Origin of the sequence: Klebsiella sp. X1-16S-Nf21, from assembly GCF_002837615.1 — a bacterium.
GTDB classification, from domain to species: domain Bacteria; phylum Pseudomonadota; class Gammaproteobacteria; order Enterobacterales; family Enterobacteriaceae; genus Klebsiella; species Klebsiella variicola.
Window position 1 is genome coordinate 1 of the sequence record NZ_PJDK01000031.1, and the last position, 57,268, is coordinate 57,268.

At 57.9% G+C, this 57,268-nt stretch carries 53 protein-coding genes and 1 tRNA gene (1 of these 54 cut by a window edge); 26 read left to right on the forward strand and 28 right to left on the reverse strand.

All coding sequences use genetic code 11. The annotated features are described in order from the left end of the window. The 3 genes from CW267_RS15370 to nqrM form a co-directional block, all read left to right on the forward strand. Positions 1–286, forward strand: a 286-nt coding sequence (locus tag CW267_RS15370) for an Rnf-Nqr domain containing protein (RefSeq protein ID WP_319826673.1), incomplete at its 5' end; no start/stop codon positions are given. A 12-nt stretch (positions 287–298) separates the two neighbouring features. After that, positions 299–1,522 (forward strand): NADH:ubiquinone reductase (Na(+)-transporting) subunit F, encoded by a 1,224-nt coding sequence (gene nqrF / locus CW267_RS15375; protein ID WP_008805267.1) that lies wholly within the window; start codon positions 299–301, stop codon positions 1,520–1,522. Positions 1,523–1,524: 2 nt separating this feature from the next. Continuing rightward, a complete protein-coding gene (nqrM, locus tag CW267_RS15380; protein ID WP_004204638.1) occupies positions 1,525–1,740 on the forward strand; it encodes a (Na+)-NQR maturation NqrM in 216 nt (71 codons plus the stop codon). A 631-nt stretch (positions 1,741–2,371) separates the two neighbouring features. Here nqrM and CW267_RS15395 read toward each other — a convergent pair. Next, entirely contained in the window at positions 2,372–3,232 is an 861-nt protein-coding gene (locus CW267_RS15395; protein ID WP_032734852.1) for a glycerophosphodiester phosphodiesterase family protein, read from the reverse strand. A gap of 160 nt (positions 3,233–3,392) precedes the next feature. Here CW267_RS15395 and dinB point away from each other — a divergent pair, with 160 nt between their 5' ends. Both dinB and CW267_RS15405 read left to right on the forward strand, forming a co-directional pair. Beyond that, positions 3,393–4,448, forward strand: a complete 1,056-nt coding sequence (gene dinB, locus CW267_RS15400; RefSeq protein ID WP_044650061.1) for a DNA polymerase IV — start codon at positions 3,393–3,395, stop codon at positions 4,446–4,448. A gap of 2 nt (positions 4,449–4,450) precedes the next feature. Further along, positions 4,451–4,903, forward strand: coding sequence for a GNAT family N-acetyltransferase (locus tag CW267_RS15405; RefSeq protein ID WP_008805270.1), 453 nt, complete (start codon positions 4,451–4,453; stop codon positions 4,901–4,903). Between the two features lie 42 nt (positions 4,904–4,945). On the opposite strand, the gene pepD is transcribed toward CW267_RS15405, so the two are convergent. Beyond that, positions 4,946–6,403 carry a cytosol nonspecific dipeptidase gene (gene pepD / locus CW267_RS15410; RefSeq protein ID WP_060876703.1) on the reverse strand — a complete coding sequence of 486 codons (1,458 nt, stop codon included), beginning with the start codon at positions 6,401–6,403 and terminating at the stop codon, positions 4,946–4,948. Positions 6,404–6,660: 257 nt separating this feature from the next. Here pepD and gpt point away from each other — a divergent pair, with 257 nt between their 5' ends. From gpt to crl, 3 genes are all read left to right on the forward strand, one after another. After that, the gene (gene gpt / locus CW267_RS15415; RefSeq protein ID WP_002889733.1) at positions 6,661–7,119 is read left to right on the forward strand and encodes a xanthine phosphoribosyltransferase; all 459 of its coding nucleotides are present in this window, start codon (positions 6,661–6,663) and stop codon (positions 7,117–7,119) included. A 105-nt stretch (positions 7,120–7,224) separates the two neighbouring features. Continuing rightward, complete coding sequence (gene frsA / locus CW267_RS15420; RefSeq protein ID WP_012542786.1) at positions 7,225–8,469, forward strand: esterase FrsA; 1,245 nt, start codon at positions 7,225–7,227, stop codon at positions 8,467–8,469. A 57-nt stretch (positions 8,470–8,526) separates the two neighbouring features. After that, the gene (gene crl / locus CW267_RS15425; RefSeq protein ID WP_004178681.1) at positions 8,527–8,925 is read left to right on the forward strand and encodes a sigma factor-binding protein Crl; all 399 of its coding nucleotides are present in this window, start codon (positions 8,527–8,529) and stop codon (positions 8,923–8,925) included. Between the two features lie 85 nt (positions 8,926–9,010). Here the strand turns inward: crl and csiR are convergent, their stop codons facing one another. The 6 genes from csiR to glaH form a co-directional block, all read right to left on the reverse strand. Continuing rightward, positions 9,011–9,703 carry a DNA-binding transcriptional regulator CsiR gene (gene csiR, locus CW267_RS15430; protein WP_008805273.1) on the reverse strand — a complete coding sequence of 231 codons (693 nt, stop codon included), beginning with the start codon at positions 9,701–9,703 and terminating at the stop codon, positions 9,011–9,013. 45 nt (positions 9,704–9,748) lie between these two features. Continuing rightward, the gene (gabP, locus tag CW267_RS15435) at positions 9,749–11,149 is read right to left on the reverse strand and encodes a GABA permease (protein WP_002889795.1); all 1,401 of its coding nucleotides are present in this window, start codon (positions 11,147–11,149) and stop codon (positions 9,749–9,751) included. A gap of 135 nt (positions 11,150–11,284) precedes the next feature. Next, entirely contained in the window at positions 11,285–12,568 is a 1,284-nt protein-coding gene (gene gabT, locus CW267_RS15440; protein ID WP_008805274.1) for a 4-aminobutyrate--2-oxoglutarate transaminase, read from the reverse strand. Between the two features lie 12 nt (positions 12,569–12,580). Next, the gene (gabD, locus tag CW267_RS15445) at positions 12,581–14,029 is read right to left on the reverse strand and encodes an NADP-dependent succinate-semialdehyde dehydrogenase (protein ID WP_100781129.1); all 1,449 of its coding nucleotides are present in this window, start codon (positions 14,027–14,029) and stop codon (positions 12,581–12,583) included. A gap of 23 nt (positions 14,030–14,052) precedes the next feature. Further along, a complete protein-coding gene (lhgO, locus tag CW267_RS15450) occupies positions 14,053–15,321 on the reverse strand; it encodes an L-2-hydroxyglutarate oxidase (RefSeq protein WP_100781128.1) in 1,269 nt (422 codons plus the stop codon). A 27-nt stretch (positions 15,322–15,348) separates the two neighbouring features. Further along, positions 15,349–16,326, reverse strand: coding sequence for a glutarate dioxygenase GlaH (gene glaH / locus CW267_RS15455; RefSeq protein ID WP_012542782.1), 978 nt, complete (start codon positions 16,324–16,326; stop codon positions 15,349–15,351). 461 nt (positions 16,327–16,787) lie between these two features. Here glaH and CW267_RS15460 point away from each other — a divergent pair, with 461 nt between their 5' ends. Both CW267_RS15460 and CW267_RS15465 read left to right on the forward strand, forming a co-directional pair. Next, a complete protein-coding gene (locus tag CW267_RS15460; protein WP_008805277.1) occupies positions 16,788–17,045 on the forward strand; it encodes a YjhX family toxin in 258 nt (85 codons plus the stop codon). 57 nt (positions 17,046–17,102) lie between these two features. Then, positions 17,103–17,852: an SAM-dependent methyltransferase gene (locus CW267_RS15465; protein WP_023322103.1), complete on the forward strand. Its 750-nt coding sequence runs from the start codon at positions 17,103–17,105 to the stop codon at positions 17,850–17,852. Between the two features lie 40 nt (positions 17,853–17,892). Here CW267_RS15465 and CW267_RS15470 read toward each other — a convergent pair whose 3' ends face one another. Continuing rightward, complete coding sequence (locus CW267_RS15470) at positions 17,893–18,531, reverse strand: glutathione S-transferase family protein (protein ID WP_100781127.1); 639 nt, start codon at positions 18,529–18,531, stop codon at positions 17,893–17,895. Between the two features lie 218 nt (positions 18,532–18,749). Here CW267_RS15470 and CW267_RS15475 point away from each other — a divergent pair, with 218 nt between their 5' ends. Then, positions 18,750–19,214 (forward strand): HNH endonuclease, encoded by a 465-nt coding sequence (locus CW267_RS15475; RefSeq protein WP_004191854.1) that lies wholly within the window; start codon positions 18,750–18,752, stop codon positions 19,212–19,214. Positions 19,215–19,555: 341 nt separating this feature from the next. Here the strand turns inward: CW267_RS15475 and lpdA are convergent, their stop codons facing one another. The 4 genes from lpdA to CW267_RS15495 are packed head-to-tail and all read right to left on the reverse strand — an operon-like array spanning position 19,556 to position 24,472. Beyond that, a complete protein-coding gene (gene lpdA / locus CW267_RS15480; protein WP_100781126.1) occupies positions 19,556–20,953 on the reverse strand; it encodes a dihydrolipoyl dehydrogenase in 1,398 nt (465 codons plus the stop codon). After that, on the reverse strand, positions 20,943–22,478 hold the full coding sequence (locus tag CW267_RS15485; RefSeq protein ID WP_049157695.1) for a 2-oxo acid dehydrogenase subunit E2: 1,536 nt from the start codon (positions 22,476–22,478) through the stop codon (positions 20,943–20,945). The genes lpdA and CW267_RS15485 overlap by 11 nt, the downstream gene beginning before the upstream one ends. Before the next feature lie 3 nt (positions 22,479–22,481). Then, positions 22,482–23,501: an alpha-ketoacid dehydrogenase subunit beta gene (locus CW267_RS15490; protein ID WP_002889881.1), complete on the reverse strand. Its 1,020-nt coding sequence runs from the start codon at positions 23,499–23,501 to the stop codon at positions 22,482–22,484. An 11-nt stretch (positions 23,502–23,512) separates the two neighbouring features. Further along, a complete protein-coding gene (locus tag CW267_RS15495) occupies positions 23,513–24,472 on the reverse strand; it encodes a thiamine pyrophosphate-dependent dehydrogenase E1 component subunit alpha (RefSeq protein ID WP_002889884.1) in 960 nt (319 codons plus the stop codon). Positions 24,473–24,724: 252 nt separating this feature from the next. Between CW267_RS15495 and CW267_RS15500 the strand changes: the two genes are divergently transcribed. Continuing rightward, complete coding sequence (locus CW267_RS15500; protein ID WP_100781125.1) at positions 24,725–27,490, forward strand: LuxR C-terminal-related transcriptional regulator; 2,766 nt, start codon at positions 24,725–24,727, stop codon at positions 27,488–27,490. 170 nt (positions 27,491–27,660) lie between these two features. On the opposite strand, the gene CW267_RS15505 is transcribed toward CW267_RS15500, so the two are convergent. The 4 genes from CW267_RS15505 to CW267_RS15520 all read right to left on the reverse strand — a co-directional run bounded on the left by CW267_RS15505 (position 27,661) and on the right by CW267_RS15520 (position 31,880). After that, positions 27,661–28,377: a glutamine amidotransferase gene (locus CW267_RS15505; protein WP_008805288.1), complete on the reverse strand. Its 717-nt coding sequence runs from the start codon at positions 28,375–28,377 to the stop codon at positions 27,661–27,663. Between the two features lies 1 nt (position 28,378). Beyond that, positions 28,379–30,073: an assimilatory sulfite reductase (NADPH) hemoprotein subunit gene (gene cysI / locus CW267_RS15510; protein ID WP_008805289.1), complete on the reverse strand. Its 1,695-nt coding sequence runs from the start codon at positions 30,071–30,073 to the stop codon at positions 28,379–28,381. Between the two features lie 288 nt (positions 30,074–30,361). Continuing rightward, entirely contained in the window at positions 30,362–30,709 is a 348-nt protein-coding gene (locus tag CW267_RS31705; protein WP_008805290.1) for an AraC family transcriptional regulator, read from the reverse strand. 217 nt (positions 30,710–30,926) lie between these two features. Continuing rightward, a complete protein-coding gene (locus CW267_RS15520) occupies positions 30,927–31,880 on the reverse strand; it encodes an AraC family transcriptional regulator (protein WP_008805291.1) in 954 nt (317 codons plus the stop codon). 109 nt (positions 31,881–31,989) lie between these two features. On the opposite strand from CW267_RS15520, the gene CW267_RS15525 reads away from it, so the two are divergent. The 5 genes from CW267_RS15525 to CW267_RS15545 are packed head-to-tail and all read left to right on the forward strand — an operon-like array spanning position 31,990 to position 36,344. Beyond that, entirely contained in the window at positions 31,990–32,541 is a 552-nt protein-coding gene (locus CW267_RS15525; RefSeq protein ID WP_012542773.1) for a carboxymuconolactone decarboxylase family protein, read from the forward strand. 33 nt (positions 32,542–32,574) lie between these two features. Continuing rightward, the gene (locus tag CW267_RS15530) at positions 32,575–33,633 is read left to right on the forward strand and encodes an acyl-CoA dehydrogenase family protein (RefSeq protein ID WP_008805293.1); all 1,059 of its coding nucleotides are present in this window, start codon (positions 32,575–32,577) and stop codon (positions 33,631–33,633) included. Continuing rightward, a complete protein-coding gene (locus tag CW267_RS15535; protein WP_008805294.1) occupies positions 33,630–34,430 on the forward strand; it encodes an ABC transporter ATP-binding protein in 801 nt (266 codons plus the stop codon). The genes CW267_RS15530 and CW267_RS15535 overlap by 4 nt, the downstream gene beginning before the upstream one ends. Beyond that, positions 34,414–35,604 carry an ABC transporter substrate-binding protein gene (locus tag CW267_RS15540; RefSeq protein WP_048267475.1) on the forward strand — a complete coding sequence of 397 codons (1,191 nt, stop codon included), beginning with the start codon at positions 34,414–34,416 and terminating at the stop codon, positions 35,602–35,604. Before CW267_RS15535 ends, CW267_RS15540 begins: the two co-directional genes overlap by 17 nt. Beyond that, positions 35,601–36,344, forward strand: coding sequence for an ABC transporter permease (locus tag CW267_RS15545; protein WP_008805296.1), 744 nt, complete (start codon positions 35,601–35,603; stop codon positions 36,342–36,344). The genes CW267_RS15540 and CW267_RS15545 overlap by 4 nt, the downstream gene beginning before the upstream one ends. A gap of 719 nt (positions 36,345–37,063) precedes the next feature. Here the strand turns inward: CW267_RS15545 and CW267_RS15550 are convergent. From CW267_RS15550 to proB, 3 genes are all read right to left on the reverse strand, one after another. Further along, a tRNA-Thr gene (locus CW267_RS15550) sits at positions 37,064–37,139 on the reverse strand. A gap of 113 nt (positions 37,140–37,252) precedes the next feature. Beyond that, complete coding sequence (gene proA / locus CW267_RS15555; RefSeq protein ID WP_004147253.1) at positions 37,253–38,506, reverse strand: glutamate-5-semialdehyde dehydrogenase; 1,254 nt, start codon at positions 38,504–38,506, stop codon at positions 37,253–37,255. 10 nt (positions 38,507–38,516) lie between these two features. After that, positions 38,517–39,620 (reverse strand): glutamate 5-kinase, encoded by a 1,104-nt coding sequence (proB, locus tag CW267_RS15560; RefSeq protein ID WP_008805306.1) that lies wholly within the window; start codon positions 39,618–39,620, stop codon positions 38,517–38,519. A gap of 289 nt (positions 39,621–39,909) precedes the next feature. On the opposite strand from proB, the gene phoE reads away from it, so the two are divergent. Further along, a complete protein-coding gene (gene phoE / locus CW267_RS15565; RefSeq protein WP_008805307.1) occupies positions 39,910–40,962 on the forward strand; it encodes a phosphoporin PhoE in 1,053 nt (350 codons plus the stop codon). A 45-nt stretch (positions 40,963–41,007) separates the two neighbouring features. Here the strand turns inward: phoE and CW267_RS15570 are convergent, their stop codons facing one another. Beyond that, the gene (locus tag CW267_RS15570) at positions 41,008–41,574 is read right to left on the reverse strand and encodes an NlpC/P60 family protein (protein WP_004222859.1); all 567 of its coding nucleotides are present in this window, start codon (positions 41,572–41,574) and stop codon (positions 41,008–41,010) included. A 411-nt stretch (positions 41,575–41,985) separates the two neighbouring features. Between CW267_RS15570 and CW267_RS15580 the strand changes: the two genes are divergently transcribed. Together CW267_RS15580 and CW267_RS15585 are read left to right on the forward strand one after the other, a co-directional pair. After that, positions 41,986–42,855 (forward strand): DMT family transporter, encoded by an 870-nt coding sequence (locus CW267_RS15580; RefSeq protein ID WP_044613410.1) that lies wholly within the window; start codon positions 41,986–41,988, stop codon positions 42,853–42,855. Between the two features lie 95 nt (positions 42,856–42,950). Further along, positions 42,951–43,616 (forward strand): HAD family hydrolase, encoded by a 666-nt coding sequence (locus tag CW267_RS15585; RefSeq protein ID WP_064166483.1) that lies wholly within the window; start codon positions 42,951–42,953, stop codon positions 43,614–43,616. Between the two features lie 520 nt (positions 43,617–44,136). Here CW267_RS15585 and phnE (CW267_RS15600) read toward each other — a convergent pair. From phnE (CW267_RS15600) to phnC, 4 genes are all read right to left on the reverse strand, one after another. Next, positions 44,137–45,021 (reverse strand): phosphonate ABC transporter, permease protein PhnE, encoded by an 885-nt coding sequence (phnE, locus tag CW267_RS15600; protein ID WP_012968865.1) that lies wholly within the window; start codon positions 45,019–45,021, stop codon positions 44,137–44,139. Beyond that, positions 45,018–45,890, reverse strand: a complete 873-nt coding sequence (phnE, locus tag CW267_RS15605; RefSeq protein ID WP_012968864.1) for a phosphonate ABC transporter, permease protein PhnE — start codon at positions 45,888–45,890, stop codon at positions 45,018–45,020. Before phnE (CW267_RS15605) ends, phnE (CW267_RS15600) begins: the two co-directional genes overlap by 4 nt. A 67-nt stretch (positions 45,891–45,957) precedes the next feature. Then, the gene (phnD, locus tag CW267_RS15610; protein WP_032691132.1) at positions 45,958–46,896 is read right to left on the reverse strand and encodes a phosphonate ABC transporter substrate-binding protein; all 939 of its coding nucleotides are present in this window, start codon (positions 46,894–46,896) and stop codon (positions 45,958–45,960) included. Between the two features lie 22 nt (positions 46,897–46,918). Continuing rightward, the gene (phnC, locus tag CW267_RS15615) at positions 46,919–47,761 is read right to left on the reverse strand and encodes a phosphonate ABC transporter ATP-binding protein (protein ID WP_012542738.1); all 843 of its coding nucleotides are present in this window, start codon (positions 47,759–47,761) and stop codon (positions 46,919–46,921) included. An 843-nt stretch (positions 47,762–48,604) separates the two neighbouring features. On the opposite strand from phnC, the gene ecpR reads away from it, so the two are divergent. The 6 genes from ecpR to CW267_RS15645 all read left to right on the forward strand — a co-directional run bounded on the left by ecpR (position 48,605) and on the right by CW267_RS15645 (position 55,399). Beyond that, entirely contained in the window at positions 48,605–49,147 is a 543-nt protein-coding gene (gene ecpR, locus CW267_RS15620; RefSeq protein ID WP_008805314.1) for an ECP biosynthesis operon DNA-binding transcriptional regulator EcpR, read from the forward strand. Between the two features lie 74 nt (positions 49,148–49,221). Next, positions 49,222–49,809: a common pilus major fimbrillin subunit EcpA gene (gene ecpA / locus CW267_RS15625; protein ID WP_012542737.1), complete on the forward strand. Its 588-nt coding sequence runs from the start codon at positions 49,222–49,224 to the stop codon at positions 49,807–49,809. A gap of 58 nt (positions 49,810–49,867) precedes the next feature. Beyond that, positions 49,868–50,536, forward strand: a complete 669-nt coding sequence (locus tag CW267_RS15630) for a fimbrial chaperone EcpB (protein ID WP_008805316.1) — start codon at positions 49,868–49,870, stop codon at positions 50,534–50,536. Between the two features lie 25 nt (positions 50,537–50,561). Next, positions 50,562–53,087: a fimbrial usher EcpC gene (gene ecpC / locus CW267_RS15635; protein ID WP_012542736.1), complete on the forward strand. Its 2,526-nt coding sequence runs from the start codon at positions 50,562–50,564 to the stop codon at positions 53,085–53,087. After that, the gene (gene ecpD / locus CW267_RS15640; RefSeq protein ID WP_012968862.1) at positions 53,077–54,720 is read left to right on the forward strand and encodes a fimbrial adhesin EcpD; all 1,644 of its coding nucleotides are present in this window, start codon (positions 53,077–53,079) and stop codon (positions 54,718–54,720) included. The genes ecpC and ecpD overlap by 11 nt, the downstream gene beginning before the upstream one ends. Beyond that, positions 54,689–55,399: a fimbria/pilus periplasmic chaperone gene (locus CW267_RS15645; protein WP_012542735.1), complete on the forward strand. Its 711-nt coding sequence runs from the start codon at positions 54,689–54,691 to the stop codon at positions 55,397–55,399. Before ecpD ends, CW267_RS15645 begins: the two co-directional genes overlap by 32 nt. A 3-nt stretch (positions 55,400–55,402) precedes the next feature. Here the strand turns inward: CW267_RS15645 and CW267_RS15650 are convergent, their stop codons facing one another. The 3 genes in view from CW267_RS15650 to CW267_RS15660 are tightly spaced (each overlapping or abutting the next) and all read right to left on the reverse strand, a layout consistent with a single transcriptional unit that may run on beyond the window. Next, positions 55,403–56,092 (reverse strand): amino acid ABC transporter permease, encoded by a 690-nt coding sequence (locus CW267_RS15650; RefSeq protein ID WP_008805320.1) that lies wholly within the window; start codon positions 56,090–56,092, stop codon positions 55,403–55,405. Beyond that, the gene (locus CW267_RS15655) at positions 56,082–56,834 is read right to left on the reverse strand and encodes an amino acid ABC transporter permease (RefSeq protein WP_012968860.1); all 753 of its coding nucleotides are present in this window, start codon (positions 56,832–56,834) and stop codon (positions 56,082–56,084) included. Before CW267_RS15655 ends, CW267_RS15650 begins: the two co-directional genes overlap by 11 nt. Beyond that, positions 56,831–57,268: the 3' portion of an amino acid ABC transporter ATP-binding protein gene (locus CW267_RS15660; protein WP_008805322.1), read on the reverse strand. 381 nt of this gene lie beyond the right edge of the window; 438 of the gene's 819 nt are visible here — the last part of the coding sequence; its start codon lies off the right edge, out of view; it ends in the stop codon at positions 56,831–56,833. Before CW267_RS15660 ends, CW267_RS15655 begins: the two co-directional genes overlap by 4 nt.

Below are 57,268 nucleotides of genomic sequence, written 5' to 3' on the forward strand. Positions count from 1 at the left end.
ACTCTATAACGCGTTAGGGATCTTCCTGCCGCTTATCGCCGTTAACTGCGCCATTTTCGGCGGCGTGTCGTTCATGGTGCAGCGTGATTACAACTTCCCGGAATCCATCGTCTACGGCTTCGGCTCCGGCATCGGCTGGATGCTGGCGATCGTGGCGATGGCGGGGATCCGCGAAAAAATGAAGTACGCCAACGTGCCCGCCGGCTTGCGCGGGTTAGGGATCACCTTTATCACCACCGGGTTGATGGCGCTGGGCTTTATGTCCTTCTCCGGCGTGCAGCTATAAGGGCGAATAAGTATGGAAATTATTCTTGGCGTCGTGATGTTCACGCTGATTGTGCTGGTGCTGTCGGGGCTTATCCTGGCTGCGCGCTCAAAGCTGGTGAACGCGGGCGACGTGGTTATTGAGATCAATAACGAAGCGGATAAACAGATCCGCACCCCGGCGGGTGACAAACTGCTGAACACGCTGTCCAGCAACGGTATCTTCGTCTCTTCCGCCTGCGGCGGCGGCGGCTCCTGCGGCCAGTGTCGGGTGACCATCAAAGAAGGCGGCGGCGATATTCTGCCGACCGAGCTTTCGCATATCACCAAACGCGAAGCCAAAGAAGGGTGCCGCCTGGCCTGCCAGGTGGCGGTGAAGCAGAATATGAAAATTGAGCTGCCGGAAGAGATTTTCGGCGTGAAAAAATGGGAGTGCGAGGTTATCTCTAACGATAACAAAGCCACCTTCATTAAAGAGCTCAAATTACGGGTGCCTGATGGTGAAGCGGTGCCGTTCCGCGCCGGCGGCTATATTCAGATCGAATGCCCGTCGCATAAAGTGGCCTATGCCGACTTTGATATTCCTGATGAATATCGTTCAGACTGGGACAAATTCAATCTGTTCCGCTATGTCTCTGAGGTGAAAGAGCCGACCCTGCGCGCCTACTCGATGGCTAACTATCCGGAAGAGAAGGGCATCATTATGCTCAACGTGCGCATCGCCACGCCGCCGCCGAAGGTCCCGGATGCGCCGCCGGGGATCATGTCGTCCTATATCTGGTCGCTGAAGCCTGGCGATAAGGTGACGATTTCCGGGCCGTTCGGCGAGTTCTTTGCTAAAGAGACCGACGCTGAGATGGTGTTTATCGGCGGCGGCGCCGGCATGGCGCCGATGCGCTCGCATATCTTTGATCAGCTTAAGCGGCTGCACAGCACGCGCAAAATCAGCTTCTGGTACGGCGCCCGTTCGCTGCGCGAGATGTTCTACGATGATGAGTTCGAGCAGCTGGCGCGCGACAACCCTAACTTTACCTTCCACGTCGCGCTCTCCGATCCGCTGCCGGAAGATAACTGGACCGGGCATACGGGCTTTATCCATAATGTTCTGTATGAAAACTATCTGCGCGACCACCCGGCGCCGGAAGACTGCGAATTCTATATGTGCGGGCCGCCGGTGATGAACGCCGCGGTGATAAAAATGCTCAAAGACCTGGGCGTCGAAGATGAGAACATCATGCTCGACGACTTTGGAGGCTGACGATGCTGACGGTATTTGTCGCGACCTTTGTGATTTTTGCGCTGGTGATCCTCGGCATGTCGCTGGGCTACCTGGTGAAGCGCAAGAGCATTCAGGGCAGCTGCGGCGGGATCTCGTCGCTGGGGCTGGAGAAAGTCTGCGACTGTCCGGAACCGTGTGACGCGCGTAAGAAACGTCTCGCTCGCGAGGCGCAGCGTCAGCAGCGGCGTATTTTGTAATGCCCGGCGGCGCTGCGCATGCCGGACCTGCGGCTTCGGTTTTGTAGGCCGGGTCAGGCGCAGCCGCCACCCGGCATAAAGCGGCTCCGTGCCCGGTGGCGCTGCGCTTGCCGGGTCTGCTGCTTCGGTTTTGTAGGCCGGGTCAGGCGCAGCCGCCACCCGGCGAAATAACAGCGCAACCGGAGATGTCCCTGCTCGCGCTGCGCTTAGCAGGACTACCACTTCTGTGTTATTTCCGGGCAGATTGCGCTCCCAATATTTCTTCTGCGTTATGTCACTCATGGCGCAGGGAGCGCACAGGGGGCGGCCAGTCGCCGCCGCCCCCTGTACCCCCGGGCTCCGGCCAGCAACATCGCCACTGCGTGGTGCCTTCGACTTATCCCTTCAGGCTTCGGGTCGGGCCGAGGCAGCATCCGTGCAAAACACGGCCCTCAGCCCGCATCCATGCGGGCTGCCCCGGCCTTCCGGGAACGTCTCAGCGATGTTGAGGCCGCCAGCACCGGCAGTTTCAGTTGCCCCAGGCCCGGCGGTGATTTGGGACCGTAGGCCGGGTCAGGCGCTAGCCGCCACCCGGCAATAGCATGCCAGCAATGTGAGGCCGCTTTCGTGGCCTTTTTAGCCGTTGACTCCCTTACTGCCAGCTTTTCGCCTGTGCCGGAGAATCCACCATCACCCCGTCGGCGCCCAGCTCCTTCGCCGTGCGGTAGTCTTCCGCACTGTTGATGCCGAAGAAAATAATGTGCGCTTTGCCCTGTGAGCGGAAGCAATCCATCGCCTCTTTATCCCAGGTGAGCGTTGCCGGGGAGATCCCTTCGCCAAGGGTAAACTTCTCCACCACCTCCACCTTGCGCTTCAGCTCCAGCCCATACCACTGCTCGCCCTCGTGCTGGCTGCTCAGTTGACACTGGTGGCTGAGTGAAATAGTCGCAAGTTTAGTGCGAGTCTCGCTGCGGGTGACGAAGCGGGGAATAGCCGATGGCAGGGCGGCGATATAGCGGTCATCGGTGGAATAGACCCGCACGCGATCGAGGCTGTCGGTGGCTTTTAACACCGCCAGCAGGCGTTCGCCCATCACCGCCGGTTCGGCATCTGGAGATTTGATATCGATATAGAAAAAAGTGTGCGGCCACTGTTGCAGCACGCTTTGCAGGGTCGGGATCGTGGCCTGCTTACCGCGCCACGGGTGGCTGTCATCCCCCCATTTCCAGCCGGCGTCGACTTTCGCCAGCTCGGCGGCGGTTAAGCTGGAGACCTTACCCTCGGCGTTGGTCAGGGCGGAGAGATCGCTTGAACGGTAGAGTACCGGTACGCCGTCGCGGCTTAACTGCACCGTGACCCAGATGGCCTCAGCGTGGTTCTCCAGCGCCAGTTTAATGGCCGGCAGGGTATTTTCCGGCGCATCGCCGGTACCGCCGCGGTGGGCAATCAGCTGTGGGTTAGCTAAAGCGCTGCTGGTGGCCAGCAGGCAAAGGGCGGTGAGTCGTTTCTTCATGATTGTATCTTTCAGATTAGTTGATTAACGTTATGAAAATAAACATGATTTATTGCACTTTTATGTTGTCAGCGTTTTTTTGACCACCGCAGTAAAAAAAGCATCAAACTGGCGCGCATTTTTTGTTATGCTGTATGGGTATACAGTGTTGAGTCTGACGATGCGTAAAATTATCCATGTCGATATGGACTGTTTCTTTGCAGCGGTGGAGATGCGCGACAACCCGGCGTTGCGTGATATCCCCCTCGCGATAGGCGGCAGTCGGGTACAGCGTGGCGTGATTAGTACCGCGAACTATCCTGCGCGTAAGTTTGGTGTGCGCAGCGCCATGCCGACGGCAACGGCGCTCAAGCTGTGCCCGCATCTCACGCTGCTTCCCGGCCGCTTCGATGCCTACAAAGAAGCCTCGAATCATATCCGCGAAATTTTCTCCCGCTATACCTCGCGCATTGAGCCGCTGTCGCTGGATGAAGCCTACCTTGACGTCAGCGACAGCGTGCATTGTCACGGGTCGGCCACTCTGATAGCTCAGGAGATCCGCCAGACCATCGAACGGGAGCTGCGCCTCACCGCTTCGGCGGGCGTGGCGCCGGTGAAGTTTCTCGCTAAAATCGCTTCCGATATGAATAAACCCAACGGCCAGTTCGTTATCGCTCCCCATCAGGTGGCAGAGTTTGTGCGGGCGCTGCCGCTGGCGAAAATACCCGGTGTCGGAAAGGTGTCGGCGGCGAAGCTGGAAAATATGGGCCTGCGTACCTGTGGCGATGTGCAGAACAGCGATCTGGCCATGCTGCTCAAGCGCTTCGGTAAATTTGGCCGTATTCTGTGGGAGCGCAGCCACGGGATTGATGAGCGGGAAATCCATAACGATCGGCAACGTAAATCGGTGGGCGTGGAGCGAACGTTAGCGGAAGATATCCACGAATGGTCAGCGTGCGAAGCGATTATCGAAAATCTCTATCCCGAACTGGAGCGGCGGCTGGCGAAGGTCAAACCGGACCTGCTGATCGCCCGCCAGGGGATTAAACTGAAATTCAATGACTTCCAGCTGACCACTCAGGAGCACGTCTGGCCGCGGCTGAACAAAGAGGATCTGATTGCCACCGCCCACAAAGCCTGGGATGAGCGGCGCGGCGGACGGGGCGTGCGTCTGGTTGGGCTCCATGTGACGCTGCTCGATCCGCAACTGGAAAGGCAGCTTTTATTAGGGATTTAACCATGCATATTCGTGCTTACCGCGACAGCGATTTGCCATTGCTCTGCCAGATCTTTCTGCGCGCGGTGCAGGAAACGGCGAGCCGGGACTATACCCCGGCGCAGATTGCGGCCTGGGCACAGGTGGATGAGACGCGCTGGCGACAAAAGCTGGCTGACTCAATCGGGCGGGTGGCCGTGGTTAACAATCAACCGGTTGGCTTTATCACCGCCATCGGGACGCATATCGATTTGCTCTTTGTCTCGCCGGATCACGCCCGGCAGGGTATCGGCGGCGCGCTTATCGAGGCGCTCTGCGCTCAGTATCCTGCGCAAATCCTGACGGTGGACGCCAGCATTACCGCAAAGCCCTGTTTTACGGCCCATGGATTTAAAGTGGTGGCGGAGCAGCGGGTGGCGGCCCGTGGGGAGTGGTTTATTAACTACCGGATGGAAAAACGCGTGGCGCTAAGGTGATGCGGGGGAAAACCGGCGGCAGACTGCCGCCGGTGGTGGGGCTTATTTAGCCGGAATGGCTTTCAGCAGCTCGGTCAGCAGCGTCCAGTACTGGCCGACGCTCTCGATATGTACCTGCTCATCCGGGGAGTGCGGACCGGTAATGGTTGGCCCGATGGAGACCATGTCCATCTCCGGATACGGTTTTTTGAACAGACCGCATTCCAGACCGGCGTGGATGATCTGGATGTTCGGCGTCTTGTTGAACAGACGCTGGTAAGTCTCGCGCACCAGGTGCATTACCGGCGAGTTGGCGTCTGGCTGCCAGCCAGGGTAAGCGCCTTTGGCTTCGGTTTTCGCCCCCGCCAGTTTACCCAGAGAATCCAGCATGCTGACCACGTAGTCTTTGCCGCTGTCGATCAGCGAGCGGATCAGGCAGTGGATCTGCACGTTGTCATCGGTCATGGTGACGACGCCGACGTTCAGCGAAGTTTCCACTACGCCTTTCGCCACGTCAGAGTTGCGGATAACCCCGTTCGGCGTGGCGTTCAGCAGGCGGATGAAACCGTCGCGGGAAGTCTGCGTCAGCGCTGCTTTGTCGTTATCGACCGCTTCCAGGAGCACTACCAGGTTCTTCTCTTTGGCCTCCAGCTCGTTTTTCAGCAGCGCCTGGTAAGTATTCACCAGCGCTTTCAGCGCATCGGCTTTATCCGCGGCGACGGCGACGGTCGCGTATGCTTCGCGCGGGATGGCGTTGCGCAACGTACCGCCGTTGAAATCGACCAGACGCAAATCCAGCTCATCGGCGTGGCCGGCGAGGAAGCGCGACAGCAGCTTGTTGGCGTTACCCAGACCCAGGTGAATGTCACCGCCGGAGTGGCCGCCTTTCAGCCCTTTTAAGGTTACTTTAAAGCTCTGGAACCCGGCCGGAATCGCTTCTCGGGTCAGCGCCAGGTTAGAGGTGAAATCGATCCCGCCGGCGCAACCCATGTAGATTTCGCCTTCTTCTTCGGAGTCGGTATTGATCAGGATCTCCGCCTGCAGCCAGTTGGCCTGCAGACCGAACGCGCCGTCCATACCGGCCTCTTCGGTCATGGTCAGCAGCACTTCCAGCGGGCCGTGAGCGACGCTGTCGTCGGCCAGCACCGCCAGTGCGGACGCCATCCCGATGCCGTTATCCGCGCCCAGCGTGGTGCCGCGCGCTTTCACCCATTCGCCGTCAATGTACGGCTGGATCGGATCTTTGGCGAAGTCGTGGACGGTATCATTGTTTTTCTGCGGCACCATATCGAGGTGCGCCTGCAGCGCTACCGGCTTGCGGTTTTCCATACCGGCAGTCGCGCCTTTACGAATCAGAATGTTGCCAACCTGGTCACGTTCCGCGTGTAAGCCTTTTTCTTTTGCCCAACCCATAATGTGCTCGGCGAGCTGTTCTTCGTGATAGGACGGGTGCGGGATGGAGCAAATCTTGGCAAAAATATCCCAAAGCGGCTGCGGGGATAGTTGAGACAGTTCAGACACGGTAAGTCTCCTTACAGACTCCTGCATACAGCGGTTGCAGGACGAGGGTTAGCGTTAAAATACACAACAAGCCCGGGCTTGCGCGATGGGGTTGAGAATACCACTTTCCACCGCCGCAGGTAGTGTAAACAACGCAAAAAGCGTTGCGCAAACCGCTTAACACTGGTTTTTAGTGCGTCAGATCTCTATAATCTCGCGCAACCATTTTCCCCCTCGAACATTATTTAAGCCGTATTACACAGGCTGGGACACTTCACATGAGCGAAAAATACGTCGTCACCTGGGACATGTTGCAGATTCACGCCCGCAAACTGGCCAGCCGTCTGCTGCCGGTTGAGCAATGGAAAGGCATTATTGCCGTCAGCCGCGGTGGACTGGTACCGGGAGCCTTACTGGCGCGTGAACTGGGCATTCGTCATGTTGATACCGTATGCATCTCCAGCTACGACCATGATAACCAGCGCGAGCTGAAAGTGCTGAAACGCGCGGAAGGCGATGGCGAAGGCTTTATCGTTATCGACGATCTGGTGGATACCGGCGGTACCGCCGTGGCGATCCGCGAAATGTATCCAAAAGCACACTTTGTCACCATTTTCGCCAAGCCGGCAGGCCGCCCGCTGGTGGACGATTACGTTGTGGATATTCCGCAGGACACCTGGATTGAACAGCCGTGGGATATGGGCGTGGTGTTTGTACCGCCTATCGCAGGTCGTTAATTCTTCAGGACAGTGCTATTTACCACGCCCGGCTTGCCGGGCGTGGTTTTTTTTATCCTTTAGCAGGTTACAATAACAGGAGTGGCACTACGACGGAGGCTGCACATGTCACAGGCTAACCTCAGCGAAACGCTGTTTAAACCCCGCTTCAAACATCCCGAAACCTCTACGCTGGTGCGTCGGTTTTCCGCCGGAAAACCGCAGGCGATGCAGTCGGCGCTGAGCGGCAATCACGTCGATCACTGGTACCGTCTGATCAACCGTTTGATGTGGATCTGGCGCGGCGTGACCCCGCAGGAGATCCTCGATGTGCAAGCGCGCATTGTGATGAGCGAGGCCGAACGAACGGATCCAGAACTGTTCGATACCGTTATCGGCTATCGCGGCGGCAACTGGATCTTTGAGTGGGCGAAAGAGGCCATGCAGTGGCAACAAAAGGCCGGGCAGGAAGCCGATCCTTTGCTGAGCGGCCGCCACTGGTTGCATGCATCGAACCTGTATAGCATTGCCGCTTATCCGCATATTAAAGGCGATGAGCTGGCCGAACAGGCGCAGGCTTTAGCCAACCGGGCGTATGAAGAGGCCGCCCAGCGGCTGCCGGGCTCGCTGCGCGAACTGGAGTTCACCATCCCTGGCGGTTCGCCAATAACCGGCTTTTTGCATATGCCAAAAGGCGATGGGCCGTTTCCGACGGTGCTGATGTGCGGGGGCCTGGACTCACTGCAGACGGATTATTACAACCTGTATGAGAACTACTTCTCACCGCTCGGTATTGCCATGCTGACGATCGATATGCCTTCCATCGGCTTCTCGTCAAAATGGACGCTGAATCAGGACACCAGCCTGCTGCACCAGCACGCGCTGCGCCATCTGGAAAATGTACCGTGGGTCGATCATACCCGGGTCGCGGCCTTTGGCTTCCGCTTTGGCGCCAATATCGCGGTCCGTCTGGGTTACCTGGAGCCGCAGCGGCTGAAGGCTGTGGCGTGTCTGGGCCCGGTCGTTCATGGTCTGCTGGTGGATCCCCTGCATCAGGGGCGCGTGCCGGAGATGTATCTTGACGTGCTGGCCTCGCGGCTGGGTATGCATGACGCGTCCGATGAAGCGCTGCGCGTGGAGCTCAACCGCTACTCGTTAAAAACCCAGGGACTGCTGGGGCGCCGTTGCCCGACGCCGATGCTTTCCGGCTTCTGGAAGGACGATCCGTTCAGCCCCGAAGAGGAGTCGCGGTTAATCACTTCGTCATCTGCCGATGGCAAACTGCTGGAGATCCCGTTTAACCCGGTGTATCGCAATTTTGATCACGCATTGCGACAGATCGCCCGCTGGATCAATCATAGATTTGGTTAATTTATTGCTAAATTCTATTGGTTTGGTAAAACAGTTGCATCACTAAAGGAGATCGCAATGACGTTACCAAGTGGACACCTGAAAAGTAAGTTGATCAAGAAATTCACGGCGCTAGGGCCTTACATTCGCGAAGAGCAGTGCCATGACAACCGTTTCTTTTTCGATTGCCTGGCAGTTTGCGTCAATGTTAAGCCCGCACCGGAGAAGCGTGAATTCTGGGGCTGGTGGATGGAAATGGAAGCACAAGAGTCACGTTTCACCTATAGCTACCAGTTTGGCCTGTTCAATAAAGAAGGTTCATGGCAGGCGGTCGACATTGACGACCCGGAAGTGAGCGAGAGACTGGAAAAAACGCTACGCGAGTTCCACGAGCGCGCGGCAGCACTGCTGACCACCTTTAATCTGAAGCTGGAACCGGCCGACGATTTCAGCGAACCGGTTCGCCTGCGGGCCTGATTGATCTACGGATACGATTTCTCCACGCCCGTGCGGCGTGGAGGAGCGTGCCGCCATACCCGTAATTTCAACCCCACCATCTGACTCACCCTGCCTGCGGCGACAGCTTGCCAGCCATCGCCTGTTGAATAATCGGGATAGGGGTCAGTAAGTGCTCGCGCATCAGCGCGCTGGCTCGTTCGGCATCGCGCGCCAGAATGGCGTCCAGCAGGGTCTGGTGTTGAACATGTTTGTCTTCCAGCATCTCCACCGACAGCACGGTGGTGCGCAGCCAGATGAAACGGTAGCGCGCCGCCAGATCGAACAGCCTTTCGCGCATCTGCAGCAGATACTGGGAGCCGCAGCCGGCGACGATGGCGGTGTGAAACGCCTGATGGCGCTGGTCCCATTCATCGAGTAAGCGCTCACTGGCGTCACAGGACTCCAGCTTGTTGAGCAGATGGGCGCGGGCCAGCAGCTCGGCTTCCCACTCGTCGCCGCCGCGTTCGATGGCGAGGCGCACCAGCATGGCTTCCATATTGGCGCGCGCGTCGAAGATATCGAGAAGCTCCTGCTCCGACATGGGCGCCACCCGATAGCCTTTCTGATTAACCACCGTCACCAGCCTTTCCGCCACCAGCTGCGAGAGCGCCTCCCGCAGCGGCCCGACGCCGAGCTCATAGCGCGACGTCAGCAGGCTCATTCGCAGCTTCTCATCGGGTTGGTAGACCCCGCGGATGATGTCGTTTTTCAGCCAACGGTACCCGTCAATGGCCGTCGCCTGGGGAATGGCGGTCATGTTCTTACTCCTGAATACTCTTCCCGGCGGGCGCCGGGAACAGGGTTAACGCGTATTTTGCAGCGGCAGTTTTTGCCACAATACCAGCTTTTTCCAGCGCGACATAATCGGGACTGTACAAATAATTCCCAATGCTAACAGGCCGGTAGAGATCACCTCCAGCTGCTGCGCCGGACGGAACAGCATCACCACCAGCACGAAGGTGATAAAGGCGATCACCAGCCAGGTCAGGTACGGATAGAGCCACATTCTCAGACGGATCTCGCCGCCTTGCGCCTGAAGGATTTTGCGCATCCGCAGTTGTGAAACGGCGATCACCAGATAGACCAGCAGGGCGATGGCGCCAGAGCTGTCGATGAGGAATTTAAACACCTTCGCGGGCGCATAGTAGTTCACCACCACGGTGAGGAACGCCGCGCCGGTGGAGAGCAGCACCGCCACGTACGGAGTTTTGCTGCGGTTGGTCCGGCCCATGATGGCCGGCGCATCGCCGCGACGGCTCAGGGAGTAGAGCATCCGCGAGGCGGTATACAGCGCCGAGTTCAGACAGCTGGTGACCGACAGGAGGATCACACCGTCCATAATCAGCTTCGCGTAGGGAATATGCAGCAGCTCGAGCACCGAGCGGTAGGAACCGATGCTCTTCAGCCCCGGCATATTCCATGGGATGAGGGCGACGACGATAAAGATCGAGCACAGATAAAAAATAGAGATACGCCAGATCACCGAGTTGGTGGCGCGGACGATGTGTTTATCCGGCGTGTCCGATTCGGCGGCGGCAATGGTGACGATCTCCGCGCCCATAAAAGAGAACATGGTGATCAGCATCGCGCTCAGCACCGCGCCGAAGCCGTTCGGCATAAAGCCGCCGTGGTCCCACAGCCGCGAAATGCCGCTGACCTCGGCATAGGGATAAAAACCGGTAATGGCGACCGCGCCCAGTACGATAAACGCCAGAATAGCGATCACTTTGCACAGCGCCAGCCAGAACTCGAATTCGCCGTAGTTCTTGACGCTCAGCAGGTTACTGCCGGTGAGGGCGAGAGTGATGACCAGGGAGAACAACCACACAGGGACGCCCGGCACCCACGAATGCAGAATAATCGCCGCGATATTGGCTTCCAGCGGAATAACCAGTACCCAGAACCACCAGTACAGCCAGCCGATGGTATACCCCGCCCAGCGGCCGATGGCTTTGTCGGCGTAGGTGGAAAAGGAGCCAGTATCCGGCGTGGCGACGGCCATTTCGGCCAGCATACGCATAATCATCACCACCAGCAGCCCGGCAAACAGATAGGCCAGCAGCACCGCCGGGCCCGCTTCGGCAATGGCGACGCTGGAGCCGACAAATAAACTCGCGCCGATCACCCCGGCGATAGATAACATCGTGACGTGGCGCGACTTCAGTCCCGCCCCTAAATCCTGTGATTGCGACAGTTGCCCCATCATTTACCCTCTCGAAGTGTGTCACCTGGGAGAGCGCCCCGACATTCCCGCGCCGGGGCACGCGTATTATTGTTGTTTTGCAGGTCTCGTCTTCATTCCCTTACGAACGTACTTCGCTTCCGCATGTGTTCTGTTCTATGCCTGTTTCGCCTCGGTAAAGCAGTCGGCGATGATCTTGAGACCCTGCTCGATCTGCGCCTCTTCAATGGTCAGCGGCACCAGGATGCGCAGCACGTTGTAGTACGGCCCGCAGGAGAGCAGGATCAGGCCTTTGTCGCGGGCGCGGGCGACGATATCCGCCGTCAGCCTGGCGTTAGGCTTGCTGCGGTCGCCCTCTTCAAACAGCTCAATGGCGATCATCGCCCCCAGGCCGCGAACGTCACCGATCTCCGGATGATCTTCTGCAATCGCCAGCAGGCCCTGGCGCAGGGTGTCGCCAAGCTGGTTGGCTTTTTCCAGCAGGTTCTCCTGCTCGAAAATCTGTAATACCGCCAGGGCGGCGGCGCAGGCGATGGGGTTGCCAGCGTAGGTGCCGCCGAGTCCGCCGGGGGCGATGGCATCCATCACCTCCGCCCGCCCGGTGACGCCCGCCAGCGGGAAACCGCCGGCGATGGATTTGGCGAAGGTGGTGATATCCGCCGCCACGCCCATCTGCTCCATGGCGAACAGCGTGCCGGTACGGCCCGCGCCGCTTTGGACCTCATCGGCGATGAGCATAATGCCGTGCTCGTCGCACAGGGCGCGCAGGCGCTGCATAAAGGCCGGGGAGGCGGCATAGAATCCGCCTTCACCCTGCACCGGCTCGATAATGATGGCGGCGATATCTTCCGGCGCGGCGTCATTTTTGAAGATGCGATGGATGCTGGCGATCGCCTCGTCATCACTGACGCCGTGCAGCGCGCACGGGTAGAGGGCGCGATAGACGTGGCCCGGCATTAACCCCATACCGGCGGAGTACGGGTTCACTTTCCCTGTTAGCGACAGGGTGTAATGGGTACGGCCGTGATAGGCGCCGGTGAAGGCGATGGCGCCGCTGCGCCCGGTTGCCGCGCGGGCGATTTTCACCGCGTTCTCCACCGCTTCCGACCCGGTGGTGACCAGCAGGGTTTTCTTGGCGAAATCACCGGGCACCTTCTGGTTCATCTTTTCGCACAGCGCCAGATAGGGCTCGTAGGCCAGTACCTGGAAGCAGGTATGAGATAGCTTTTTCAGCTGGTCTTCGACGGCGGCGACAACCTGCGGATGCAGATGGCCGGTATTGAGCACCGCGATACCGCCGGCAAAATCGAGATATTCCCGGCCTTCGACGTCCCACACCCGGCAGTTCTCCGCGCGTTCGGCGAAGATAGGGTGGATCTGGCCGACGCCGCGCGGGACCGCATCGCTGCGACGCGCCATCATTGCTTTATTGCTGTTCATCCATCGCTCCTGTTAAAGGCCAATACACATATATTTGATTTCTAAGTAATCTTCGATGCCGTACTTCGACCCTTCGCGGCCGAGGCCGGAGGCCTTGACGCCGCCGAACGGGGCGACTTCGGTGGAGATAATGCCGGTGTTAATCCCGATAATGCCGTATTCCAGCGCTTCGCCGACGCGGAAGACGCGGCTCAGATCGCGGGCGTAGAAATAGGCGGCGAGGCCGAATTCGGTATCGTTGGCCTGGGCAATGACGTCGGCTTCATCCTTAAAGCGGAACAGCGGCGCCAGCGGGCCGAAGGTCTCCTCTTTCGCCACTTTGGCGCTGTCGGGAACGTTGACCAGGATGGTCGGCTGGAAGAAGTTGCCGCCCAGGGCGTGCGGTTTGCCGCCGGTGACGACTTTCGCGCCTTTGGCGATGGCGTCGGCAATATGTTCTTCAACTTTGGTGACGGCTTTCTCGTCGATCAGCGGGCCGGTGGTGACGCCATCCTGCAGGCCGTCGCCGATGCGCAGTTTTTCCACCGCCTGCTGCAGTTTTTCAGCGAAACGGTCATACACCCCGTCCTGGACGTACAGTCGGTTGGCGCAGACGCAGGTCTGCCCGGCGTTGCGGAACTTCGACGCCAGCGCCCCTTCGACGGCTTTATCAAGGTCGGCATCATCAAAGACGATAAACGGCGCGTTGCCGCCGAGTTCCAGGGAGACTTTTTTGATGTCTTTCGCGCACTGCTCCATCAGCTGGCGGCCAATCTCGGTCGAGCCGGTAAAGGAGAGCTTGCGCACCAGCGGGTTGCTGGTCAGTTCGCCGCCGACGGCCCCGGCGGAACCGGTGACCACGTTGAACACCCCGGCGGGGATCCCGGCGCGATTGGCCAGTTCGGCCAGCGCCAGCGCTGAAAACGGCGTCTGGCTGGCCGGTTTCAGGACCATGGTGCAGCCTGCGGCCAGCGCCGGGCCCGCTTTGCGGGTGATCATCGCCGCCGGGAAGTTCCACGGGGTGATGGCGGCGGTAACGCCGATGGGCTGCTTAATCACCAGCAGGCGTTTGTCGGCCTGATGGCCGGGAATGGTATCGCCGTAAATGCGCTTACCTTCTTCGGCGAACCACTCAATAAAGGAGGCGGCGTAGCTGATTTCGCCTTTGGCTTCCGCCAGCGGTTTTCCCTGCTCGAGGGTCATCAGGCGGGCGAGATCGTCCTGATTCTCCATCATAAGATCGAACCAGCGGCGCAGAATATTCGCCCGCTCTTTGGCGGTCAGGGCACGCCAGGCGGGAAGGGCGCGATTGGCGGCTTCAATTGCTTCGCGGGTTTCGTCGGCGCCCATTTTCGGCACACTGCCGAGCTGCTCGCCGTTGGCCGGGTTGGTCACCGCAATCATATCGCCGTTGGGCGCATCGCGCCACTGACCATCGATCAGCGCCTGCTGGCGAAACAGTGTCATATCGTTGAGTTGCATAATCGCTTCCTGTCTTAAGGGGGTTAACGGGTAAAAGCGGCGTGTAGTGTCTCCACGCTACGTGCCGCACGCAGCGTGCGTCCGGGATTGCTCTGGCTTTCCAGCAGGGTCTGCACCTTGCTGACGATGTGCGCGCCGATCGGGATAGCGGAGGTGGCCGCCGGCGATGGCGCATTGCAGGTATGTATCGAACGCGCGGTGGTGACGAAGAGAAAATCGTCGATCAGTTTGCCCTGCGGCGATACCGCCTGCGCCCGCACGCCGGCGGGCCACGGGCGTAAATCGCTCAGCGTCAGGCTCGGGCAGTATTTCTGCACCAGCCGCAGATAGCCGCTTCTGCACAGCGAATTCTTCATTTCGCCCAGTCCGGAGCGCAGGTTGTTTTGCAGTACCCGGCGGATGCCGGGCGAGGTGAGGATCTCCAGGGTATCGGCCAGCGAGATATCGCGCTTGCGGTAGCCTTCGCGCTTCAGAGCCAGCACGGCGTTGGGGCCGACGGTGACGCTGCCGTCGATCATGCGGGTCAGGTGGACGCCGAGGAACGGCATCGCCGGATCGGGGATCGGATAGATCAGATGGTTGACGATCTGGTTGTGCTGCGGCGCCAATTGAAAATATTCGCCGCGGAACGGACAGATGATAAAGCCGGGATCGACGCCGAGCATTTTCACCAGCCGATCGGCCATCAAGCCCGAACAGGCGATCAGCGTCGAGGCCTCATATTCTCCGCCCTGGCGGGTGCGGATCACCACGCCGCTGGCATGTTCTTTCAGGGCACTGACTTCGGCGTCGTAGACGATCGTTCCGCCTTTTGATTCGAAGATCTTCGCCATCGCCGCCGCCACGTCGCGGTAGCTGACGATGCCGCTGGAAGGGACGAAGATCCCGCCGAGCCCGGTAATGTTCGGTTCGCGCTCGCGTAGCTCCCCGGCGCTTAGCCACTCGCGCTGCAGGCCGTTGGCGGCGGTGCGATCCCACAGGGCGCGCATCCGCTCCATCTCCAGCGGCGAGGTGGCGACCAGCATTTTGCCGCAGACGTCATAGCGGATGCCGTTCTGCTCGCAAAACGCTTTGGTGGCGCGGTTGCCGGCGAGGCAAAACTGCGCCTTGAGGCTGCCGGGGGTGTAATACACCCCGGCGTGGATCACGCCGCTGTTGTGGCCAGTCTGATGGCAGGCCGGACCGGTCTCTTTTTCCAGCAGCGCAATGCGGGCGTCCGGGTAAATCTCAATTAACTGCATGGCGGTCGACATGCCGATGATGCCGCCGCCGATAATCACGAAATCATACATCCGCTCAATTCCTTCGCCTGAGAACCCTTATTGATGAGTCTGGTAATGATTCGTGGAATACGCAAAGTAGCCGCGCTGGCGCATCAGTTCGCGGCGCAGGTCCGGGTGCGGCGTAAACCGGTCGCGGCCGTGCAGCCAGAACAGGTTGTTAATCAGCAGGAATTTGCCCACCGGCACCGGTATTGAAAGGATGTTTTTGCTGGTTTCCAGCGCGTCGGAAAGGCGGCTCAGCCAGGTGCCTTCTTCAAAATCTTTCGGCTGGACGAACTGGTCGATATAGCGCATTACCGGACGGCCCAGCGAATCGACGTCGAACACCGGGTGGAAAACATCCTTGCTGACGTTTTTGCTCGGCGGCGCGGCCCAGCGCATTGGGCGGCGAGCCAGCGGGTCGCGGAAAAATTCGTCGAGATGCTCCCAGTCGTCGAGATGCAGCAGCAGGGAATTACCGCCCTGCATGTTCTGCTCGTCGATCTTCATCATTAACACGTAGTCGGTTTGCTCTTCGACGTAGGTGCCGTCGTTGTGCAGCTCCATCACCCGGTGCGGCTGGCGCAGGTAGCTGTCGGAGTTATCGACATTTTTCACCACAAAGCGAGCGTAATACTGACCGCTCATGGCGTCGAAGTTGGAACGGCCAATCAGATGGGCGACGGCGGTGGCCAGCTTGACCATCTCCTCGGCCTGGCTGACGTTATCGATCCCTTCGCCGTTGATCAGCAGCGCGCCTTCCGCACGATCGAGCAATGTTTTGATCAGCAACGGCTGCAGCTGATTGCCGCACAGATCGTCGAGGATCTTGCCGACCTGGAAGCGTAAGAAAGATTTGTACTCCAGCGCCTGCACCGGCCACTGCGCGACCTGCTGCAGGAACTGCGTGGTTGTTTCGGCGGAAAAGGTGAGCTCCAGCAGGCGCGGCGACTGTGCGGAAGGGGCAATGGAAAAGCCCGGATATGGCTGGGCTAACGGCGCGGGTGTCGGTTTTACTGCGGTCAGGGCGTTCATCAGGATCGTTCCTCGCTGTAAGGTCAGGGTGATGTTCATTTCGTAGCCATAAATTAAAAATATCTACATTTTTATAAAATGCGTACGAAATGGCCTTTTTGTTTCTATTTTGTGATCTGACAACAATTATTTAACAATGCGGGAGGGAGATAAGGTGGTGGTTAACCTTGAGGAACAGAGCGGGTGGCGGAAAGCGCAAAATGCGGGGGAGGCTGAGGGGAAATCGTAATACCGGTCACAGTTTTTAATCTGCGCCATACCCTTATGAACTGAGGGTGTTAGTATTCAGCGCGTTAATACCTTTCAATGCTTACCGAGGCTTCGATGCTGGAGAATGTCATTATCAGATAATCAGTTCCCCGACCTGCCCAGGCCGGACTGATTATCGCTGCGCTTAAACCTTACGCACACACCTGCGGGTGTAGGCATGTTTTCGCATATGATAATGAACAGGTTTCAGTATGAATTTATCCCGTCAGGAACAACGGACCTTACACGTTCTCGCCAAAGGTGGCCGTATTGCGCACGTCCGCGATACCTCCGGCCGCATTACCGCCGTCGAATGCTACACCCGGGAAGGACTGTTGCTGAACGACTGCACCCTCGCGGTCTTCAAAAAGCTCAAAACCAAAAAGCTGATTAAGTCGGTGAACGGCCAGCCGTACCGGATCAACACCACTGGTTTGAATAACGTTCGCGCGCAGGCGGACAACCGCTGATACAGCGACCCGGGCAGGGTCGCTGCCCGGGCGTATGGCTCTCAAGGAGAAACACCCATGATCGATATCCCTCGCATTTTTACTATCAGTGAAAGCGAACACCGTATTCATAACCCTTTTACCCCTGAAAAGTACGCCACCCTGGGACGGGCGCTGCGGATGGCGCCGGGCACCGGCATTCTTGACCTCGGCAGCGGCTCCGGCGAGATGCTCTGTAGCTGGGCGCGCGATCATCAGATCGTCGGCACCGGCGTGGACATGAGCCTGCTGTTCAGCCAGCAGGCGACCGCCCGTGCAGAAGCGCTCGGGGTAAGCGACCGGGTAACCTTTGTGCATCAGGATGCCAGCGGATACGTCGCCAGCCAGCCGTGCGATATTGCCGCCTGCGTGGGGGCCACGTGGATCGGCGGCGGGGTGGCCGGCACGATTGCGCTGCTGAAGCAGAGCCTGCGGCCCGGCGGCATGCTGCTGATCGGCGAGCCATGGTGGCGTAAACGTCCGGCCACGGCGGAAGAGGCGGTTGCCTGCGGCGCGCAGACTCCCGATGACTTCCTGACGCTGCCGGCGCTGGTCGCCCACTTTGGTGAACTGGGCTATGACGTGGTGGAGATGGTGCTGGCCGACCAGGAGGGCTGGGATCGTTATGAAGCGGCGAAATGGCTGACGATGCGCCGCTGGCTGGAGGCCAATCCGCACGATGACTTCGCGCCGGAGGTTCGCCAGCAGTTGACCACCGCGCCGCTGCACCATGTCACCTGGACCCGGGAATATCTCGGCTGGGGCGTGTTTGTCCTGATGGCGCGTTAACCGGTATGTCGGTAGCGTCAGGAGGCGCTACCGACCATCTTCAGACCTTCAGTTCGTCGTAGCTGACCATGACGTGCTGGCGAAAGGCAGGCCGTTCGGTTAGCCGTGCATAGTAAGCCGCCAGATGGGGGAGGGAATGACGGGTGATGTCGATGGCAAAGTAGCGGTACAGCACATGGCCAAACTGGATGTCGGCCAGGGTGAACGTATCGCCCACCAGATAGCGACTGCCGGCGAGACGTGCCTCGGCAATCGCCAGCTTTTTCTCCAGGGCCGTCACCGCCGCGGCGATGGCCTGCGGATCCCGCTCGGCGGCGGGCGTGCGCACCACGCGCCAGAACACTGGCGCCGTAAAGCCGAGGGCAATATTCTGCTTTGACCACTCGGCCCAGCGATCAACCTCAGTGCGGGCCAGCAGATCGCCCGGCCAGAAGGCGTCATCGGCGTAGCGACTGGCTAAATAGCGAAGGATCGCGCCCGTTTCCCACAGCGGCGGATTATCGCCATCCTGCAGCACTGGCACCGTGCGATTGGGATTGAGCTGATAAAACGCCTCGCTGTCGGTACCACCATAGCGATGCCCCACGTCGAACCGGAGATAGTCCAGCCCAAGCTCGCCAACACACCACATCAGCGCCTGCACGTTAGAGGAGGTTTTTCGGCCCCAGATGGTCAGCATTGAGATCTCCAGAGAACAGGGAAAGAAGGAGCATAGCAGGTTGGGTTGAAAACGTGAGGGGGAAAAGATGAGTGGTACAGCGGTGTATATGTTGTGGGGAAGCATGTTATCCCCTTGCGATAACGCGAATTCATCCCTACAAAGGTATAATGACCATCAATATGGCGCTTGTATAAAATAATGCAGCAATCATCTTTGAACGAGAATAAGGCGAGGGAGTGGAAACGTTAGTTATTCTGGCCGTAGTCGTATGGATACTTTTCAAGCTGGTACAAAAGGTTACGAGCAAACTCTATCCTCAAGACTCGGTGAAGGTACAGGAGAAACCCGACACGACACCAGCGACGGATGCCTGGGGAAATTACCCTAAAGCTGAAGGGCATGTCGTTTTATTCGAACAGTTCCGACGTGAGCAGGCGCAGCGGCAGCAAGCTGCTAAAGAGGCTGAGACATTCTACCGCTCAAGGGAGTGGCGGCGTTTACGTTACCAGGCGTTCCAGCGCTACGGCAATAAATGTTGCGTATGCGGGCGCGGCGCCAGTGACGGGATGGTGATGCACGTTGATCATATAAAACCGCGTTCTCTTTACCCGCATTTAGCCCTCGATATTGCCAATCTGCAAATCATGTGCAACGAGTGCAACGTCAGTAAGGGCAACAGAGATGAGGTTGCGTGGCAATAATAAAGACAGGTTAGCGGCTATGTGCTATTCCCCAGGTATTAAAATGTTCGTAACGAACAAATAAGCAAGTCTTGACGGAATGAATCCGCAATGACGCTTTTATTTCGTTACAGCAGCTCATTGGTGAATTCCTTCATCACCGCATTTGTCGGTAGCGCCATTTGCCTTGCGTTAGTCCTGCTCATTTTCAATAAAGTGAGATGACTGCCAGTGGCTGGAGATCAATGATGCGGGATACTTACCTAACGACGGGCTGTTACCTTATCGAACGTTCAAGGAAAATACAGGAGGGATAACGGGCAACTTACTCCGTATCACGACGCTATCGCCTCCCTTATTTTTTATTGATGCAACGGTTGGTCGCAGGCCGCGAGGATTGACTCATGCATCGCTTCGGAAAGTGTCGGATGCGCAAAGATCATCGACAGGAGACTTTCATCTGTGGCCTCCAGGTGACGGGCGATGCCAAACCCCTGGATCTGTTCCGTGACCTGTGCGCCAACCATATGCGCGCCCAGCAACTCGCCGGTTTCAGCATCGAAAATGGTCTTCACAAAACCCTCTGTCTCGCCGCTGGCCAGCGCCTTACCATTGCTCTGATAAGAGAACTTACCGATCCTGACGGGCCGTCCCCTGGCCAGGGCCGTCGATTCCGTCAGGCCGAGACTGGCAACCTGGGGCCGGGCATAAGTGCAACCGGGCACATAGTCGCGATCAAGCGGGTGGGTGCCTTCGACACCAGCCAGTGTCTCAATGCAGATCACGCCTTCGTGGCTGGCCTTGTGCGCCAGACACGGCGGGCCGGCTACATCGCCGATGGCATAAAGCCCAAATACGTTAGTGCGACAAGCCGCGTCCGTCTTGATAAAACCGCGGTCTAACTCGACGCCCAGTGCTTCCAGCCCCAGATCTTCAATATTCGGCTGTACGCCAACCGCCAGCAGCACACGTTCGACTTCCAGGAAAGATTCGGCGCTCGTATTTTTCATTGTACAGCGCACCCCGGTATCGGTGAGCTGTACTTGCGTTACCTGGGTCTGGGTATGGACCTGAATCCCGCGCTTTTCGAATGACTTACGCACCGCCGCTGACACTTCGGCATCTTCCACTGGCAAAATCTGCGACGCTAGCTCGACCAGCGTCACTTTACAGCCCAGATCGTTATAAAGGCTGGCGAACTCGACGCCAATCGCGCCTGAACCGATGATTAATAGCGACCTGGGCAATCGCTTAGGCTGTAGTGCCTCGTAATAGGTCCAGATATGTTCGCCATCTGGCTCTATGCCTGGTAATGCGCGTGGTCGGGCGCCCGTGGCCAGGATCACGTGATCGGCCCGGTAATCGTGCGCTTCCCCCTGGGCATCCGCTACCGTTATTTGTCCCTTACCGAGCAGCCGCGCGGTACCATCAATCACCCTCACGCCATTTTTCTTCAACAGATACTCAACCCCGCCGGTGAGCTGTTGCGAAACGGCACGGCTAAACTGCACCAGTTTCTGCAGATCGACATTCACCTCACCCACGCTGATACCCAGCTGACTGGCATGGGTGATACTGTGCGCGACCTCAGCGCCATGCAACAGCGCCTTGGTTGGAATGCATCCCCAGTTCAGGCAGATGCCGCCCAGATGTTGTTTTTCCACTAAGGCGGTACGAAGACCTAGCTGGCCGGCACGGATGGCGGCCACATACCCCCCAGGCCCCCCGCCGATGATCAGCACATCGTAATTATCGTGCATAGCTCGTCTCCTGGATAAACATCAGGGTTGGGGTTTCAGTCAGTCGCTTGAGTTCCCGGAGAAAAGCTGCACCTGCCGCCCCATCGATGACCCGGTGATCGCAGGATAGCGATACCGTCACTTGGTGGCGCGCGACGATTTGCCCGTCGCGTACTACCGCCCGCATCTCGCCGGTGCCAATGGCGAGGATTGCGCTTTGCGGTGGATTGATGATGGCGTCAAACTGCCGGATGCCGAGCATCCCCAGATTTGACACGCTAAAGGTCCCCCCCTGGAACTCTTCCGGCTTCAGCGTGCCCGCTTTGGCCCTGGTCACCAGGGCGTGAATTTCGGCCGATATGTCGCTGATCGATTTCCGGTTCGCCGAGCGAACAATGGGGGTAATTAGCCCGTCAGGCAGCGCAACGGCCACTGAAATGTCGGCATCCACAAAGCGGCGGATACTTTGTGTCGCTTCATCAAACTGGATGTTGACGTCTGGCACGGCCACCAGCGCCAGGGCACAAGCTTTCACCAGCAGGTCGTTAACCGAAATCTTGACACCGGGTACTTCGCGGTTAATTTCCTGACGAAACGCTAACAGTCGTTCCAGATCGATATCGACACTCAAACGGAAATGGGGAGACTGTTGCTTAGAGGTTTGCAAGCGAGAAGCGATAGCCCGCCGCATACCGGACATGGGGATGCTCTCAAAGGATGTCGGGGCACTCTCCTGCACAGGGCTGGTCTGCGGGGGCCCGTCGAGCAACAACGACGCAGCCAGCACATCATCGCGACTCACCCGACCGCGTGAACCGCTGCTTCGGCAGTCATGCAAGTTGATACCCAGCTTGCCGGCCAGGCGGCGCGCCAGCGGGGTGGCCGATACCTGGCTATCATCGGCATGCGAGCGGGGCGCTTTGCTGCGACGAACGGGTGGCGTCGGAGAGGCCAGGCGACCGCCGGCGGCAACGATCGCGCTTTCCAGATCAGAAACAGAGATACGATCCCCGCGTCCGCTGCCGCGGACCTTTTTCAGGTCGACACCCCAGCGGGCAGACAGTCGTAACGCATGGGGCGTGGCATTAACCTGAGTCACATCAGTCACGCCTTGCAGACTGACGGGAATGACGGTCTGCCCAATAGGGGGCTCCGGACTGTTGGATGGCGGCGAAACAACGGAAGGTGGCTTACCGCCTGCCTGTGCCGCTACGTCCGGCGCGGCAGCCTCCGGGCCAGGGGCTGCGGGTTTTACTGTAGCCAGACTGGCAGCGAATTCGTCCAGTTCAGCATCGCTGACCGAAGCGTCAGCCACCAGAGCCAGCACGGCGCCAACCTGAAGCGTCTCACCCTCCCGGGCGATTATCCGGCGTAATGTACCGGCAAAAGGTGCCTCCAGCACATTGACGATTTTACTGGTTTCAATCTCACAGATTTCCTGCCCTCTGGTGAAATCGTCACCCTCCTGGATTGCCCATCGAGCGAGCAAGCCTTCCTCCATGGAAAGCCCCCACTTTGGCATTTCAAGCGTCTTGATTTCGCTCATAGGTTAATCCTCCAGCACTTGACGGACGGCGGCTTCGATACGTTCAACGCCAGGGATCCAGAGTTTTTCGAGAGCAGGGGAGAACGGGACCGGCGTGTGTGGCGGCGTCACCAGCAGAACAGGCGCTTTGAGGAAATGGAATGCCTGGGACGCAATTAGCGCCGCGACATCATGAGCAAAACCGAAGCGTGCAGCGGATTCGTCGACAATCACTACCCGCCCCGTGGAAGCCACCGATTCCAGAATCCCTTCCTCATCCAGCGGTGAAATGGTTCGCGGGTCGACCACCTCGACCGAGATCCCCTCTCTGGCCAGTTTGTCCGCCACCTGGTTTGCTTTATGTACCATTGCCGACAACGCAATGATGGTGACGTCCTCTCCTTCGCGCGTGTAGTTGGCTACACCTAGCGGGATGGTATAGATCTCGTCCGGTACCTCGCCCTTGAGGTCGTACAGCATTTTATGCTCGCAGAATACCACCGGGTCGTCGTCGCGAATGGACTGGATTAACAGACCCTTGACGTCATAAGGCGTCGAGGGCACCACCACTTTCAGTCCAGGCGTGGTGGCAAAGATATTATAGGGTGACTGTGAATGCTGGGCCGCGGCGGAAAACCCTGCGCCGATCATCCCTCGCATTACCAGCGGAGCTCTGGCTTTGCCACCAAACATGTAGCGGAACTTAGCCGCCTGGTTATACAGTGCATCGTGGCTCACACCAAAAAAATCCATGAACATCAGTTCCGCGACCGGCCGCAGCCCCGTCGCTGCGGCGCCGGCCGCCATACCGATGATGGCTGACTCGGTAATGGGCGTGTCGATCACCCGATCGGAGCCGAACTGCGTCCACAGCCCTTTAGTGACACCCAGCACACCGCCAAAGGCTTCAATCTTTGCCTCTTCGGGCGCATTTCCGCCATGACCGCCACGCAAGTCTTCACCGATGAGTACCACGCGTTCATCGCGCTCCATTTCCTGAGCCAGGGCTTCCTTGACCGCTTCACGATAGGTTTTTATTGTCATGGTTATCACCCTCAGTATGAGACGTACACGTCTGTCAGCAGGTCTTCCGGAGCCGGGTAGGCAGCGGCGCGGGCCTTCAATACGGCATCGTTGACCAGGGCTTCTACTTCCTCGTCAATCGCCGCCAGTTCTTCCTGGGTGATATGCTGCTTGACCTTAGCGGTGAAAATCTTCAGCGGATCATGTTGTTCACGCAGGCGTTGCACTTCACCTTCCGCGCGGTATAGCGCGGGATCGCCCTCAAAATGACCATGCCAGCGGAAGGCTTTGGCCTCAATGACGCTTGGGCCACCGCCTTCTCGCGCACGCTTGACCGCCTCTGAGGTTGCCTCATAAACGGCAAAGAAATCGGTGCCATCGACGGTCACTGCCGGCAGGCCGAAGCCAGCGGCGCGCCGGGCGATATCACGCCCACCCACGGCGTAGTCATGGCCGGTCCCTTCGCCGTAACCGTTGTTCTCGAAAATAAAGACGGCTGGAAGCTGGAGCACGACGGCCATATTGATGGCTTCAAAGACCAGGCCCTGATTAGAACCCCCATCGCCCGTAAAAGAGACACCGACGTTGCCGGTTTTTAGCGTTTTTGCCGTTAGCGCGGCGCCGATGGCCAGTGGAGGGGCTCCCCCAACGATAGCGTTCGCCCCCAGCATTCCTTTCGACAGATCGGCAATGTGCATCGAGCCACCCTTACCGCGACATAACCCGCTGTCCTTACCGAATATTTCGGCCATCATGCCGTGAATGTCACAACCTTTAGCAATACAGTGGCCATGTCCACGGTGTGTTGAACCAATGAAATCTGCGCTCGTTAAATTTTCGCAGACCCCCACCGCGATGGCCTCCTCACCGGTATAAAGGTGAATGAAGCCCGGAATATCACCGCTGGTATTTTCCTGATGCAACCGCTCTTCAAAGGTCCTGATCTCCCGCATCTTGCGGTAAGCCTGCAATAACGCCTGTTTGCTGAGCATCGTTTAATTCTCCTCAATAAAGGTCACCCAGGCGGGGCCAACAGACAGGGCGAATAACCCTGGCCACACCCATGCAATGAATCTACGAGCGGTTAGAGAGAGTGCGAAGCCACCTTCATGGGGGGGTAGGTGGGGGTTTTCATGCTTGAGGTCAAACTTTCTAAATTTTGTGTGGCCATAAAGTTTGCCTGCCCCATGTCATCCCGGTGGCTGGCGTACAATTGAAAAAAACAAAACGAGTAGACACCACGGATGAAGCCATTGGATTTAGAAGGTCGCCAATCACCCTCACTGGTCTCCGGGCCATTGCGGCTGACGCGAGGCTTGCCGTTAATCCTGACCAAATTCGTCCCGCCTCGCTCCTCAATACAATTGCTGGAGCGCCCCCGGCTTCTTCAGCTTCTCAGTCCCGTTCAGCAGTGCCGGTTGGGCGTCGTCTGCGCCGGCGCTGGATTTGGCAAAACCACGCTGTTGGCGCAATGGCATCAGCAGATGGTCGCCCAGGGTGAACGTATCGCCTGGCTGAGCCTCGATGAGGATGATGATGACGTATGGCAGTTTATTCCTTATCTGCTGCAAGCATTGCGTCCACTCTATGCTGACTGGGACGCCGATTTCTGGCGTGACATGGAAGAACAGAAGCTCTCCAGCTCCGAGCAACTGCTGGCCGGGCTCATTAACCAGCTACACTATTGCCCGCATGACGTATACCTGATCATCGACGACTTCCACGTGATTAACGATCGTGGGGTCTATGAAGCGCTGGGGTATTTAATCAAGCATGCGCCTGCCGCTTTGCATCTGATCATTGGCAGCCGTTTCCACCCGAATCTTGCGCTGAGCCAGCTGCAGGCCCAGGACCAACTGGTGGAAATCTATGATCGAGACCTGCAATTCACGCTCGAAGAAACAAAACACTATTTTAGCCGCACGGTTGCGCTACCCCTCAGCAACCACCATGCACAGCGGCTACAGTCCGTGACTGAGGGCTGGATTGCAGGGATGAAGATCGCTTCATTGTCCGCAGAATTACAGCATGATCCCGAGCATCTGTTGCGCAATATGCATGGAGGAACACGGTCCATTGCCCGCTATCTGAAAGAGGTGGTACTGGATCCGCTGCCGGAAGAGGTTCTCGATTTCCTGGTAAAAACGTCCTTCCTCAGTCGGTTAAATGCCGAATTATGCAACGCAGTGACAGGACGAGATGATAGTAAAGCGATGCTGACATGGATTGAGCGACACAACCTTTTTTTGTCAGCCCTTGACGAACAAGGCTACTGGTTCCGCTACCATCCTCTGTTGCAGGAAAATCTTCGGACCATGCTGCAGCAGAACAACGATATTGATCGCAAACAGCTACATGAATTAGCCAGTCATTGGTTCGTCGAACAGAAATTGTGGTCTGAAGCGGTACGCCATGCGCTCAGCGCAGGCAAGCCGGTGCATAGCCCCGTACAGGACGGCGCAAGCGCTCAGTCACTGGCGGAAGAAGGGGATATCGATACCTTGATCTCATGGATGCATCATTTACCGCCCAGTACCGATCCTTCGCGCATAGACCTGCAAATTAATCTGGCCTGGGCACTGGCGCATTATTTCCACTTTGATGAGTCGAGGCAGCTGCTTGATAACCTCGATCAGATGGTACTTCATCATCGTGAGGATTTAACCCGCAGCACCTGGTGTAAATTGCGGGTTGTGCGGGCAATTTGCGAAGCCTTTGCGGAAAACATCCCGGAGAGTCTGGCTATTGTTCAGCCGTTGCTGGCCGAAGTGCCCTGCGGCGACACCTGGGTTGATGGTCTGATATGCAATATTCTCAGCTATTGCCATGTTGTTAACCAGCGCTATCACGATGCGCTGGAGGTTCAACAGCATATGCCCTCTCCGGAAAGTCCTTTAGATAATCTGTTTGTCTCGGTTTATCGCGCTTTTATCATTGCCCAGTGCCATCTTTGTCAGGGCGATCTGGGTAAAGCCGGGTGGTACGCAGAGAAAACGTTGCGCCAGGCTGAATGTTATACCGGTACCCAGTCGACCAGTGGCGCGACGCTGGCGCCGCTGCTGGCGGAGATAGCCTATGAATGTCAGAGTGGTGACTCGCCCGATCATCTGTTAGCCGACCGGCTCGAATTCATCGACCGATTCAGTCCACCCGATGCGCTGAGTCGTTGCTATACCTATCTCGCGCGTCAGGCTCTGGATGGCGATATGCCGTATGAGGCCGAGCGATTGCTGGAGCATGCGCAGCGTCTTGCCGTGTCTCGCGGCTGGCAACGTCTCCAGGCCATGATGTTAGCCGAGCAGGTGAGAGTGCGACTGCAGCACGGCAATGTCACAGGCGCAGAGCAACTGCAGCGACAACTCGAACAAATGGCCGCCAGCTTCAGAATGGATGCCGAACATCCCTGTCAACGCGCTATCGTTCTGTCTGCATCCCTTAGCCACTGTCGCCTTCTTCTCGCCAGAGGCCAGGCGCCGCAAGCCTGTATTCTCCTGGCTTACATGGTCGCTGATCAGGAAAACCGGGGGGACAGGTTAACCGCAGCGCGTCTGCGTACGCTCTGGTCATTGGCCTTGTGGAACAGCGGCAAAACTGCGGCAGCGCGCACGACATTTCAGCCAGTCGTGCAGCTGGCTGAACAACAGCATCTCACGGGCCTCTTTCTTGACGCTGGCGATACCTTGCAACCTTTGCTTGCCGGTATGAATGAATCCTCTTCGGCTGGTAAAGAGGAAGGGGGAGTGCATGAACCCTGGGCCGACAAGCGCGCGCCTGCAGACGGCACACCGTTTAATAGTGGAAGCCCCGATATTCATGGCGAGCTGAGCGAGCGAGAGTTGCAGATATTACAACTGATCGCTGAAGGTCAGATGAATAAAGAAATTGCTCGCTCTCTCGCTATTTCTGCCGAGACGGTCAAATGGCACATCAAAAACATCTACGCGAAGCTTAAAGTGAATAGCCGCACTCAAGCGATGAGCCGGGCGCTGGAGATGAAATTACTAGATTAACGGTTTGAACAGGGGGCAGTTTTGATGTCCTTGCTCAGCGATAAGTGCGTTGAGTTTAAGGGGGCGACGCAAGGGGAAAGCAACCCTGGTGTAAACCCAGAGAGGCTTTTATCTTGATGTAGAGTGGTACTGTTTTCCGGGAGGAGATCAATTAAACCGTTTTCTCATGCTTATGACTGGCATAAGCGGGGGGCATTATCCTTGCACCAGAGATAATAGAAGCGCCTGAGCAGTTCTTGTGGCCAGGCTGGTTCGCCGGACATCTCGGCCATTTCCAACCCTTCGCCGCACTGTTTGAGGCAGGCGGCCATAATATCCCAGGTAAATTCCGGGTGGAACTGCACCGAATACGCCGTGTCGCTATAGCGCAGAATCTGGCAGACGTCCCGGGTGGAAAAAGCCAGTACGCTGGCACCTTCCGGCGGCCGTAGCACGGTTTGCCGGTGAGAAAGCCAGGCCGCGAAGCGACCGGGACATGTCGTTAGCAGCGGGGCAGTGCTGTTTTCGGCGATCTGGATCAGCTGAAGCCCGTGCTCACTCCCCTGCGGGTTATCCGCAACCAGCCCTCCCAGCGCGTGGGCAATCAGCTGGTGGCCATAGCCGACGCCAAGCAATGGCAGGTTCAGGGCGTGGGCGAGGCGTATCCATTGCGCGGTCTCCTCGCTCCACGCCAACCGGTCGGTGACCATCGCCCAGGAGCCGCTGATGATGGCGCCGCAGATTGTGTCGATAGCGGGCAGGAGCTCATGGCGATCCGGGCGAAAAACCCGGTACTCCCCGCGGTTTAAGGCGAGCACCTGAACGAACCATCGGCTTTGCTCGCCTGCCTCCTGGCGGATGACCGCCGGCGGATCGCCCATTTGAATAATCGCCAACGGCCTGGCCATCTTAATCCTGCAGATAAAAGTCGATGCTGGAGTTCAGTACCGGGCGAATAATCCCCGTCTGTATCGCAAAGTCGCCGAACGCCTCATCCGGGTTATCCGCCTGCGCCCAGGCGCTCAGTAACGCGTCAAGGTCGCGGATAATCTCCTCAAGCGGCTGGTTCTCTTTATAGAGGCGAGGAATACGCGTTCCCTCGCGGTTGCCGCCGAGGTATATGTCATAGCGGCCCACGGCACGGCCGACGAGGCCGATTTCGGCCAGCATCGCCCGGCCACAGCCGTTAGGGCAGCCGGTGACGCGAAATATCACGTCCCGATCGGCAATCCCGTTACGTATTAAGATAGCGTCAAGGCGATCGACGATGTCCGGCAGCACGCGTTCGGCCTCGGCCATCGCCAGCGGACAGGTGGGATAGGAGACGCAGGCCATCGCGCTTTTTCGCTGCGGCGATACCGTGTCATCAATCAGGGAATAGCGCTGCGCCAGTGCGTCAATCTGTGCTCGGTTGCGCTCGCTGACGCCGGCGATAATGATATTTTGATTGGGGGTTAAGCGAAAATCGCCCGTGTGGACGGCGGCGATGGCGGCCAGGCCCGATTTGAGCGGCTTGCCGGGCTTATCAATCAACCTGCCGCTGGGGATAAACAGGGTGAGATGGTGCTTACCGTCGATCCCTTCGACCCAGCCGATACGATCGCCGCGACTGCTGAAAGCGTAAGGGCGCAGCGGTTGGAATGCCAAGCCTGCCCGCAGCTCGACTTCCGCTTTAAACACCTCAATGCCGAGTCGATCGATAGTATATTTTGTTTTAGCGTTGCGTCGATTTGCGCGGTTTCCCAGGTCTCTTTGGGTGGCGACAACGGCGGTGGCAACCGCCAGCGTAGCGTTCAAAGGAATATACCCCAGCTCCGTCGCCAGGCGCGGATAGGTACTCTGATCGCCGTGGGTCATCGCGAGGCCGCCGCCTACAAGCACGTTGAAGCCCGTCAACTGCCCATTGTCGCCGATAGCGATAAAGTTAAGATCGTTGGCGTGTAAATCGACGTCGTTTTGCGGCGGAATGACCACCGCGGTTTTAAATTTGCGCGGCAGATAGTTGTTGCCCAGAATGGGTTCTTCTTCCGGCTGTGCGATCTTTTCACCGTCCAGCCAGACTTCGGCATAGGCGTTTGTTTTCGGCAACAGATGCTCCGATATCTTTTTAGCCCACTCGTAAGCCTGATGATGAAGCCTTGACTCCACCGGATTTGAAGTACACAGCACGTTACGGTTGACGTCGCCCGCCGTCGCCCGCGAATCGAGACCCAGCTGATGCAATAGCCGATGAACCGGCTTGATATTGCGTTTTAGCACGCCGTGTAGCTGCAGTGCCTGGCGGTTGGTGATGCGGATGCTGCCGTAAAGCGTATGCTGCGACGCAAACTCGTCAATCCCCAGCCACTGCTGCGGGCTGATGATCCCGCCGGGTAAACGCACCCGCAGCATCACCGTATGCAGCGGTTCCAGCATTTGCGCCGCTCTTTCCTGGCGAATATCGCGATCGTCCTGCTGGTACATACCGTGGAAGCGGATCAGCTGAAAGTTATCGCCGAGAAATCCGCCGGTTAATTCGTTATGCAGATCTTCTTTAATCGTGCCGCGCAGAAGCTGGCTCTGCTGTTTCAATCGTTCATTATCCGAAAATTCATCATTGCTCATTATAGTGTTCTCAACAGAGTGCGGGTTAATTCACCCGAAAATACCAGTGAATTACATCACAGCGGATCCTTCACCAACATGAACAGTTTGTTTGTTAATCGATATAACAGTTGTTATAACCACTGATTCTAATTGATTATTATTCGTTCTGAGTTATTTTTCCGCTATTCGTTAGCGATTATTTTGCTAATGGTTGAGCGCATCGCCGATAGATGGTATCAGGGAGGCAGTGATATTGGGGGGCAGCGCGCAGCGATTTATTTTTTATGTGCTGCGACTGCCGGCAGGCTATGTAAGGCAGGAGTGGTATGGATATAGATGCTGAATCTGATTGATAAACGCATGTTTACTTTTGAAATTATATTTAAGGTAGGCCGAGTCGGCATCCTCAATACCGAGGATGATATCCATCATCGCATATTCGATTTTTTTATGGCTGATAAAGGTGTTGACGGTCATTCCGGTTTGTTTTTTGAAAATGCGATGCACATATTGCCGGGAAACTTGCAGATATTCAGAGATATCATAAACTGAAATGTTATTCTTTATATTTTGATAAATATATTGTATGGCGGAATTAACCAATGTCTGGCTGTTGGATATTATGCTGTCGGAGAGTTGAACATGGTGTTGCATAGATACTACTTCTTTTTTAACTATATCTTTTTTATTGTAGGTAATTTAAAACAAAACGAAATATACAATGTTGTGGTTTTTATGGATAACAGTATTACGAGTCCGTGATGATCGAGATTTTAGCGCAGGCGTTTTGTCGGCGTCATTTCCGCTCGCACAGCAGAGTATGGCCTGAAGCATGGCCGATCGCAATCAACCATGCTGCAGCAGGGGCGAGTTAAACGATTTCGTTTATCTGCAGATAATTCCGGCCGTGAAATTGCTGAGCGGCGGCGTTGTCCCGGCACTGCTGACTGTAGCGGCCGGGGGTGACCCCTGTGATGCGTTGAAATGCGCGATTAAACGCAGCCTGGGATAGATAGCCGACTCGTTCCGCGCTCTGCGTCAGGCTTACACCGCCGGCGATGTGCTGGCAGGCCAGTGCAATGCGAATATGGCGCACAATTTCTGCAGGTGACAGCGGCGAAACCTGGTTAAAGCGCTGAATAAACCACGAGCGCGACAGGCCCGATGCGCGCGCCATGGCTTCCACCGTCCAGGGGCGTGCCGGAAACAAGACAATCTCCGCCATCAGATTGAGGAATTCTGTTGTCAGCGGAATATTATCCAACGGCGTCTTCACCGTATGGCTGGATAAATAGTGGCGGATCACCATAAAAAAGAGTAATTCCGTCAGCGAAGCGATAAGCTTTTCACTGCGTAGCGCCGTCTGTGTCGCTTCCCGATTAATCACCGCCACCAGTTTGCCGATGGAGCCGGACCGGTCGTCCTGTGCTTTAAATACGATAACCTGCGGCAAAAAGCTCAACAGCATCTGGCTAATGGTGGTTTTAAAGGTAATAAAACCGCAGGCTAATGCGGTGCTGGTCTCATCTTTGTAAGTCAGCGGCTGCATTTCCTGCACCGGCGCGCGGTAGGCGCTTTGCGCATTTTCATGGGAGGAAAGAACGAATGGACAATCCTGTAAAATAAAAACCATGTCGCCTTTTTCAAGACGTAACGCGCTGGAATGCTGGGCGCAATGCAGCCAGCAGTGCCCCTCCATCACCAGGTGATAGCTGGCCTTTCCACTGCCCGAAGTGCCGCCTTTCCACGAGCCGCAATACTTGCCCACATGGAAAACGGAGTTCTCAATGCTCAGATTATCTAATAACCATTCGCTATTTAGCATAGTAAAAAAGAATAAATAAAGGACGAATGAACAATAATCAACTTTTTATCAGTATTGCTCCCCATGTTCAATAAAAACATACTGATTGTAATTTAACAGGAGGCTAATTATGACAAGAGTTACCTTGCAGACCCTGGCAACTGCTCCAGAGGAATCAAAAACTTATCTGGAAAATGCCCGGCGTTCTTCAGGATTTATTCCCAACTTATTACTGGCGCTGTCTAATTCGCCGCAGGCGCTGCAAACATATATAACAGTTGGCGCTATAAATAATAATAACAGTCTATCCGCAGCGGAACGAGAAACGGTGCAATTAATTGCTGCAACTGTCCATGGTTGCGGTTTTTGCGTGGCGGGACACAGCGCAACGGTCGAAAAGAAAAAGATCATGCCTCCGGCCGATTTACAGGCGCTACGCAAGCGGCAGCCGCTGCCAGACCCGCATCTTGAAGCCATTGCCAGCTTCGCACGCGAAGTCATCGCCACGCGCGGCGCGGTTAGCGAGGCGGCATGGCAGGGGTTTCGCGCGGCGGGTTACGGCGAGCGCCAGGCGCTGGATGTGATCCTCGGCGTCAGCTTGGCCACGCTGTGCAACTTCGCCAATAGCCTGGCGCAAACGCCGCTCAATACCGAGCTAAGTCCGTGGGCCTGGTCCGACTAAATCTGGCCCGTTCTCTGCTGAAGGAGAGTACGCATGCTACATCATTCATTACGCGAGTGGCTTGACGACCGGGCGGCGGAACTCGACCGTTCCAGTGAACTTAGCCACGCGTTATTGCTAAAGCTGGCGCAAGCGAACCTGTTTCGTATCGGGATCGCGCCGGCGCTCGGGGGCAGCGGCGGTACGCTGCTGGATGCGATTGATGCCATTAGCGCGGTAGCCCGCCATTCGCTGACGGCGGCGTTTATGTTTTGGGGACACCGTACCTATATCGACATCCTGACGCAGGCGCCACAGAGCGCGTTATGCGATCGCATATTGCCCGATCTGCTGGCCGGCCAGCTGGCGGGGGCGACGGGTTTATCCAACGCGATGAAATTCCTCTCCGGGCTCGAAGAGCTGCAGATCGGCGGCGTAGCTGACGGGAAGGGGGGCTGGCGGCTCTCCGGGCAGCTTCACTGGGTTACCAATTTACAAACCCGCGGTTTCCAGGCGGTGACGGTTGTTCAGCCTGTTGGCGGCGGTGAACCGTTCATCGCCAGCATCGGATCCGGCCTTGCCGGCGTGTCGCGCTCTGCCGATCTTGCGCTGATGGCGATGCAGGGCAGCGCCACGGCGGCATTGCACTTTGACGATGTCGCGCTGGAAAAAGACGGGGTGATCCATTCTGCCGCCCGGACGTTTTTGCCCGCGGTGCGCCCGCGTTTTCTCGGTTTGCAGTGCGGCATGGCGCTAGGGCTGGCCGAATGTATTCTTGACGAGTGCCGCGACCGATTAAGCGACGGCCATGTGCTGCGCGGGGAATGGCAGACGCTGGCACAGCGCTATCGCCAGATCCGCAGCGACCTTTACGCCGGTGTGGAAAGCCAGCGCTTTGTACAGCAGCCCGGTGAACTGTTCCGGCTACGTATCGGGCTGGTCGAACTGGCGATAAACGGCATACAGCTGGAACTCATGCTCGCGGGAGGGCGGGCCTATCTATCGCCGCAGGGCGATCGGACCGCGCGCCGCTGGCGCGAATGTGCTTTCCTTCCGCTGGTCACCCCCAGTGTTGTGCAGCTGAAACAGCAGCTGGCAAGGCTGCCGGCATGAGCGTGTTACTGCATGCCAGCCACCTTGAGGTGGGGTATCACCGCGGGCAGGCAACGACCCGCCTGCTGCAGGATTTCAACTTTTCGCTGGCGGAAAATGAAATTGTCGCCGTAGTGGGAGCCAGCGGCGTCGGGAAGTCGAGCCTGCTGCGGATCCTCGCCGGGCTGGAAAAGCCGCTGGCTGGAGAGGTGAACTACCTCGGCCAGCCGCTGGACGGCCCGCATCCCCACCTTTCGGTGGCTTTCCAGGACCCCACGCTGCTGCCCTGGCGCACTCTGGAACAGAATGTCGCTTTTGGCCTCGATTTCCGCCATCAGCCGCGGCTTGAGGCGCACGAACGTCAGGAACGCGTGCGGCAGGCGATTGCGTCGGTCGGTCTGATTACCCATCTCAGCAAGCTACCGACCCAGCTTTCCGGCGGGATGGCACAGCGCGTGGCGCTAGCCCGATGTCTGGCGCGGCGGCCGAAAGTGATGCTGCTTGATGAGCCGTTTAGCGCGCTGGATGAAGTCACCCGCCATGATATGCAGCGGCTGCTGATCGCCGTGCTGAATCAACACCGGATGTCGGCGCTGCTGATTACCCATGATATTGATGAGGCGCTGCTGGTGGCGGACCGGGTTATTTTGCTGGGCGGCGCTCCGGGCCGCCTGATGGGCGAATGGCGCCCACAGATCCCGCATCCGCGTGATAATGCGCTGGAGGCGCTCGCTGCCCTGCGGCTGGACATATTGAAGAAACTGCGTGATGTGCGCGCGGATACCGATGCGGAGAAACGCTATGTGCCTGATGTGTGATGCGATGTCGCGCCGCGACTTTCTGAAATTGAGCGCGCTGCTGAGTGCTGGAGCCGCACTACCGCTGGTAATGCAACAGCAGGCGCGCGCCGCCGCTGAACCGGACGCGCCGGTCAGAGTCGGCTATCTGCCGATCGTCGACGCGGCGCCGCTGCTGGTGGCGCACGGGCTGGGCCTGTTCGACAAGGCCGGGGTGAAAGCCGAGCGTCCGGTGATGTTCCGCAGCTGGTCGCAACTGACAGAGGCATTTATCGGCGGCCGGGTGAACGTGATTCATATGCTTTCGCCGGTAACGATTTGGGCGCGCTACCAGGCGAAGCTGCCGGCCAAAGTGGTGGCCTGGAACCATACCAACGGTTCGGCGCTGACCGTAGCGCCGCAAATTAGCCGCGTCGAAGAGCTGGAGGGGAAAACCGTCGCCGTACCTTTCTGGTACTCAATACACAACGTGGTGCTGCAGCAAATATTGCGCAGCGCCGGGCTGCAGACAGTCACCAGCGCGCCGGGGAAAAAACAGGTTCGCCTGCTGGTACTTTCACCCGCGGATATGGTGCCCGCGCTGGCGGCCGGGCAGATTCAGGGTTTTATCGTCGCTGAGCCCTTTAACGCGCTAGCCGAAACACGCCATGTCGGGCGGATCCTGCGCTTTACCGGCGATGTCTGGCAAAACCACGCCTGCTGCGTGGTCATGATGCACGAAAGCGATCTCAGCATGCGCCCGGCATGGAGCCAGAGCGTGACCGACGCGCTGGTTAACGCCCAGCAGTGGATCCGCCAGCACCGGGCGGAAACGGCCCAGTTGCTGTCGCACAGCGACGAACATCGCTATACCCCACACGACGCCGACGTGCTTCGCCAGGTGCTGCTGCCGACGCCAGCGATGCAGGCTAGCTGGCAAAAGGACGGCGCTATCCGCCACGATGCGTGGCACCAGCAGCGGATTGATTTCCAGCCATGGCCGTACGCCAGCTATTTCGCATCGCTCACCGACCAGCTAAAGCAGACGGTGATGGAGGGCAATAGCGATTTTCTCGCCCGACTCAACGGGCAGCAGGTCGCCGCCGATCTGGTAGCGTCGGATTTCGTGCGTCAAAGTATCGTCCGCGCCGGCGGTATGACCGCGTTTGGTCTTCCCGACGGCGCGTTTGACCGTGAGGAAACGATCGCGCCATGAAACCGATTTTAATCCGTATTGGCTGGGCGCTGCCCGGTCTGGCGCTGCTGCTGCTGATCTGGGGGGCAATCACTCACTTTGCCGGCGGAATGGCCGGGCTATTCGCGCCGGAAAACGCCTTGCGTAGCCTTCAGGAGATGCTTGCCCAGGGGGAGCTGGTGCGCAATATTGCCATCAGCTTGTCGAGGGTGGCGGTTGGCTTGGGGCTGGCGCTGATCGTCGGTATCCCGTGCGGCTTGCTGATGGGCTGCTCGGCGGCAAGCGAACGCCTGGCGATGCCGGCTCTGCAGTTTTTGCGTATGATCTCGCCGCTCTCGTGGATGCCCGTCGCCGTGATGCTGCTGGGGATCGGCGATCGGCCGATCTGGTTCTTGCTTAGCTTTGCCGCCGTGTGGCCGGTGCTGCTCAATACCGCCAGCGGCGTCAGGCAACTACCGCCCGGCTGGCTGCTGCTGGCCCGTTCGTTGAGCGCGACGCGCCGGGAAACGCTTTGGCATATTATTCTGCCCGGTGTTCGTGCCCATATTCTCACCGGCGTCCGGCTGGCCATCGGCATCCTGTGGATTGTGCTGGTGCCTTGTGAAATGTTGGGGGTCAGCTCAGGGCTGGGCTATGCCATTCTTGATGCTCGCGACCGGCTGGATTATTCCGCCCTGATGGCGGTGATTGTGACTATTGGCGCGATCGGCTTTTTGATGGACTGGCTGGCCAGGTATTTTATCCATACGGTTAGCGCCTGATCGCCCTTAACCCTCTGCCGAGGGCGAATGTTCTCGGCATGCCGTAGCGTACCAGCCCATCGGCATGGAAATCAGGGACGGTGCTTGCATGGATTGGGTCAGCCCAGCCACCTTGCGGCGTACGCATCTGAACTCGAGGCTGTACCTTCCCACAGATATAGCCCGGCAAGCCTGCTGGACTGACCCCGAACTATCCGCTTTGTGTAAGCAACGGCGCTCTAAACACAGGAAGGCTATTACCATGTTATAACAGCGCTGGAGCTGAAATGACTCTCTTACAGGACCGGCTTTCTGGCGGTCCCTCTGAAACCTGATCAGGCAATAAACCTCTTCGAAACCCTAACTCTTCTGTTAGATACAAGAGAGAGCGTTCCTGTGATAAAAACTCGATTTTAACCTTAACAATTCTAAACATGTTTAACGTTTTTTTAAGAAATGAAATGCTATTAATTTATTGATATTTTTATAAAAAATATTTTTTCAGGCTGGATATATAAAAGCGTATGCATGCCATAAGACACTTCATATCGAAGCTACAGTCTTTTTAAACATCGCATCGTGGGGGTCTCTATCCAGAACAGTGTATGGCAGTTTTGATGCCCTGGTTCAGCGATAAGAACAGTGAGCTTAAGTGCGTTGGTTGCGGGGGAAAAAGTAACCCAGGCGTAACCCCAAACAGGTTTTTAAAGACAGTGGCTTATGTAACTTTTTGATTGAAATGGTGCCGATAATAGGAGTCGAACCTACGACCTTCGCATTACGAATGCGCTGCTCTACCAACTGAGCTATATCGGCCCTGCAAGAGGTGTTCACGAGCGTGAATCACGAGGCAAAAGGTTAGAACTTAGCGGGCGATGCGTCAATAGCCAGTGGAATCAACTGCCTATTTTTGCATCGCCCGTTCTCATTTACGCACGAATGGTATCGTCGCCGAAACCAATCCACTTATAAGTGGTTAACGCTTCCAGCCCCATCGGGCCGCGGGCGTGCAGCTTCTGGGTGCTGACCGCCACCTCCGCGCCAAGGCCGAACTGGCCGCCGTCGGTGAAGCGCGTGGAGGCGTTCACGTAGACGGCGGAAGAGTCCACTTCATTGATAAAGCGGTTGGCGTTACGCAGGGTGCGGGTCAGGATGGCGTCGGAGTGCTGGGTGCCATGTTCCCGAATATGGGCGATAGCCTCATCCATATCAGCCACCACTTTGACGTTCAGATCCAGCGACAGATACTCATCGTCATACTGCTCCGCTTTCACCGGCTCGACCTTCGCCGGGCCGTTCTGCAGCGCGGGCAGGGCGGAAGGGGCGGCGTGCAGGGTGACGCCGCTCTCGGCCATCTGCTTGCTCAACGCCGGCAGGAAGGTGTCGGCGATGTTGCGGTGCACCAGCAGCGTTTCCACGGTATTGCAGGTGCTCGGCCGCTGGGTCTTGGCATTGACGATGATCTTCAGCGCAGGGGCGATCTCGGCGGTTTCATCAACGAAAATATGGCACACGCCAATCCCGCCGGTGATCACCGGGATCGTTGACTGCTCGCGGCACAGCTTGTGCAGGCCAGCGCCGCCGCGGGGGATCAGCATATCGATGTATTTATCCATCTTCAGCATTTCGCCCACCAGCGCGCGATCCGGGCTCTCAATGGCCTGTACCGCGGCGGCCGGCAGACCGCACTCCTGCAGCGCCTGCTGGATCACCTTCACCGTGGCGGCGTTGGTGCGCCAGGTCTCTTTCCCGCCGCGCAGGATCGCTGCGTTGCCGGTTTTCAGACACAGGGAGGCGACGTCGACCGTCACGTTGGGTCGCGCTTCATAAATCACGCCAATCACCCCCAGCGGGACGCGGCGACGTTCAATACGCAGACCGCTGTCCAGTAGCCCGCCGTCGATCACCTGGCCGACCGGATCGGCCAGATTGCACACCTGGCGCACATCGCTGGCGATGCCGCTCAGGCGCGCCGGGGTCAGCGCGAGGCGATCAAGCATCGCTTCACTCAGGCCATTGGCGCGAGCTTCGGCTAAATCTTCCGCGTTGGCGCGCAGAATATCGTCGGTCTGCGCTTCCAGATAATCGGCGATCTTTTCCAGTACCTGGTTCTTTTCCCGGCTGGAGAGTAACGCCAGCTGCCAGGAGGCCGCTTTGGCGGCAATGCCCATTTGTTCCAGCATTTTCAGCTCCTTAACGGATGATCATATCATCGCGGTGGACGGCCACCGGGCCGTATTCGTAGCCCAGAATGGCATCGATTTGCTGCGAGTGCTGGCCGGCGATAAGGCGCAGCGCGTCGCTGTTGTAGCGGCTGACGCCGTGAGCGATATCGCGTCCTTCGCTATTGCGGATGCGGATCACTTCGCCGCGGGAGAAGTTGCCGCTGACGATTTTGATGCCTTTTGGCAACAGCGAGCTGCCTCTTTCGAGGATCGCCTGAGTCGCGCCCGCATCGACGGTCAGTTCACCGGCCGGCGGGGCGCCGAAGATCCAGCGCTTACGGTTCTCTAGCGGAGACTCCTGAGCGTGGAAGCAGGTGCCTACTGGCAGGCCTTCCATCGCATGGCCGATGACGTCCGGGCGGTTGCCAGCGGCGATAATGGTATCAATCCCCGCGCGGCAGGCGACGTCCGCGGCCTGCAGCTTGGTGCCCATGCCGCCGGTGCCGAGTCCGGAGACGCTGTCGCCGGCGATGGCGCGCAGCGCGTCGTCGATGCCGTAGACGTCTTTAATCAGCTCCGCCTGCGGGTTGCTACGCGGGTCGGCGGTGAACAGGCCTGGCTGGTCGGTTAACAGCAGCAGCTTATCCGCTCCGGCGAGGATCGCGGCCAGCGCGGAGAGATTGTCGTTATCGCCCACTTTGATTTCCGCGGTGGCGACGGCGTCGTTTTCGTTAATGACCGGGACGATGCTGTTATCCAGCAGCGCGCGCAGAGTGTCGCGGGCGTTGAGGAACCGTTCTCTGTCTTCCATGTCGGCGCGGGTCAGCAGCATCTGGCCAACGTGAATGCCATAGATAGAAAACAGCTGTTCCCACAGCTGGATCAGACGGCTTTGTCCCACCGCCGCCAGCAGCTGCTTGGAGGCGATGGTGGCGGGCAGTTCCGGGTAACCAAGGTGCTCGCGCCCGGCGGCAATGGCCCCGGAGGTCACGATGACAATACGGTGTCCCATGGCGTGCAGCTGTGCGCACTGGCGCACGAGCTCAACGATATGGGCGCGGTTCAGGCGGCGGGACCCGCCTGTTAAAACACTGGTGCCCAGTTTTACCACCAGCGTCTGGCTTTCACTCATGATTCTCTGCCGTTCAAAAGGAATATCGATATCGAGCTGATGTTGTAGCAGGAGTCGGCCCGCTTGCCAACACCCGGGGCGGCGGGCGCGCCATTTTATTGCGCGGGATCGGGCATTCTGGAGAGGGGATGTGACAAAAATATGTCAGATACATTTAAATACTCTTTTTTATAAAAAGTTCCACCTTGTCATAAATATTTAATCTCCCGGCGTTAAAAAACCTCCTGTTTTTGATGGGCGAGCGCCCGCAATTGAATAGCGCGTATAAATAAATCACCAGGACTGAATAATGAAAAAGAGTACTCTGGCATTAATGATGATGGGCTTTGTGGCTTCAACAGCGACGCAGGCAGCGGAAGTTTATAACAAGAACGCGAACAAACTGGATGTGTACGGCAAGATCAAAGCCATGCACTACTTCAGCGATTATGACAGCAAAGATGGCGATCAGACTTACGTGCGTTTCGGTATTAAAGGCGAAACGCAGATTAACGACGACCTGACCGGCTATGGCCGTTGGGAATCTGAATTCTCGGGCAACAAAACCGAGAGCGACTCGAGCCAGAAAACCCGTCTGGCATTCGCCGGGGTGAAGCTGAAGAACTACGGCTCCTTCGATTACGGTCGTAACCTTGGCGCCCTGTACGACGTGGAAGCCTGGACCGATATGTTCCCGGAATTCGGCGGCGATTCCTCTGCCCAGACCGATAACTTTATGACCAAACGCGCCAGCGGCCTGGCGACCTACCGCAATACCGATTTCTTCGGTCTGGTGGATGGTCTGGATATGACCCTGCAGTACCAGGGTAAAAACGAAGGCCGTGAAGCGAAGAAACAGAACGGCGACGGCGTTGGCACCTCATTAAGCTATGATTTCGGCGGCAGCGACTTCGCCGTCAGCGCGGCCTACACCAGCTCCGACCGTACCAACGATCAGAACCTGCTGGCCCGCGGCCAGGGTTCGAAAGCGGAAGCCTGGGCGACCGGCCTGAAATATGACGCCAACAATATCTACCTGGCGACCATGTACTCTGAAACCCGCAAGATGACCCCGATCAGCGGCGGTTTTGCCAACAAAGCGCAGAACTTTGAAGCGGTGGCGCAGTATCAGTTCGACTTCGGTCTGCGTCCGTCCCTCGGCTATGTGCTGTCGAAAGGGAAGGATATCGAAGGGGTGGGTAGCGAAGATCTGGTTAACTACATTGACGTGGGCCTGACCTACTACTTCAACAAAAACATGAACGCCTTCGTGGATTACAAAATCAACCAGCTGAAAAGCGATAACAAACTCGGCATCAACGATGACGACATCGTCGCGCTGGGTATGACCTACCAGTTCTGATTGACCGCAGAACCACCCGCCGCAGCCCTGGCTGCGGCTTTTTTTTTAGCGGCGATTCTTCGCCAGATGCAGGGTGTCGCTGTTCATGGTGATCTGCGCGTTATACTCCTTCGGCAGACGACGCGCCTGATAGAACGCCGATTCCCAGTAAGGGTTGTCCAGCGAAGAGCGCATCACGCCCTGGCTGCTCGAGGCGTGAAGGAAATTATGATCGGTATCGTAAAAGCCAACGTGCATCCCGGCCCGGGTGCGGAAGAAAACCAGATCGCCGGGACGTAAATCGCGTTTATTGACCCGCACGCCCATGTGCAGCAGCTCGCGGGTGGTGATCCGCTCCATCGGCAGGTTAAAGCGATCCTTCAACGTGCGCCAGACGAAACCCGAGCAGTCGACGCCGCTTTGTTCAGTACCGCCCCATTCATAGGGGGTTCCCTGCCAGGTGTGCATCTGATCATGCAGGGCCGCCACCACCGGGATCAGATCGTCCGATCCGCCGTCAATGGTCATATCAGCATGAGATTTTGTGTTCTTTGCCTGTTTCGGTGAGGAGGAGCATCCTGCCAACAACAAAAAAGGAATTAAAAAGAGAGCATGCGTCAGTTTTGGCTTCATATCGTTATTTTCGAAGTAGCAAGCAGACTGCTTTGTTTTATAGCCGATTAAAAAGAACGGCTGAATAAGCCGAGGCCGCCTTTACGTTTATTTACGATTAAAAATAAACAATCAGGCGAGAGATCACCCATAAAAGGCAGTTGTCACTTCCGAACGGCCTGTGCCAGGATTCTGATTAAACATTTCACGAGGCATTCCATGACGCATTACGCCATCTCTGGTGAGACTTTGCCCGGCGCCGCTTTCGACGCGGGGTGGATGACGTCTGCGCTTCATCATTGCTTCACCACGCTCTGCCCACCGCCTCCCCCTCCAGACCGGGTTGTTTTCGACGCTTAACGCCGTCTTTAGCAGGCGCTTACCTGCCGGTATGACGCTTGATACCTTGTGTTTGACGTTCTGGAGCATGCTATGCACGTTCGCTATTCTCTGCTCGCCTCGCAGGCGACAACGGCCATTTTTGTGCTGCTGTGGGGCAGCGCGGCCATCTTCACCCGCTGGGGACTGGACAACGCTTCGCCGATGGCGCTGCTGGTCTTTCGTTTTCTGATTGCCCTGGTCGCGCTGGCGCCGCTGGCCATCGTCCGTCGGCGCTGGCTACCCGCGCCGGGCACCCGCCTGCAGACAGCGGCCACCGGCCTGATGCTGATTGGCGGCTATTCGGTCTGTTACTTCGAGGCGATGGCTAACGGTGTGACGCCGGGACTTATCGCCACCATCATGGGGATCCAGCCCATCCTTACGCTTTGCGTGGTGGAGCGTCGCCTGCAGGGGCGGCGGCTGTCAGGACTGCTGATTGCCCTGGCGGGGCTGGTGCTGCTGGTGTGGCGCAGCCTGGCGGCCTCGCCGATGGCGATGGTGGGGATCCTGTTTGCGCTGGCGGCTCTGCTGCTGATGACCTTTGGCGCGCTGTGGCAAAAGCGCAGCCGTCAGGCGCCGGCGGATGTCCTGCCGCTGCAGTACGCCGTCAGTCTGGGGCTGTGCCTGCTGATTGCCCCGGTCAGCGGCTTCCGGTTTACCGTTAACGCCGGGTTGATTATTCCGGTGCTGTTTCTCGGGCTGCTGATTTCGGTGGTCGCCCAGCTGCTGCTGTATCGTCTGCTGAGCGCGGGAAATATTGTCAATGTCACCAGCCTCTTTTATCTGGTGCCAGCGATCACGGCGCTGCTGGATTATCTGCTGCTGGGCAACCGGCTGCCGGCGGCGGCGATGGTCGGTATGGTGGCGATCATCGGTGGGATCGTGCTGGTGTTCCGCACCGCGAAGGTCCGCGCCGGCTGATGGCGAGCCGGGCGCTTTGGCGTCCGGTTCATTTTCCTGTCATCTTTTTTACGCATGCTCCCGGCAGCTTATTTTGACCAGTAAGGGAAAGTACCATGGGCAACACGCTGACGATTTTTGATCTCGATAACACCCTGATACAGGGCGATAGCAGTACGGTCTGGAGCCAGTTTATGGTTCGCGAAGGGCTGGCGACGCAGAAGGGGTATCTTGCCCGCGAGGCGCGGCTAATGGCGGATTATGACCGGGGAGAGATGAATATCGCCGATTATGTGGCCCTGATCCAGGCGCCGCTGGCCGGAATACCGAAGTCGGACGTTGATGCGCTGGTGGCCCGCTGCGTGCGCGAGGCGATCCTGCCCCGGGTCTATCCGCAGGCGTGGGAGCTCATTCGTCGTCTGCGGGCCGAGGGGGAGCAGATGCTGATTATCTCCGCCTCGGTTAGCCTGCTGGTGCAGGCGGTGGCCGCCGCGCTGGAGATTGATCAGGCGCTGGGCATTGACGTGGAGATGGTCGACGGCGGCTACAGCGGGGTCATTGCCGGGATCCCCAGCTATCAGCAGGGGAAGGTGGCGCGTCTGGCGCAGTGGCGCGAGACGCATCCGCAGTATGACGGCGAGGTGACTTTCTATACCGATTCCATTAACGATCTGCCGCTGTGCCTGCATGCGGATCGCGTGCGGCTGGTCAATCCCTGTCCGCAGCTGCAGGCGGCGGGTGCCGGATATGGCTGGCCGGTGCTGAGCTGGCGGCTGGAATAGCGGAGCGGATAAATATTTCTTCGGGTTCAGCCGTTCCAGGCCGGATAAGCCCTGTAGGCCGGGTAAGGCGCCAGCCGCCACCCGGCGAAATATCGGCGCAACCGGAAATGTCCCTGCTCGCGCTACGCTTAGCAGGGCTACCACTCCTGTGTTATTTCCGGGCACATTGCGCTCCCAATATTTTTTCTGCGCTATGTCACTCATGGCGCAGGGAGCGCACAGGGGGCGGCCAGTCGCCGCCGCCCCCTGTACCCCCGGGCTCCGGCCAGCAACATCGCCACTGCGTGGTGCCTTCGACTTATCCCTGCAGGCTTCGGGTCGGGCCGAGGCAGCATCCCTGCAAAACACGGCCCTCAGCCCGCATCCATGCGGGCTGCCCCGGCCTTCCGGGAACGTCTCAGCGATGTTGAGGCCGCCAGTACCGGCAGTTTCAGTTGCCCCAGGCCCGGCGGTGAGTCAACAGCCAGTCCTGGACGAGTAGGCCGGATAAGGCGAAGCCGCCATCCGGCGCAAAGGTGTGCTAGCGTCCGCCCTGATACAGCGGCACCGCGGCGCCGCCGATATAGCGACGGCGCAGCCAGGCGGAAAGGGTGTCCATGATCATCACCACCGCCACCAGCAGCAGGGTGATAAACATCACCACATCCCAGTTCCACAGGCGCATGTTCTCGGCATAGATAAGCCCGATACCCCCGGCGCCGACGAAGCCCAGCACCGCCGCGGAGCGGGTGTTGGATTCAATCTGATACAGGCTCAGGGCGAGGAAGGTTGGGAACGACTGGGTAAAAATGCCAAAGCGATGCTTTTGCAGGCCGTTCGCGCCCACGGCGGTCAGCCCGCGCCCGGGCGAGCGGTCCACGGCTTCGTGTCCTTCCGCGTACAGCCGTCCCAGCAGACCGGTGTCCTGCATGATGATCGCCAGCACCCCAGCCAGCGGCCCGAGGCCGACCGCGCGCACGAAAATCAACCCCCAGATAGCCATGTCGATCCCGCGCAGCACATCAAACAGGCGGCGCATCAGCAGGGCAAGGGTCCCCAGCACCACGCCGCGCATGATGTTGCGGGCGGCAAAGAAGGAGAGCAGCAGCGCCAGCACCGTGGCGGTCAGCGTCCCGGCGAAGACGATAGCCAGGGTGATGCCGATTTGCGTGAAGTAATAGCCGAACGGCCAGTTCCAGAAGTCGTGCCAGACGAACATCCGCGCCAGGTAGCGGCCAATCTGCTGCAGACCGGTGGTCAGCTGCTCGCCGCTGATGCCAAACTGCAGAAAAAACCAGACGTAATAGAGCACGCAGGCCAGCGCCACCAGCCCGACGTAGCGCAGGTAGCGCCCCTGGACCTGATAGAGCTGTTTATGCTGCCGCCGGCTGGCGGCGATATCCGGTTGCATGTGCCAGACGCTCATTTCTTACCCTCCAGTACCCACAGGCGCAGACGACCGGACAGCATGTCCAGCGCCGACACCACCAGAATGATCAGCAGCAGGGTGATGCTCACCTGATCGTAGCGGTCGAGCTTGATATTGGTCATCAGCTCCTGGCCGATACCGCCCGCACCCACCAGCCCGAGAATCGTCGACGAACGGAAGTTGATTTCAAGCCGCATAAAGCCGTAGGAGAGAAACAGCGGTTTCACTTGCGGCCACAGGGCGAAGCGGATTTTCTGCAGCGGCGACGCGCCGCAGGCCGCCAGGCCGCGTACCGGTTTGTTTTGCGCGCTCTCCACCGCCTCGTAGAACAGTTTGGTCAGGCTGCCGACGGTGTGCAGCATCAGCGCCAGAAAGCCCGGGATCGCGCCGATACCGAACGCCATGACAAAGATCACCGCCCACGCCAGCTCGGGCATGGTGCGCAAAAACGCCACCAGTACCCGAATGGCAAAGCGTACCGGCGCCGGGGTCCAGGCGTTGTTGGCGGCGAGGAACGCGAAGATGGTGGCAATGGCGACCGCCACCAGCGTCGAGGCCAGCGCCAGCTGCAGGGTTTCCCAGATGAGCGGCAGCTGGATCGGCAGGCGATAGCCCCACCAGGCCAGCGAGCCTTTGGTCTGCACATCGGCGAACAGGTTACCGGCACTCAGAGGCGGAATGGTCTCTGCCATATAGTCAAAGAAGTGGGGCAGCGAGTGCCAGATGGTCAGCAGATTAAATTCTGCGGCGCTGCCGGCGGCAAAATAGAGCGCCAGCAGGAGTAACGACCAGCAGACGGTATCGCGCTTTTGCCGCGAGCGTACCTGCTGATAATAGCGTTCAAATTCGGTGTGGGTCGTCTTCATGCGTCGGGGATCTTCAACGTAGCGCCGCCGCTCACCCTGGGGGCAAGCAGGCGGCGTTGAGGCAGGATTAACGCGCGCTCACCAGCTCGCGTTTCATGTCGATAATCTGCTGGAAGTCAGCCACGCTGCCCGGACCGATGTGCTGGGTACCGCCCATCGCTTTGATAAAGCAGGCGTGATCCTCGGTGTCCAGTTTTTTCACTGCCGCCACGACCTTCGCCTTAAAGTCCGCCGGCAGCGCATTGCTTACCAGGATCGGGCCGTTCGGGATCAGCGGTGATTGCCAGATAATGCGGATCTGCTTCATCAGATCCGGATGATCCATGCGAATCAGACGGTTGAACGCGCCGGTGGTGTAGCCGGTGTTGTAATCGCCGACCATCGAGGTCCAGGTGACCGCGCCCGCGAACTGGCCGTTCAGCACGCCGAGAATGTCCTGCTCGTGGCCGCCGGAGAAGGTGACGCTGGAGAAGGTATTGTTGTATTTGTTGTCGGCGTTACCGCCAAATTTTTCTTTAAACGCATGGTTAGGGATCAGATACCCGGAAGTGGAATCCGGATCGGCGAAGCCGAACGCTTTACCTTTTAAATCGTCCAGCGTTTTGTACGGGGAGTCGGCTTTGACGATCACCACGGAGTGATAGCCGCGAGACTGATCTTTATCGTCCACGGCGATGCCGACGATATCCACGGCTTTCGGGTTATTGATATAAACCGAAGCGTAAGAGGAGGGGGACATGCTCAGCACCACGTCGACTTTACCCCCCAGCAGACCCTGGATCACCCCGGAATAGTCGGAAGAGTTACGCAGTTTGGTATCCACGTTCAGCTCTTTATCGAGGAAGGTCTTCACACACTGGTTATCACCGATTTGCTGGGTGGCGTTCTGCCCGCCGAGAATGCCCAGATTCAGCTCTTTCGGCTGCGCTGCCGCCGCCTGCCATGCCATCATCATGCCCGCGACCACTGCGGATAAACGAACTGCGCCAGTCATATATTTTTTCATTATGTTGCCCGTGTGAGTGAAATTAATGCAATTGGCTAACTTCATCGCCGTACAGCTGCTGCAGCACATCCTGCGTCAGCCGGGAGGGGTGATCGTCAAAAATAAGCTGGCCGCTGGCGACGCCGATAACCCGGGTGCAGTAGGCCTTCACCAGCTCTACCGAATGCAGGTTCACCATCACGCTGATGCCCTGCTCGCTGATCTCGCGCAGCACATCCATGATGCGCTGGGTGTTCTTCGGATCCAGCGAGGCGACAGGTTCGTCGGCCAGCAAAATGCCGGGGTTTTGCATCAGCGCCCGGCAGATTGCCACCCGCTGCATCTGTCCCCCGGAGAGATTCTCCGCCCGCTGCAGCGCGTGCGGCAGCATGTTCATCCATTCGAGCAGCGCAATGGCGCGCGCCCGGTCGGCGGCGGGGAAAATTTTAAACAGCGACTTCAGGGTTGAAGTCTGGCTGAGGCGGCCAAGCAGGACGTTGGTGAGCACGTCGAGGCGCGGTACCAGGCAGAAGTCCTGAAAGATCATCCCGCACTGACTGCGCCAGGCGTTGAGTGAGCGGCCTTTCAGCTTTGAGACATCGTGTGGCATACCGACTTCCGGATAGCTAAGAATTTCACCGCCGCTGGCGCTGTGCGTACCATTAAGGACATGCAGGAGCGTCGATTTACCGGCGCCGGAGCGGCCAATGACCCCGACCATTTCACCGGCGTGCAGGTCAAAGCTGATGCCGTCCAGCACCTTGTGCTGAGCATGATAGGCTTTCGTCAGGTTACGCACGCTTAAGACCTTCCGCTGCAGGCCGGCATCGAGATCGGTGAACGGCTGGAAATCAGTTTCGGCCACCGCGGCAAGAGAGCTGTTCATAAGAGTGTCCAGGTTCGTCATTAACTGGGCACTATTAATAGGTCTTTATATGAAATTTCGATGACGGTATTGCGAACAAAGCGTGAACAGGCGGGAAAAGGCGGGGATGACAGGCCGACCGCGCGGCTTGCTGACCGCTGGCGAAGCCTTGAAAAGCGGCTATGCTTTCGGGGGGCGCGAAGGCAGGCGCAGCCGTGACGGCAGGCACCTATCGGCAAAACTCGTTTTATCTTGCTAATGAGGTCTGTTTAATCGAATAGATAATGCTTCTACCTTTGTTTAGCATTCATCATTCCGCAGAATTAACATATGCATAACTATTTTGTGCGGCAGGTTAATCTATTCATGTGACTTATGAATTGGTAAATCATCCTGGTTATTGCTTATATTCAGATTTATATTCTTTATTTTGTTGTTAATTTGGTTTATTTGACAACTCCAGCCTGCCCCTCATTAAGAATATTCCTAACATAATAGGGCGAAGATCCTGGGTAATATAAAGCACAAGTAAGAATTGAGGGTAATATTGCCAATAACCTCATGAAAATAAATGTCTTTTTCCACTCCTCAAAAATCCGATATTTTCAGTTTTTGTAAATATTGACCCAGGCACGAAATTGATTGCCTGTCCGCGTGTTGACACTCCATAGGAAAAAACTTAAATTCAACGCCATGCAGAAATAATTAAAATTAAACCCGGCTTATCAAATATTGATAAGTAATGCGTGTCTTATTTAATGGCGATTTATTAAAGGAAGCGAATACGCCAGTTAACTTTGTAGGCCTGGCAAACAGTGAAGTTGTAAAAATGATTACTTCAAGGACTATGAGGTTAAAAACTATATGGAATATAAATGCTGTTCCGATAAGTACATTTGGTCTGCCCATGACTCCTACTTCTATAAAGGACTATCCGAACTCATTCTGGATATCGATGAATTAATTTATCTGTCGCAGGAGAAGATTAGAAAGGATTTTGTGTTTATCAATCTCAACACGGCTTCTTTAAATGAATTTATCAGGCGCGATAGCGAATGGCTATCCGCGGTAAAGGGGAAACAGGTCGTATTGATTGCGGCCAGGAAATCAGAAGCCTTAGCAAATTACTGGTATTACAATAGCAATATTCGCGGCGTGGTATATGTTGGCCTGAGTCGCGATATTAGAAAAGAACTGGCCTACGTAATTAATGGCAGATTTCTCCGCAAAGATATTAAGAAAGATAAAATTACTGACCGGGAAATGAAAATAATCCGCATGACCGCTCAGGGCATGCAGCCGAAATCGATCGCCAGAATTGAAAATTGTAGCGTGAAGACAGTATATACCCATCGGCGCAATGCTGAGGCCAAACTGTATTCCAAAATATATAAGTTAGTTCAGTAACACCCAGGCAATATTGTTTTTTAAATGGTTCACCGGGACATCATGTCCTTAATTCAACTCAGGATGAAAAAGCGATGAAAAAAAAGGTTCTGGCAATAGCTCTGGTAACAGCGTTTACCGGTATGGGTGTGGCGCAGGCTGCTGACGTAACGGCTCAGGCTGTTGCGACCTGGTCGGCGACCGCTAAAAAAGACACCACCAGCAAGCTGGTTGTGACCCCGCTCGGCAGCCTGGCATTCCAGTACGCCGAAGGCATTAAAGGCTTTAACTCGCAGAAAGGTCTGTTTGACGTGGCGATTGAGGGTGACGCAACGGCGACCGCCTTTAAGCTGACCTCGCGCCTTATCACCAACACCTTAACCCAGCTGGACACCTCCGGCTCCACGCTGAGCGTGGGTGTGGATTATAACGGCGCCGCGGTCGAAAAAACGGCAGATACCGTGATGATCGATACCGCTAACGGCGTGCTGGGCGGCAACCTCAGCGCGCTGGCTAATGGCTACAACGCCAGCGGCCGTACCACCGCGCAGGATGGTTTCACTTTCTCCATCATCAGCGGCACCACCAACGGCACCACCGCAGTGACCGATTACAGCACCCTGCCGGAAGGGATCTGGAGCGGCGACGTCAGCGTCCAGTTCGACGCCACCTGGACCAGCTGATCCTTCTGATGCACCAGCAGGGGGGGCTCCCCCTGCTTTTTTCACGGACGGAATTGTTATGAAAAAGCACCTTCTGGCTCTCGGGCTGCTGCTTGTCGGGGTGTCGCCGGCGCAGGCGCTGGATGTCGGCGATATCTCATCTTTTATGAACAGCGGCAGCAGCACGCTGAGCAAAACAATCAAGAACAGCACAGACAGCGGTCGACTGATCAATATCCATCTCGAACGGCTCTCTTCCCCGCTGGATGGTGGGCAGGTTATCCCGATGGATAAACCGGATGAGGTGCTGCTTACCCCCGCCAGCCTGCTGCTACCCGCTCAGGCCAGCGATGTCATCCGTTTCTTCTACAAAGGCCCGGCGGATGACAAAGAGCGTTACTACCGCATTGTCTGGTTCGATCAGGCACTCAGCGATGCCCAGCGCGATAACGCCAACCGCAGCGCGGTAGCGACGGCGTCCGCCCGCATCGGCACCATTCTGGTGGTGGCGCCCCGGCAGGTGAATTACCGCTTTCAGTACGCCAACGGCTCTCTGACCAACACCGGGAATGCGACGCTGCGGATCCTCGCCTACGGCCCTTGCCTGAAGGCCGCCGACGGTAAGGAGTGTAAAGAGAATTACTACCTGATGCCGGGTAAATCGCGCCGTTTTACGCAGGTGGACACGGCGAATAAAAAAGGACGGGTTGCGCTTTGGCAGGGTGAGCAGTTTGTTCCCGTGAAATAGACAGTTGTGCAGATGGATAACGACGATGCCTCTACGACGGATTTCCCCAGGACTGAAAACGCAGCTTGCCTTCGGCATGATCTTTTTGTTCGTTCAGCCCGACGCCAGCGCTGCTGCCGTACGTGCCCAGCAGATTGGCGGGGTGATTATTCCGCAGGCCTTCAGCCGGGCGCTGCAGGACGGTATGAGCGTCCCGCTCTATATTCATCTTGCCGGCAGCCAGGACACCCGTGACGATCAGCGGATCGGCAGCGCCTTTATCTGGCTGGACGACGGCCAGCTGCGTGTCCGGCAGATCCAACTGGAGGAGAGCGAGGGGAACGCCAGCGTCAGCCAACAGACCCGACAGCAGCTGATCGGCCTGGCCAACGCCCCGTTCAGCGAGGCACTCACCATTCCCCTGACCGACAGCGCGCAGCTGGATCTCAGCCTGCGTCAGCTGCTGCTGCAGCTGGTGGTCAAACGCGAGGCGCTGGGCACCGTGCTGCGCTCGCGCAGCGAAGATATCGGTCAGTCCAGCGTGAACACCCTCAGCAGCAACCTGAGCTATAACCTCGGCGTCTATAACAACCAGATGCGCAATGGCGGGAGCAACACCTCCAGCTACCTGTCGCTGAACAACGTCACCGCGCTGCGAGAGCATCACGTGGTGCTCGACGGCTCGCTGTACGGGATCGGCAGCGGTCAGCAGGACAGTGAATTATATAAGGCCATGTATGAGCGCGATTTCGCCGGCCACCGCTTTGCCGGCGGGATGCTCGACACCTGGAACCTGCAGTCCCTGGGACCGATGACCGCTATTTCGGCCGGCAAGATTTACGGCCTTTCCTGGGGGAATCAGGCCAGCTCCACCGTCTTCGACAACAGTCAGTCGGCCACGCCGGTGATTGCCTTTTTACCGGCGGCGGGCGAGGTGCATCTCACCCGTGACGGCCGGTTGCTGAGCGTCCAGAACTTCGCCATGGGCAACCATGAAGTGGATACCCGCGGCCTGCCGTACGGTATTTACGACGTGGAAGTGGAGGTGATCGTTAATGGTCGGGTGGTCAGCAAACGCACCCAGCGGGTCAATAAGCTGTTCAGCCGGGGACGCGGCATCGGCGCGCCGCTGGCGTGGCAGGTATGGGGCGGCAGTTTCCATATGGATCGCTGGTCGGAAAGCGGCAAAAAGACCCGGCCGGCAAAAGAGAGCTGGCTGGCAGGCCTCTCGACCTCCGGGTCGCTCAGCACCCTGAGCTGGGCGGCAACGGGCTATGGCTACGACAACCAGGCGGTGGGGGAAACCCGCCTGACGCTGCCGCTGGGCGAGTCGATCAACGTTAACCTGCAGAATATGCTGGCCAGCGACAGTTCCTGGAGCAGCGTCGGCAGCATCAGCGCTACGCTGCCGGGAGGCTTCAGTTCAGTGTGGGTCAACCAGGAGAGAACCCGCATTGGCGATCAATTGCGGCGCAGCGATGCCGACAACCGGGCGATTGGCGGCACCCTCAACCTGAACGCGCTGTGGTCGAAGCTGGGGACGTTCAGCGTCAGCTACAACGATGACCGCCGCTACAACAGTCATTACTACACAGCGGATTACTATCAGACGGTCTACAGCGGCGCGTTTGGATCGCTCGGCCTGCGGGCGGGGATCCAGCGCTATAACAATGGCGACAGCAGCGCCAACACCGGGAAATATATCGCTCTCGATCTCTCGCTGCCGCTGGGCAACTGGTTCAGCGCCGGGATGACCCATCAGAACGGCTACACCATGGCTAACCTCTCAGCGCGCAAGCAGTTTGATGAAGGCACTATTCGCACCATCGGCGCCAATCTGTCGCGGGCCATCTCCGGCGATACCGGGGATGACAAAACCCTCAGCGGCGGAGCGTATGCCCAGTTCGACGCCCGCTACGCCAGCGGCACGCTGAACGTCAACAGTGCGGCGGACGGCTACGTCAACACTAACCTCACCGCCAGCGGCAGCGTCGGCTGGCAGGGCAAAAACATCGCCGCCAGCGGACGAACCGACGGTAACGCCGGAGTGATCTTCAACACCGGGCTGGAGGACGATGGTCAGATTAGCGCCAGGGTTAACGGGCGGATTTTCCCGCTCAGCGGCAAGCGTAACTACCTGCCGCTCTCTCCCTATGGCCGCTATGAGGTGGAGCTGCAGAACAGCAAAAACTCGCTCGATAGCTATGACATCGTCAGCGGGCGTAAGAGTCATCTGACCCTTTATCCGGGCAACGTCGCAGTGATTGAGCCAGAGGTGAAGCAGATGGTCACCGTCTCCGGTCGTATTCGTGCAGAAGACGGCACGCTGCTGGCGAATGCGCGGATTAACAACCATATCGGCCGTACCCGGACCGATGAAAACGGCGAGTTTGTCATGGACGTGGATAAGAAATACCCCACTATCGATTTCAGCTACGGCGGCAATAAAACCTGCGAAGTGGCGCTGGAGCTCAGCCAGGCACGCGGCGCCGTCTGGGTCGGGGATGTGGTCTGCAGCGGCCTCTCGTCGTGGGCGGCGGTGCAGCAGACAGGAGAAGAGAATGAAAGTTAATGCACTGATGGCGCTGGCGATCCTCGCGCTGCTTTGGCCGGCAGCCGCACTCAGGGCGGCGGTGACCAAGACCACCTGGTCGGATGCGCCGGCGCGCGAGTTTGTGTTTGTTGAAAACAACTCCGACGACAACTTTTTCGTCACCCCCGGCGGGGCGCTGGATCCGCGTATGACCGGCGCTAACCGCTGGACCGGCTTAAAATACACCGGCTCCGGCACCATTTATCAGCAGAGTCTCGGCTATATCGATAACGGCTACAACACCGGGCTCAATGCCAACTGGAAGTTTGATATGTGGCTGGAAAATTCGCCGGTTTCGCACCCCTTAACCGGCCTGCGCTGCATCAACTGGTACGCCGGGTGCGATATGGCCACCAGCCTGATCCTGCCGCAAACCACCGACGCCAGCGGGTTTTATGGCGCGACGGTGACCAGCGGCGGCGCGAAGTGGATGCACGGCATGATGTCGGACGCGTTTTATCAATATCTGCAGCAGATGCCGGTCGGCGGCAGCTTTACGATGACCATCAATGCCTGTCAGACCTCGGTGAACTACGATGCCAGCAGCGGTGCGCGCTGTAAGGATCAGGCCTCCGGTAACTGGTATGTGCGCAACGTCACCCACACCAAAGCCGCGAACCTGCGGTTGATTAATACCCACTCGCTGGCGGAGGTGTTTATCAACAGCGACGGCGTGCCGACCCTGGGAGAAGGGAACGCCGACTGCCAGACGCAGACCATCGGCAGCCGCGCAGGATTAAGCTGTAAGATGGTCAACTATACCTTGCAGACCAACGGCTTAAGCAACACCTCGATCCATATTTTCCCGGCGATCGCCAACTCGTCGCTGGCCTCGGCCGTCGGGGCGTACGATATGCAGTTCAGCCTCAACGGCAGCTCCTGGAAGCCGGTGAGCAATACCGCTTATTACTACACTTTCAACGAGATGAAGAGCTCAGACTCGATCTATGTTTTCTTCTCCAGCAACTTCTTTAAGCAGATGGTGAATCTCGGGATCAGCGATATCAACACCAAGGATCTGTTCAACTTTCGCTTTCAGAACACCACTTCGCCGGAGTCAGGCTGGTATGAGTTTTCCACCTCCAACACGCTGATTATCAAGCCCCGTGATTTCAGCATCAGCATTATCTCGGACGAATATACCTCGGCGCCGTCGCGCGAGGGATATGTCGGCAGCGGCGAACCGGCGCTCGATTTCGGCTACATCGTCACCACCAGCGGTAAAACGGCCGCCGATGAAGTGCTGATCAAGGTGACCGGACCGGCGCAGGTGATTGGCGGGCGTTCCTACTGTCTCTTCAGCTCTGATGACGGTACGGCGAAAGTGCCGTTCCCGGCGACGCTCTCTTTTATCACCCGCAGCGGCACGACGCAGACCTACGATGCCGGGTGCGATGACAGCTGGCGGGATATGACCGATGCGCTGTGGCTGACCACGCCATGGACCGATATCTCCGGCGAAGTGGGGCAGATGGATAAGACCACGGTGAAATTTTCGATTCCGATGGATAACGCCATTTCGCTGCGGACGGTAGACGATAACGGCTGGTTTGGCGAAGTCAGCGCTTCAGGAGAGATTCATGTCCAGGCGACGTGGCGCAACATTAACTAAGGCCCTGCTGACGGTGGGCTGCCTGCTGGCAGCGCCGCTGGCGCAGGCGATCTCGGTCGGCAACCTGACCTTTTCCCTGCCGGCCGAAGCGGATTTCGCCAGTAAACGGGTGGTCAACAACAATAAAAGCGCGCGGCTGTACCGCATCGCCATCAGCGCCATCGATCGTCCGGGCGGCAGCGAAGTACGCTCCCGGCCGGTGGATGGCGAACTGCTGTTTGCCCCCCGCCAGCTGGTGCTGCAGGCAGGTGAGAGCGAGTATTTTAAATTTTACTATCATGGCCCGCGGGATAACCGCGAGCGCTACTATCGGGTCTCGTTTCGCGAAATCCCCACCCGCAACCTGACGAGGCGCAGCCCGACCGGCGGCGAGGTCAGCATGGAGCCGGTGGTGGTGATGGATACCATTCTGGTGGTGCGCCCACGCGAGGTGCAGTTTAAATGGTCTTTCGATAAGGTGGCCGGGACGGTGAGCAACACCGGCAATACCTGGTTCAAGCTGCTGATTAAACCCGGATGCGATTCGACCGAAGAGGAGGGGGACGCGTGGTATCTGCGTCCTGGCGACGTGGTTCGCCAGCCGGCATTGCGCCAGCCGGGGAACCACTATCTGGTTTATAACGACAAATTTATTAAGATCAGCGATACCTGCCCGGTGAAGCCCCGTCCCGCGGAGTGAGCCTTATCCGGCGGTCGCGCGGCGGGTAAAACGCCGGCTGGCCAGCAGGCTCAGACCGCAGCACAGCAGGTAGTACACCGCGCCGGTGAAGACGAAGATCGCCAGGGGATAGATTTGCACCCGGTTGTTGACCTGACCGGCCACGGTGGTCAGCTCCGGGACGTTGACGATAAACGCCAGCGACGTGTCTTTCAGCAGGCCGATAAAGATCCCCACCAGCGAGGGCTGAACATTGCGCAGCGCCTGCGGGAGCAGCACCAGGCGCAGCGTTTGCCCGGGGGCGAACCCCTGGGTCAGCGCCGCCTCATACTGTCCTTTCGGCAGCGACTGCAGCCCGGCCAGCACCGAGTGCATCACCGATGCGGCGGTAAACCACGCCAGCGCCAGGGTCACGGTCACCGCGCCGGGCAGATCGCCGCCGGTCAGCATCGGCAGCAGATACCACAGCCAGAAGATGACAAATATCAGCGGGATGCCGCGAATAATTTCCGCCCACAGAAACAGCAGACGCCGCACCAGCCCCCCGTAGCGCCAGGCCAGGCCCGCCAGCGCAATGCCTCCCGGCAGCGCCAGCAGGGTGGCGCCGATGGCCATCAGCAGGGTCAGCGCCACGCCGCCGGGCTGGCCCTCCGCCAGTCGGCCCCACAGCAGGTAATCGAGGTTATCGGCGATCACCGCCAGATTAGCGTTCATGTTGGGCGCTCCGTTGCAGTTTTCTTCCCGGGCCGAGACGCGTTAGCGCCACGCCCATCGCCACCCCCAGCGCCAGGTACAGCGCGGTACCGACGGCAAACGCCTCCAGGGCGTGCGCGTTATAGCTCTCAATCTGTCGTACCTGATAGGTCAGTTCCGCAAAGCCGATGCCGCTGGCCAGCGATGAGAGTTTCATCAGGTTAAGATACTGGCCGACAATCGGCTGCCAGGCGTTGGCCAGCCCCTGCGGCAGGAGGATAAAGCGCAGCTCCTGCCACGGGGTAAAACCCTGCGACAGCGCGGCTTCCCGCTGCCCGTGGCTGACGGCGCGCAGTCCGGAGGCGATCTCTTCCACCAGAAAGGCGGAGGTAAAGACCCCCAGCCCCCACATCGAGCAGAGGAACTCCGGCGTCAGCCACCAGACGTTACCCGGCAAAATGGACCAGGCGTGTTCGTCGTTCACCACCTCCTTCACCGCCAGTGGCAGCAGGTTCCAGGCGGCAAAGTACCAGAACAGCAGCTGGACCAGCAGCGGAGTGTTGCGAAACAACGAGACCCACGCGGCCACCAGTCCGCGCCCCGCGCGGCCGCCGCCGAGGCGCAGGGCCAGCAGCAGGACCGCCAGCAGGGTGGCGAGCAGGATCCCGGCGACGCTGACCCAGACGGTGGTGAGAAAACCAGAGATAATCCATTGCAACGGCTGCCCGCTCAGGACGCCGTGCCAGTCAAGCATCGGCGTCACTCGAGGCTCTCCTGGTGCAGCGGATCCAGCACCTTCTGCAGAAAACGCCGTGCACGGGCATGCTGCGGATGGGCGAAAAACTCAGCCGGCGGGGCGACCTCGAGAATGTCGCCGCCGTCGATAAACACCACCCGGTCGGCAATTTCGCGGGCAAACTGCATCTCATGGGTCACCACCAGCATGGTGATCCCGCTGTGGGCGAGGGTTTTCATCACCTGCAGCACTTCGCCGATCATCTCCGGGTCGAGCGCCGAGGTGGGCTCATCGAACAGGATAATCTGCGGCGAGGAGGCCAGGGCGCGGGCGATCGCCACTCGCTGCTGCTGGCCGCCGGAGAGCTGCGCCGGCATCTGCTGCGCTTTTTCTTCCAGTCCGACCTGGCGCAGCAGCGCCAGCGCCCGCTCCTGAGCCGCGCTTTTCCCCCAGCCGTGAAC

Coding starts and splice junctions, on each gene's coding strand:
- nqrF (WP_008805267.1), top strand. CDS start 299: ATGGAAATTATTCTTGGCGTCGTGATGTTCACGCTGATTGTGCTGGTG.
- nqrM (WP_004204638.1), top strand. CDS start 1,525: ATGCTGACGGTATTTGTCGCGACCTTTGTGATTTTTGCGCTGGTGATC.
- CW267_RS15395 (WP_032734852.1), bottom strand. CDS start 3,232: ATGAAGAAACGACTCACCGCCCTTTGCCTGCTGGCCACCAGCAGCGCT.
- dinB (WP_044650061.1), top strand. CDS start 3,393: ATGCGTAAAATTATCCATGTCGATATGGACTGTTTCTTTGCAGCGGTG.
- CW267_RS15405 (WP_008805270.1), top strand. CDS start 4,451: ATGCATATTCGTGCTTACCGCGACAGCGATTTGCCATTGCTCTGCCAG.
- gpt (WP_002889733.1), top strand. CDS start 6,661: ATGAGCGAAAAATACGTCGTCACCTGGGACATGTTGCAGATTCACGCC.
- frsA (WP_012542786.1), top strand. CDS start 7,225: ATGTCACAGGCTAACCTCAGCGAAACGCTGTTTAAACCCCGCTTCAAA.
- crl (WP_004178681.1), top strand. CDS start 8,527: ATGACGTTACCAAGTGGACACCTGAAAAGTAAGTTGATCAAGAAATTC.
- csiR (WP_008805273.1), bottom strand. CDS start 9,703: ATGACCGCCATTCCCCAGGCGACGGCCATTGACGGGTACCGTTGGCTG.
- gabP (WP_002889795.1), bottom strand. CDS start 11,149: ATGGGGCAACTGTCGCAATCACAGGATTTAGGGGCGGGACTGAAGTCG.
- gabT (WP_008805274.1), bottom strand. CDS start 12,568: ATGAACAGCAATAAAGCAATGATGGCGCGTCGCAGCGATGCGGTCCCG.
- gabD (WP_100781129.1), bottom strand. CDS start 14,029: ATGCAACTCAACGATATGACACTGTTTCGCCAGCAGGCGCTGATCGAT.
- lhgO (WP_100781128.1), bottom strand. CDS start 15,321: ATGTATGATTTCGTGATTATCGGCGGCGGCATCATCGGCATGTCGACC.
- glaH (WP_012542782.1), bottom strand. CDS start 16,326: ATGAACGCCCTGACCGCAGTAAAACCGACACCCGCGCCGTTAGCCCAG.
- CW267_RS15460 (WP_008805277.1), top strand. CDS start 16,788: ATGAATTTATCCCGTCAGGAACAACGGACCTTACACGTTCTCGCCAAA.
- CW267_RS15465 (WP_023322103.1), top strand. CDS start 17,103: ATGATCGATATCCCTCGCATTTTTACTATCAGTGAAAGCGAACACCGT.
- CW267_RS15470 (WP_100781127.1), bottom strand. CDS start 18,531: ATGCTGACCATCTGGGGCCGAAAAACCTCCTCTAACGTGCAGGCGCTG.
- lpdA (WP_100781126.1), bottom strand. CDS start 20,953: ATGCACGATAATTACGATGTGCTGATCATCGGCGGGGGGCCTGGGGGG.
- CW267_RS15485 (WP_049157695.1), bottom strand. CDS start 22,478: ATGAGCGAAATCAAGACGCTTGAAATGCCAAAGTGGGGGCTTTCCATG.
- CW267_RS15490 (WP_002889881.1), bottom strand. CDS start 23,501: ATGACAATAAAAACCTATCGTGAAGCGGTCAAGGAAGCCCTGGCTCAG.
- CW267_RS15495 (WP_002889884.1), bottom strand. CDS start 24,472: ATGCTCAGCAAACAGGCGTTATTGCAGGCTTACCGCAAGATGCGGGAG.
- CW267_RS15500 (WP_100781125.1), top strand. CDS start 24,725: ATGAAGCCATTGGATTTAGAAGGTCGCCAATCACCCTCACTGGTCTCC.
- CW267_RS15505 (WP_008805288.1), bottom strand. CDS start 28,377: ATGGCCAGGCCGTTGGCGATTATTCAAATGGGCGATCCGCCGGCGGTC.
- cysI (WP_008805289.1), bottom strand. CDS start 30,073: ATGAGCAATGATGAATTTTCGGATAATGAACGATTGAAACAGCAGAGC.
- CW267_RS31705 (WP_008805290.1), bottom strand. CDS start 30,709: ATGCAACACCATGTTCAACTCTCCGACAGCATAATATCCAACAGCCAG.
- CW267_RS15520 (WP_008805291.1), bottom strand. CDS start 31,880: ATGCTAAATAGCGAATGGTTATTAGATAATCTGAGCATTGAGAACTCC.
- CW267_RS15525 (WP_012542773.1), top strand. CDS start 31,990: ATGACAAGAGTTACCTTGCAGACCCTGGCAACTGCTCCAGAGGAATCA.
- CW267_RS15530 (WP_008805293.1), top strand. CDS start 32,575: ATGCTACATCATTCATTACGCGAGTGGCTTGACGACCGGGCGGCGGAA.
- CW267_RS15535 (WP_008805294.1), top strand. CDS start 33,630: ATGAGCGTGTTACTGCATGCCAGCCACCTTGAGGTGGGGTATCACCGC.
- CW267_RS15540 (WP_048267475.1), top strand. CDS start 34,414: ATGTGCCTGATGTGTGATGCGATGTCGCGCCGCGACTTTCTGAAATTG.
- CW267_RS15545 (WP_008805296.1), top strand. CDS start 35,601: ATGAAACCGATTTTAATCCGTATTGGCTGGGCGCTGCCCGGTCTGGCG.
- proA (WP_004147253.1), bottom strand. CDS start 38,506: ATGCTGGAACAAATGGGCATTGCCGCCAAAGCGGCCTCCTGGCAGCTG.
- proB (WP_008805306.1), bottom strand. CDS start 39,620: ATGAGTGAAAGCCAGACGCTGGTGGTAAAACTGGGCACCAGTGTTTTA.
- phoE (WP_008805307.1), top strand. CDS start 39,910: ATGAAAAAGAGTACTCTGGCATTAATGATGATGGGCTTTGTGGCTTCA.
- CW267_RS15570 (WP_004222859.1), bottom strand. CDS start 41,574: ATGAAGCCAAAACTGACGCATGCTCTCTTTTTAATTCCTTTTTTGTTG.
- CW267_RS15580 (WP_044613410.1), top strand. CDS start 41,986: ATGCACGTTCGCTATTCTCTGCTCGCCTCGCAGGCGACAACGGCCATT.
- CW267_RS15585 (WP_064166483.1), top strand. CDS start 42,951: ATGGGCAACACGCTGACGATTTTTGATCTCGATAACACCCTGATACAG.
- phnE (WP_012968865.1), bottom strand. CDS start 45,021: ATGAGCGTCTGGCACATGCAACCGGATATCGCCGCCAGCCGGCGGCAG.
- phnE (WP_012968864.1), bottom strand. CDS start 45,890: ATGAAGACGACCCACACCGAATTTGAACGCTATTATCAGCAGGTACGC.
- phnD (WP_032691132.1), bottom strand. CDS start 46,896: ATGAAAAAATATATGACTGGCGCAGTTCGTTTATCCGCAGTGGTCGCG.
- phnC (WP_012542738.1), bottom strand. CDS start 47,761: ATGAACAGCTCTCTTGCCGCGGTGGCCGAAACTGATTTCCAGCCGTTC.
- ecpR (WP_008805314.1), top strand. CDS start 48,605: ATGGAATATAAATGCTGTTCCGATAAGTACATTTGGTCTGCCCATGAC.
- ecpA (WP_012542737.1), top strand. CDS start 49,222: ATGAAAAAAAAGGTTCTGGCAATAGCTCTGGTAACAGCGTTTACCGGT.
- CW267_RS15630 (WP_008805316.1), top strand. CDS start 49,868: ATGAAAAAGCACCTTCTGGCTCTCGGGCTGCTGCTTGTCGGGGTGTCG.
- ecpC (WP_012542736.1), top strand. CDS start 50,562: ATGCCTCTACGACGGATTTCCCCAGGACTGAAAACGCAGCTTGCCTTC.
- ecpD (WP_012968862.1), top strand. CDS start 53,077: ATGAAAGTTAATGCACTGATGGCGCTGGCGATCCTCGCGCTGCTTTGG.
- CW267_RS15645 (WP_012542735.1), top strand. CDS start 54,689: ATGTCCAGGCGACGTGGCGCAACATTAACTAAGGCCCTGCTGACGGTG.
- CW267_RS15650 (WP_008805320.1), bottom strand. CDS start 56,092: ATGAACGCTAATCTGGCGGTGATCGCCGATAACCTCGATTACCTGCTG.